Raw genomic sequence first — 57,671 nt, 5'->3', positions numbered from 1 at the left:
GTTCAAAGACTGCAACAGCGCTTTAAAACGAAAAAGGCCGCCCCATGGACGGCCTTTTATACTCACATAAACCGCTTTCGCTAGGCTTTCTTGCGGTCCTTCACGTAGTTGACCAGCCCGCCCTTGTCCAGGATCTCCTGCATGAAGGGGGGAACCGGCGAGGTCTTGATCACGTCGCCGGAGGTGATGTTCTTGATGACGCCCTTGATGACGTCCACTTCCAGGTCGTCGCCGTCCTCGATCTTCTTCACGTCGTCGCCGATTTCAAGCAGGATGAGCCCCATGTTGAAGCCGTTGCGGTAGAAGATGCGGGCGTAGCTGTGAGCCACCACCACGGGGATTCCCGCGCCGATGATGGCCAGGGGGGCGTGCTCGCGGGAGCTGCCGCACCCGAAGTTCTCACCGGCGACCATGATGTCGCCCTTCTTCACCCGCTTCACCCAACCGGCCTCCAGGCCTTCCATGCAGTTCCTGCCCAGCTCCTCGGTGTCCGTGGTCACCAGGAAGCGGGCGGGGATGATGGCGTCCGTATCGATATGAGCGCCGACTTTATGCGCGCGTCCCTTGTACATGTTCATGATCCTCTTACAGCTTGCCGGGGTGGATGATTTCACCCGCGATGGCCGAAGCGGCGGCCACGGCCGGGTTGGACAGGTACACCTCGCTCTCCAGGGAGCCCATGCGGCCCTTGAAGTTGCGGTTGGTGGTGGCGATGGAGCGCTCGCCTGCGGCCAGGATGCCCATGTGGCCGCCCAGGCAGGGGCCGCAGGTGGGCGGGCCGACGATGCACCCGGAGTCCATGAAGATTTCCAGCAGCCCTTCCTTGAGCGCCTGCTTCCAGATGGAGGGCGTGGCGGGCAGCACGATGCAGCGCACGTGCTTGGCCACCTTGCGGCCCTTGAGCACGGCGGCGGCCTCGCGCATGTCCTCGATGCGGCCGTTGGTGCAGGAGCCGATGATGGACTGGTCGATGCGCACGCCCTTGACCTCGTCCACGGGCTTCACGTTGTCGGGCAGGTGCGGGCAGGCCACGCGCGGGGTGAGCTTGGAGCAGTCGATGACCAGTTCGCGCTCGTAGTGCGCGCCCTCGTCGGCGTACATCTCCACGTCGCCGGTGCGCCCTGCCGCCTTGGCGTAGGCCAGGGTCTTGGCGTCAACCGGGAACAGGCCGGCCTTGCCGCCCGCCTCGATGGCCATGTTGGCCATGCACAGGCGCTGCTCGATGGACAGCTCCGAGACCACGGGACCCGCGAATTCCAGCGCCTTGTAAAGTGCGCCGGACACGCCGATCTGGCCGATGACCTCCAGGATGATGTCCTTGCCGCCCACGTGCTCGGGCAGCGTGCCGTTCAGCACCACGCGGATGGTGGGGGGGACCTTGAACCAGGTCTCTCCCAGCACCATGGCTGCGGCGATGTCCGTGGAGCCCATGCCCGTGGCGAACGCGCCCAGGCCGCCGTAGGTGCAGGTGTGCGAATCCGCGCCGACGACCACGTCGCCGGGGCCCACCAGGCCGATCTCGGGCAGCAGGGCGTGTTCCACGCCGCAGTCGCCGCCTTCGTAGTAGTGGGTAATGTTGTGGGCCTTGGCGAACTCACGCACCACCTTGACCTGCTCGGCGGAGTCGATGTCCTTGTTGGGCGTGAAGTGGTCGCAGACCAGGGCGATCTTGTCCTTGTCGAAGACCGTGTCCGCGTCCATCTTGTTGAAGCTCTTGATGGCCAGCGGCGCGGTGATGTCGTTGGCCAGCACGAGGCTCACCTTGCAGCGGACGATCTGTCCGTCCTGGGTGATGGTCTCGCTGGTGCGGCCCTGCAGGATTTTCTGGGCTAAAGTGTGGCGCATTCCCTCTCTTCCTCCTTTTTGGCCAACCGGTTGAGGGCGTTGACGTAGGCCTTGGCGCTGGCGACGATGACGTCGGCGTCGGAGCCTCGTCCCACGGACTTGTGTCCGCCCTCCTCCAGACGCACGGTCACCTCTCCCTGGGCGTCGGTGCCGCTGGTGACCGCGTTGACCGCGTACTGCTTGAGCACTGGGCTACGGCTCGTGAGTTGGCTGATGGTGTTGAACACGGCGTCGATGGGGCCGACGCCGAAACTGGACAGTTTCTCCTCCCGCCCGTCCACTTCGAGAACCACGGCGGCGACTGGGGAGACCCCCATGTTGCCGGAGAGCACCGAGAGTTTCCGGAGCTTGTACTTGTCGGGCAGGCGGTAGATGTCTTCGAGCACCAGGGCTTCCAGGTCCTCGGAAAAGATGTTCTTTTTCTTGTCGGCCAGCTGCTTCACGGCCTCGGTCATCTGGGTGACCTGCTCCTCGGTAAGGGCGAAGCCGAGCTCCTCCAGGCGGGCCTTCACGGCGTTTCTGCCCGAATGCTTGCCGAGCACCATCTCGTTTCCGGCGCGGCCCACGGACTGGGGCGTCATGATCTCGTAGGTCTCGGGGCACTTGAGCACCCCGGCCTGATGGATGCCGGATTCGTGGGCGAAGGCGTTGCCGCCGATGATGGGCTTGTAGGGCGGGATGGGCTGGCCGATGATCATGGAAAGAAGGCGCGAGGACGGATAGATCTGCTCGCCCTTCACGCCGGTTTCCAGATTGTAGAGACAGGAGCGGGTCTTGAGGGCCATGACCACTTCCTCGAGCGAGGCGTTGCCCGCGCGTTCGCCGATGCCGCACAGGGTCACCTCGGCCTGTCTCGCGCCTGCGGCCAGGGCGGCCAGGGTGTTGGCCGCAGCCAGCCCCAGGTCGTTGTGGCAGTGCACGCTGAAGACGGCCTTGGAGGCGTTGGGCACCGTGGCCAGCAGGAACTTTATCAGGTCGTAGAATTCCTGGGGCTGGGCGTATCCCACGGTGTCGGGGATGTTGATTGTGGTGGCCCCGCAGGCGATGGCCTTTTCCACGGCCACGGCCAGGAAATCGCGTTCGGAGCGCGAGGCGTCCTCGCAGGAGAACTCCACGTTGGGCGTGAGCGACGCGGCCAGGGTCACCCCGGCCTGGAGCATCTCCAGCACCTGCTCGGGCGACTTGTTCAGCTTGTGGCGCATGTGCAGCGGGGAGGTGGCCAGAAAGGTGTGGATGCGCGGGTTTTGCGCACCCTTGATGGCCTCGAAGCAGCGGGTGATGTCGGAAGGCAGCGCCCGGCAGAGTCCAGCCACCTGCACGCCCTTGACGGCGGCGGCGATGGCCTTGACGGCCTGGAAGTCGCCTTCGCTGGCGGCGGGGAATCCCGCCTCGATCACGTCCACCCCGAGGATTTCCAGTTGCCGGGCGAGGCGGAGCTTCTCGTCCTGGTTCATGGTTGCGCCGGGAGACTGCTCGCCGTCGCGCAGGGTGGTGTCGAATATGACGACACGGTCGGACATGGTGTTCCTCCGGTGTGGATGAAACGGGGTGTGGGCAAAGACCGGAAGCGCTCTGTTAGCCCAAGACGCTTCCGGTTGACAATTGCCTAAATCGCAAAAAATCGGGCGGAATCAGGACGGCAGCTCTTCGCTTGGTTCGCGAACGGCCGCGCGCCGGGGCAAGATCAAGTAGGTGTAGATGATGCCTGATAGGATGTAGCCCGCGAAGATCAGGAAGCCCAGCAGCTTGGGCTGCGAGGCCACCAGAACGAAAAGCAGGATGGCCGTGACCATCATGGAGAACGGGTGGGCCTTTATGAGCCCGTATTCCTTGAAGGATGCGTAGCGCACCCGGCTGACCATGAGAAAGGACAGGATGTACACCATGCCCAGGCACACCTTGGGCATGTAGGCCTGCCAGTCCGAGGGCAGATACTGCGCGAACAGGTAGAAGGTGGCCACGGTGCAGGCCTGGGCCGGGATGGGCAGGCCCACGAAGAACTTCTTGTTGGCGGTCTTGGTGATGATGTTGAAGCGGGCAAGCCTGAGCGCCCCGCAGGCCACCAGCAGGAACGAGGCCATGAGCCCCAGGTGCCCGAAGCGCGACAGCTCCCACTGGTAGACCATGATGGCCGGGGAAACGCCGAAGGCCACCAGATCGCACAGGGAGTCGAACTGCACGCCGAAGTCGGAGCTGGTGTTGGTCATGCGGGCCACCTTGCCGTCCAGCCCGTCCAGCACGCAGCTGACCAGGATGGCCACGGCGCAGTTCTCGAACTGCCCGGAGATGGCCCACAGGATTCCCATAAAGCCTGAGAAGAGGCTGGCGGTGGTGATCAGGTTGGGGAGGATGTATACTCCCCGCGCCGGAGGCTTCCGAACGGGTTCGTCCATGGTGTGTTACTCGCAGCGCTTCGCGATGACCGTCTGGCCGGCCGCAGTGCGCGTGCCGACTGTTACGCATGGTTGATAGCCCTGCGGGAGGTACACGTCAACCCGTGAGCCGAACTTGATCATGCCGTAGCGCTGCCCGCGCTCGACCGTGTCGCCCTTCTGGGCCCAGGGGATGATGCGCCGGGCGATGAGCCCCGCGATCTGCACCATGGTCCAGGTGGAGCCGTCCTTCTCGGCGATCTGCACGGCCAGGCGCTCGTTGTCCGAGGAGGCCTTGTCGAAGCTGGCGTTTATGAATTTGCCTTCCCAGTAGCGCATGGCGCTGACGGTTCCGGCCACGCAGGCGCGGTTCACGTGCACGTTGAACACGTTCATGAAGATGCACACGCGGGTGCGCTCCTCGCCGGTCATGGGGTCGGTGGCCGGGGCCACGATGATCACCCGGCCGTCGGCGGGGGCCACGGCCAGGTCCGGCTCGTGGGGCACGAAGCGCTCGGGGTCGCGGAAGAAGTTCAGGAGCAGCGCCAGGACCATAAGGCCCAGCACGGCGGGGATGGCCCAGCCCAAAAGCGCGAACACCAGGGTGGCGGAACCGGCCAGCAGGATGGAGGGCCAGCCCTCGGGAGTGAGCGAGATGTACGGCTTATGCATGCGGTCTATCCTTGGAATTGTGTCGTTATCTGTCGAATGGAAGTATTGAAGACTACCGGCCAAGCGCCTCGGGGCACAGCCGGGCGATCTCAGCCTCGAAGCCTTCGCGGTCCACATACAGATGGGCCTTGAGGCCCAGGGCGCGGGCGCGCTCCACGTTGCCGGGGTTGTCGTCCACGAACAGCGTGGACTCAGGCGTTAAGCCCGTCTCACGCAGGGCCAGCAGGAAGAATTCCGGCTCCTTCTTGGTCATGTTATGGTGGTAGCTGTTCAGCACCACGTCGAAATATTTGAAAAAATCCTGGCGGGAATCAAGAAGCGCCAGCCAGTCGGTCTGGTCGGACAGCATGGCCGTGGTCAGGCCCCGTTCGCGAAGGCGCGTGATGATCGGGGGCATCCAGGCGCGCACGGTGAAGCGCGAGAGGATGTCTTCGCGCCAGTGGGCCTCGTCGCCGACAAGGCCGGTGCGCTCCTTGAAGAGCCGCCAGAATCCGGCCTCGTCCGACCTGCCGAACACGTATCCGCTGTCCCACACGGCAGCAAGGCCGGCGCGCCAGATGACGGCCTCGTCCAGCCCGTTCTCGCGGGCGATGGCCTTCATGCCTTCGGCGAAGCCCTCCTCGGCCAGGACGCCGCCAAAATCGAGCAAAATGCCGCGTAGTTGGCAAGTATGCATCTGGTATTTCACATTCCCTGGAAATGTCGTAAGGAAGGGCTGAGTATCGTCTTCCACCCGCCAATGCAAGGAGAGCGCATGGCCTTTCTGCCGGTTCCGCAAGACCGAATGATTCAATTCAAGGAGCTTCTCGGGCTCACCGGGAAGCATGAGAAGTCTCTTGGAAAATGGGCCGACGTTTTCCTGCCGAGGGCATCCGAACTGGCCAACCGCATCGAGGAATTCGTCCGCTCCAGGCCGCAGCTGCGCATCATCCTGGAGAACCAGCCCCTGGGCAAGCTGAACAGGAACTGGAGCAACTGGCACACGCTGATCTTCACGGCGGGCATGGGCGAGGACTTCATGACCCACGTCTGGATGAGCGGGCAGGCCCACGTGATCCACAACGTGGACCACCGCCACGTGAGCCTGGCCTACAACCTGGCCCGGGCCTTCCTGCACGAGGTGGCCATCACCGGCCTGCCCGTCACCGAGCAGCCCCAGGCCATCACCGCCATCGACCGCGCCGTGGACTTCTCCATGCTCATCGAGACCGATGCCTTCGTCACCTTCGCCACCCAGTGCGAGCTGGAGGTCATCCAGGGCATCTCGCACCAGGTGCGAAACCCGGTGTCGATCATCGGCGGCAGCGCCCGCAAACTTCTGAAAATGCACCAGGGCGACGACGCCACCCGCGAGATCGCCGAGGTCATCCTGTCGGAGGCGGTTCGCCTGGAGCGCATGGCCAAAAACGTCAACGCCTACATGGACATCACCCAGCATCAGGCCATGTTCCACCGGGCCGAGCTCTCCGTGCTGATCGCGCGCGCCACGGAAAAGATCCTGGCCACAAGCCCCGTGCCCGCCTCGGCGCTCAAGGTGTTCCTCTCGCCCGAGGCCGACGTGCTCTCCGGCGACCCGCTGGAGCTGTGCATCCTGTTCGCCTGCCTGCTGGAGAACGCCTTCCAGTACGCCGACCAGCAGAACCCCAACATCAGCGTGACGTCCGTACCCAGCACCACCAAGGACGGCTTCGCCATGATCACCATAATAAACAACGGCGTAAGCTTCGACCAGGACAAGATGGGCCAGGCCTTCAGCCCCTTCCACTCCTCCCAGCCCACGGCCACGGGCTTCGGCCTGCCCATGGCCCGGGTGATCGCCAGCAAGTACTTCGGCAACATCACCCTGGCCCCGCTGGAAGGGCACGGCACCCGCTGCGTGGTGACCCTGCCCGTGTACGACGCCGCCAAGGCGGAGGCCGCCCGGATCGGTGCGTCGGAGCAACCCAATGGCTGACCCAGCCGACACGCGCGCGAGCGCCGCAGACCGGTCATCCGGGGACCCCAGCGCAGCCCGGACACCCTCCGGGGGCGTGGGCCAACCTGGCGAGAAGCCTATCCGCCTGGGCGTCAGCGCCTGCCTGCTGGGCCAGCCGGTGCGCTTCGACGCCGGACACAAGCACGACCGCTGGATAACCGGGGAGCTCGGGCGCTACGTGGAGTTCGTGCCGGTCTGTCCGGAGGTGGAGGCCGGGTTCGGCGTGCCGCGCGAATCCATGCGCCTGGTGGGCGACCCCGAAGCCCCGAGGCTCATGACCACAAAGACCGGGCGGGACCTGACCCCCATCATGACCGCCTGGGCCAGGAAACGCGCGGACGAGCTGGCCGCAGAGGACCTGTGCGGCTTCATCTTCAAGAGCAAGTCGCCTTCTTCTGGCATGACGCGGGTGAAGGTCTATTCCGAGAAGGGCGGCATGGCTGTCCACAAGGGCGTGGGCCTGTTCGCCAAAGCCTTCATGGAGCGCTTCCCTCTGCTGCCTGTGGAAGAGGAAGGCCGCCTGTTGGACGCCCGGCTGCGCGAGAACTTCATCGAGCGCATCTTCGTGCTGCGCTCCTGGCGCGAGACGGCCACGGCCTGCGCCCGCCCCGGAAGCTGCACCATGGCCGCCATCAGCGGCTTCCACGCCAGGCACAAGCTGCTGATCGTAGCCCACAGCCCGGAACACGCCCGCGCCATGGGGCGCCTCGTGGCCCACGCCACAGACGCCGAGAGCCCGGAGCTCCACGCCAGCTACGAGAAGCTGCTGCTGGAGGCGCTGGGCAAGCTGGCCACCGTGCCCCGCACGGTGAACGTGCTCCAGCACATCTGCGGCTACTTCCGCAAACTCATCACCCAGGACGAGCGCCAGGAGCTGATCGAAGTGGTGGATGCCTACCAGCGGGGGCTCACCCCGCTCATCGTGCCGGTGACGCTCATCAACCACCACGTGCGCGTGCAGGGAGTGGACTATCTGGCCGGGCAGGTGTTCCTGAAGCCGCACCCGCTGGAACTCAAGCTGCGAAACTACTTCTGACCAGGGCTCCGGGTACGTCATGATCACCGTTATCGGCTGCGGCGTCATCGGCCTGACCAGCGCCCTGAGGCTGCGCGAGGCCGGGCGCGACGTGCAGATCCTGGCCGAACGCCTGCCTCCGCACACCACTTCGGACAAGGCCGGAGCCCTGTGCTTCCCCTTCAAGGCCGGACCGCCCGAGCGCTGCCTGGGCTGGGCCGAGGAGTCGCTTGGCGTCTATTCCCGTGAGGCCGCCCTGCCCGGAGCCTTCGTCACCGAAACCGACTGCCTGGTGCTGGAAGCCTCCCCAGCCCGGAACATCCCCTGGCAGATGGCGCGACTGGGGCCGGAGCGCATGCGCCGCGCCACACCGTCCGAACTGCCCGGCGGCTACGCGGACGGCTTCGTGATCCGGGTGCCGCTCCTCCAGTGCGGACCGTACCTGCACTCGCTCATGGAGCGCTTCCTGGCTGCTGGCGGACTCATCCGGCAGGCGAGTTTCGAACGCCTGGAGGACGCCCCCGGAGACGCCATCGTCAACTGCTCCGGCCTGGGCGCGCACGTGCTTGCGACAGACGAGCTGGTCGCGCCGGTGAGCGGGCATATCCTGGCCGTGCGTCCTGCTCCAGCGTCCGCCCCGGTGCGCTGCTTCATATGCGAAGGGGGTACGGATACCGGCGGCGCGCCAACCTACGCCTTCCCCCGCCCGGACCGCTGCGTGCTGGGCGGCACCGCCGTGCACGGCGACTGGGACGAGACTGTGGACCCCGACGTCATCCGCTCCATCCGGGAGCGCACCGCCCGCATCGAGCCCGCCCTGGCAGGCGCGGAGGAAGTGAGCCGCTACGTGGGCCTTCGCCCCTACCGCCCCGAGGTGCGCCTGGAGGCAGGCCGCCTGCCCGACGGTCGGCCCGTGGTCCATAACTACGGCCACGGCGGCTCGGGCTGGACCCTGTCCTGGGGCTGCGCGGCGGAAGTCCTCATGCTGATCTGAGAGCCCCCGGCCCCCTACCCCATATTCACCGCCCCGGACAGCGCCTGCACGACCGGCTCGTGGTATGGGGGGTGCGCGTGGTACATGTCGGTGTTGGGAGCGCCTGGGCGCACCATGGGAAACACCATGGCCTCGCGGTCCACGCGGGCGTGGATGAGCACCGGGCCGCACGCGTTCAGGGCCTCATCCAGGGCGGCAGCCGGGTCCTGGCAGGCGTCCAGGTCCACGCCGGCCACGCCGAAAGCCTCGGCCAGGGCAGCGAAATCTGTGCCGCGCCCGTAGCGCGATGCGCTCCTGCGCCCGAAGAACAGCTTCTGCTGCTGCACCACCAGCCCCAGGCTCTGGTTGTCCAGGACCACGATTTTCACATTGGCCCCGGTCTCGGCCAGGGTGGCCAGCTCCTGGATGTTCATTTTCAAGCTGCCATCGCCGGAGAAACAGACCACCTGGGCCTCCGGGTCGGCCAGCGACGCGCCGATTGCCGCAGGAAGCCCGAACCCCATGACCCCGAGCCCTCCTGATGTCAGCCAGCGTCCAGGCGTCTTGAAGGGGAAACCCTGGGCCACGAACATCTGGTGCTGTCCCACGTCGGTGACGATGACCGCGTCGTCGCGCAATCTGGAAGCCACCTCCCCGATAAGCCCCCTGGCGCAGCCGGAGCAGTTGGCAGCTTCGGACGGAGCGGCTTTCGCCGTGGGCGCCTCGGCCCTGAACCGGTCCACGCGCGCAAGCCACTCGCGGCGGGCACGGCGTTCCACCAGCGGCAGGATGGCCGCCAGGGCCTGGGCCGCGTCGCGGGCGATGCCAAGGTCGGCGCGCTGGATGCGCCCCAGCTCGGCCGCGTCCAGGTTGATATGGATGATCCGGGCCTTGTGGCAGAAGCTGCCTGGCTTGCCCGTGGCCCGGTCGTCGAAGCGGCTGCCCACTGCGATGAGCAGGTCGCACTCGGCCAGTGCGGCGTTGGCGGCGTGGTGGCCGTGCATGCCGTGCATGCCCAGGCTCAGACGGTGCGCTGCGGGAACGGTGCCCAAGCCCATGAGGGTCATGGTCACGGGGATGTTGGACCGCCCGGCCAGGGCCAAAGCCAGGGCGGGCGCGTCGCCCTTGGCGGCCCCGCCCCCCAGGAGCAGCACCGGGCGCGAGGCCGCGTTGATCATGGCCGCAGCGCGGGAGGCCTCCAGGCGCGAAGGCAGCTCCGGCGACCACGCGCCACCGCTCCGCCAGTCGTCCTTTCCTTCAGGCTCTTCCACAAACTCCTGGCTCTGCACATCCTTGGGGATGTCCAGCACCACCGGGCCGGGCCTGCCCTCGGCGGCCGTCTGGAAGGCCCAGCGCAGGGCCTCGGGCAGCTCGGAGGCGTCTTGCACCATGCGCCCGGCCTTGGCGATGGGGCGGGTCACGGCCACGATGTCCACCTCCTGGAAGGCCTCGGTGCCGATCTGGGCCAGGGGGACCTGCCCGGTGATGCACACCAGGGGCACGCCGTCGCGCCGGGCGTCGGCAATGGCCGTGACCAGGTTGGTCGCGCCGGGGCCTGAGGTGGCCAGACACACGCCGGGACGCCCGGTGAGCCGGGCCATGCCCTGGGCCATGAAGGCCGCGCCCTGCTCGTGGCGGGCCAGCACGTGGCGCACGGCCCTGCTCTCGGCCAGGGCGTCGTAGAGGGGAAGGATGGAGCCGCCGGGAATGCCCGTGACGGTCCGCACACCCTGTTTCTCAAGGAATTTCACGATGTAGCGCGCGCCGGTGATGCTCATGGTCGACCTCCTCTCCTGTGTGGCCGGGTGGGTCCGGCGGGAGGTCTGGCGCTTGCCTGAAAAAGAAAAACCCCCGCCGGCGAACCGCGCCGGCGGGGGTTGAGTTTACGATGTCACGTACTGATCACAACCCGCATGGAGCGGCCGCAAGAACTACCTGGCGTACTACTACTAGGACGCTGGAGGATGCGAAGGCGCTGCGGGTCATGGTGGTCTGCATGGGTGGGACTTACGCCTGGCCTGAAAACCTGTCAATAATTTCAAGAGAACCGGGCTCTGCACGGACCCGGCAGGGCACGGGGCTGGGTGCTGTCCCGTCCGTGTCCTGGCGGGCGGGCTAGAACCGATTTGAAGACGATTCGTCGCCCGCCCGCCAGAACCCGTTCGGGACAGCACCCAGCCCCCGCTGAAACTTCAGTCTGCCGCGCTGGGACGCGAAGCTACTTAAAAGTTTTTGAAGGAGAGTCCAGAGAGGAAACTTTTTTCCAAAAAGTTTCCTCTCTGGCCGCCGGAGGCACTCTTCAAACTCTCAGCCGAACATGAGCCACTCCGGCTTGAAGATGAGCAGCACCCCCACGGCCAGAAGCACGACTCCCCCCACCAGATGGGACGCCCGACTGTAGCGTCCGGACAGGCCCGCCACCTTGAGCGTGACCATGGCCGCGATAAAGATCGCGGCGTCGTCCAGCAGGAAAACCGCGATATAGAGCGCCAGGAAGGCGTGATACTGCCAGCCCGGCAGGTCGTTCAGGGCCAGTATCTGGGTGTAGACCGCCGGGAGGCCCGCCGAGCAGACCAACTCGATGAAGTTCACCACCACGGCCAGCACGGCCACGCCCGCAGCCGCCAGCCACAGCCTGCGCTCGCGCGAGAGCGCCCGCAGCCGGTCCAGCACGCGCCTGCGCCCTTCGCCCTCGGTCACCCGGCAGACGCCCGCAGGCGTGATGAAATATTCGCGCAGGGAGAACGCGCCCCCGGCCAGGGCCAGCAGCCCCACCGCCGTCCGCAGCCAGCGCACGTAGCCCAGCGCGAACAGGACGTTCATCCAGGCGGCCAGCACCGCGTAGTACATCCCGGCGGAGGCAAGCAGGAACACGCCGCCCAGAATCCACATGCGGGCGCGGTCCTCCATACCGAGCAACAGACCGATGAGAAAGACCAGCACCCACATGGCGCAGGGGTTGAAGCCGTCCACGGCGGCGAAAAGCATGGTGAGCAGGGGCAGCGAGAGATCTTTGGTCCGGATCTCGCCGAAAATGGGCACTTGAAGGGTCCCCGGCGCACCCGCCACTCCGGGGCCAGACGCCTGGGGGTCGCCCGGAGAAGGGACGGGCCGCGCAAGCGTCCCGGAAGCCTGGCGACCAGCGAGCACCCCGACCAGGTCGCGGCAATCGGGCGAGCGGGCCTGCCCGACCAGGGTCTCGATGGCATGGCCCGTGGATTCCTCACCGAGCCAGCCGACAACGGACTTGTCGCAGATGACGGCGAAAGGCACGCCGGAGGTGGTCTCTCCGAGTTCGCTGGCCACGGCCTGGAACAGCTCCATGTTGGGCTGGTCGTAGACCACCTCGTAGGCGCGGACCTCCATCCAGGGGCTGCGCGCCGCAAGCGAGGCGAGGAAGGCTTTTTCCTTGACGCAGTGGGGGCAGCCCTCGGCCCAGAAGAGATGGACCACGACCTTGCCTTCGGCACGAACGTGTTCGACCCGCCCCATGAATGCCAGGGCGAGGGCCAAGAAGAGGAACGACACGGCACGACAGGGCGAAGCGGCGTGCGCCATGGGTGTTTCTCCAGGGCCAACCAGCCGCTGGAACGGACGGAGGCCCTGGAATCACCCTATGCACCTTGGCGCGCCCCCCGGCAAGAGGCATCCGCGCCATGCGAGACAGCCCCGGCGTTCACGAGGAACATCCGGGGCTGCCTTGAGGTCGGGATTGGCCGGAAGTTACGGCACGATCTTGAGCAGGTACGCCTTGGACGGGTCCAGGTACTTCCTGGCCGCCGCCTCGATCTGCGCCCCGCCAAGGGTGCGTATCTTGCCCAGCAGTTCGCGGTCGAAGTTCAGCGGGTAGCCCATGGTCAGGTTGGAGGCGGCCTCCTGGCTGCGGCTGCCCAGGCTCTGGCGCTCCTGGTAGTATTCGCCTTCCAGCGAGTTCTTGGCGCGCGAGATGCGCCCCTCGTCCAGGCCCTTGGCGGCCAGTTCGGCGGCCACGGCCTTGAAGCCGTCCATGGCCTGCTGCTCCTTCTCGGGGCTGGTGCCGATGTAGAAGGCCAAGAAGCCCGTGTGGGGCGCCTGCCACAGGAAGGAGGACACGGAATAGCCCAGGCCCTGCTGGTCGCGCAGGTCCTGGAACAGAAGCCCGCCCTGCCCTGCCAGCGCGGTGTTCAGCGCCTCCAGGGCCGGGGTGTCCTCGCTCAGCTTGCCGGGCACGGGGAAGATCCAGAACAGATGCGTCTGGTTGCGCTCCGGCAGGGTGAGGGTCATGTCGCGCACGGCGGACCACTGCGGGTCCGGGATGGCCGGGGCTGCCAGGGTTTCCCCCGACGCCAGGGACGCGGCCAGCTCCAGCACGGCCTTTCGGTCGAACACGCCGCACACGGCCATCACCCAGGGCATGGCGCGCTGCTTATTCCAGAAGGCGACGGCGTCGTCGGGGGTGAAGGCCGCCACCTCGGCGGGCTGACCGGCCCGGAAGTAGCCGTAGTGCCCCTGCGGATACAGGAAGGGGAACAGATGGCGGAAGGCCAGGCTGGTGGGGCGGTCGCTGGCTTCGGCGATCTGGGCCAGCTGGATCTTCTTGGCGCGCTCAACTTCAGGGGCGGCGAAGGCCGGTTCGCGCACGATCTCGGCCAGCACGCCGTTCACGCCGATGACGTCATGGGCGAAGCGGGCGGGATAGCGCGCGCTCAGGGTGAAGGTGTCGCGCCCGGTGCTGGCGGCCACGGAGGAGGCCCGCCCGGCCAGATAGTCCTCCAGCTGATGGGCGTTGCGCTTGTGCGTGGACCGGGTGAGCGCCTTGGCGGCTAGCTCCCCCAGGCCCTGCTGGGCCGGGGTCAAAAGCGCGTCGCCGCCGCGCCAGGTCAGGGTGACCGAGGCGTAAGGCATGGTGGGGTCTGGCAGCAGCACCACGGTGCGCCCGCCGCCGAGTTCCACGACCTCGGGCTCCTGGGCAGCGCCGACGGCCTGGGGGACGGCCTCGGCCTGGGCAGTGGACGGCCAGCCGCTCTTAAGCCCGGCCAGCATGGCCTGGGCCGAGGCGTCCGCCGCAGCCTGGTCGGAGCCGGGAGTCAGGAGCGACAGGCTGGCGTTTCCGGGCTGGAGATACGCCCCGATCAGTCCCTGCAACTGGGCCTTGTCCGTGCTGCGCACGTTGTAGATGGCGTTGGACTCGCCGTCCTGGCCGAAGCCGAAGAACTGGTAGTAGGCGACTTTGTTGGCCAGGCCGCGCAGGGTCTCCTTGGCGCGGTAGAGGTGGTCCTCGATGTTCAGCTTGGCGCGGTCCAGCTCCTCCTGGGTGAAGTCCTCGGCCTTGAGCGCGGCCATTTCCTTCACCAGGGCCTCCCAGAAGGCCGGGAGCTTGTCCGGGTCCAGGGTGGCCTCCACGGAGAGCATGCCTCCGCGCTCCAGGGTGATGGCCGACACGTCCACGTCGTCGGCCAGCTGGAGTTCGTAGACGAACTTGCGATAGAATTTCGAGGTCCTGCCGCCGCCCAGCAGGTCGGCCAGGATCTCCAGGGGGACGTCCTTGGCCGAGTGCATGCCGGGAACTGCGAAGTCCAGGCGCAGGGAGGTCTTGCTCCAGTTGCCGCTGGCGGCCTTGGCCTCGGGTCCGCCGGTGTTGGCGGGCAGGTCGGCCATGTCGGCGGGCAGCACGGGGCGGTCGTTCTCGAGCGAGCCGAACACGGTCTTGGCCTCGCGGTAGACTTCCCCCGCGTCCACGTCGCCCACCACAACCAGCAGCATGGACTGAGGCTGGTACAGGCGCTTCACGTAGGCGCGCAGGCTCTCGCTGGTGACGGCGTTCACCGTGTCCTTGAAGCCGATGATGGGGTGGCGGTAGGGTATCCCCCGCCATACCTGGGACTGGCTCATCTGGAAGAGGCGCTGTCCCGGTTCGTCCAGGCCGCGCTCAAGCTCCGAGATGACCACCTTCTTTTCCTTTTCCAGCTCCTCGGGGTCGAACTTCGCGCCGAAGATCATGTCCTGGATCACGTCCAGGCCCAGCTTCCACTGGGCGCTGGGCAGGTCGGCCATGTACTGGGTGTAGTCGAAGCTGGTGGCCGCGTTGGTGTCTCCGCCCGCGCCCTCGATGGCTGCGGCCACGCCGCCCTTGGGGCGCTTGGCCGTGGAGTTGAAGACCATGTGCTCCAGGAGGTGGCTTATGCCCTCCTGGCCCTTGGCCTCGTAGGCGGACCCGGCCCGTACGTAGAGGCGCTCGGCCACCAGGGGGAAGCGCTTGTCCTCCTGCACCAGCACGGTGAGGCCGTTGGGCAGTTTGGCCAGGAGGCGTCCGTCCTTCACGGGGACGTCCGGGGCCGGGGCCGGGGCCGGGGCCTGCGCGGAAACGGCCTGTTTCACGGCTGCGGTGGGGGCAGCCGCGCCTGACGCCGAGTCTGTCACGGGGCTGGGCGCGGGGCTGGGCGCGGCAGGGGCCTGCACGGCCTGTACTGCCGGAGCCTGGGCCGCCGGTTCCGGCTGGATTTTGATGTGATAGACGTATCCGGCGATCAGGGCCACAGCCACGAGCAAATATCCGAGAAGCCTGCGGGTCATCAGTGTCGTCACCTCGTAAACGATTGCGCGCCCGCCCCGGCAGGGCGCCGGATCTGAAGACGAAAGGCGGGGACAACGCCCCGCCTTCATAACGCATGATGCGTGTTCCGGCTAGGCCGGACCGGATGAAATCCTTGTCATCCTTGAAATTGTCAGGGACTCCCGGTCGCCTTGAAGGAACTCTCGAGCTTTCTCTGCGTCGCGGCCAGGATGCGGTCCATCTGTTCGGGGTTGCGCAGGAAAGCGGAGAACGTGCCAAGCACCACGTCCGCCGCCGGGGGAGGGGTCGAGAGGTCCATGGCGAAGGCCCAGTTGGGCGTCTCCCGGACGGCCTTGAGGATGCGCTGCTTGAGCGGGCTGTAGAAGGACTCGGGCACCCGCAGGTTGGGGGCCAGCGCGCCCGACCCCCGGCTCATCTCCATCTGGGGTTCCGCCATGGCGAAATAGGACAGCGCGGCCTTGGCTCCCGCCGGGTCGCTCACCCTGGAGGCCACCAGCACGTCGATAGGCCCCAGCGCCACGGGCTGGGCAGCCGGGTCCACTACCGGAAAAACGAAGAAATCGTAGCCTGACTCCTCCTCCCACTCCAGCTTCTCGTTGAAGAGGCCGATGGCCCAGGTGCCCATGAGGGTCATGCCTGCCTTTCCCTGGCGCACCAGCGCGGCGGCCTGCGCCCAGTCCAGGGATTCGGGAGAGGGGTTGAAGAACCTGCGCTCCAGCAGTTCGCGCCACATGGCGAAGGCGGCCCTCACTTCAGGGTCGCCGTAGGAGGCGCTCCCCTCCATGAGGCGCTGGCGGTACGCAGGACCGGCTGTGCGCAAAAGCAGGTAGTCGAACCAGAACTGGGCGGGCCACGCCTCGCGTGAGCCCAGGGCCAGCGGGGTGACGCCCGCCTGCCTGATTGCCTCGCAGACGTCCAGGAACTGCGCCCAATCCTTCGGCGGAGCCAGACCCAGGCGCTTGAAGAGGCGGACGTCATAGAAGAAGGCCACGAGGTGCTGGGTGACCGGGATGGCGTACTTCTTTCCGTCGTAGGTGCAGGCGTCGGCCACGGCATGCGAGAAGGCTTCGTCCAGTCCGGACTGCGCCCAGATGTCGTCGATGGGGACCAGATGCCCGGCGTCCACCATGGCCTGCGTCCTCGCTCCGGCCCAGTATGAGAATATGCCGGGAGCCCTGCCGCTTATCAAGAGCCCCTTGATGCCGCTTTTGAAGGTTTCGTGCTCCATCCCGGAGACCGACAGCCCTACGGGCGGGTGCTGGCGGTTGTAGGCGTCCACCAGCTCGCCCACGCCGCCGCTGAGCGCGCCCGTCCAGTAGTGCAGGAACTGCACGGAGGATCCGCCCGGCGAGGCCGGGACGTCGCGCGCGCAACACAGCAGGATGCAGACGGCCAGGGCTGTGCCCAGAAGCAGGCCGGATCTGTTGGCGGCACGGCAGGCGACGGTATTCATTCCCATGAACTGTCCTGTTGATTCCGGGTTGCAGGGAATGCCCAAGGCGCGACGTCCGGCCGGAGCAACTCCCGGTAGACACCCGAAGGGCAGTTTGGCTTGCACTTTACCAGAGGATTATTTGAAAGCAAGCAAGCCTCAGGCTGTCTTTCCCGGTGCGGTGCGCAATGCTAACGCGCCCCCTTCTGAAGGCGCGCCTCGAATTTCAACATGGACGAGCGGCTCCCGGCGTTGCCAACTTGATTTATCCACCCCATAAGGATAGGGACAACAGTGGGATGAAGGAATCCGGTAGTATTCCAACTCCCGGAAGAACTCTGTGAAGGAAGCCATGGCGAAAGCTCGGCCCTCAGTCCCCGGGACCATCAACATGGCCCTGATTGCGGTCATCACGACCGTTCTGGTCGCGTTCGGCGCAGTGGACTACCTGCAACAGCGCACCAGCCGCTACCAGGAACTGCACGCAGGCATCGCCTCCCAGGCCGACCAGCTCGCCTCCAGCCTTGCCCTGCCCCTGTGGAACTTCCAGGACGACCAGGCCGTCAAGATCATCGAGAACGCCTTCCGCGAGAGAGCCGTGGTGGCCGTCCTGGTCCGCGACACCATCACCCAGCGCGTGGTGGCGGGCAGAATCCTGGACGCGGACGGCGTGTTGCAGCCAACGGATTCGCCCCCCCTCTACGTGGACCCGCTCTCCTACACCAGCACCATCTCCTTCAATTCCCGCGACATCGGCGAACTGACCGTCTGGGGGACCCCCCGGCACGTGCAGGCCGCCTTGCGCCAGAGCCTGATACGCCAAGCCTTCAGCATAGCCCTGGTCAACGCCGCGCTGGTGGCCCTCCTGTCGCTCATCCTCAACAAGACCGTGGTGCGCCCCCTCAAGGCGGTGGAGACCTACGCCCTGGCTGTCAGCACGCGGGAGAAGGACTCGGTCCAGGTTCCGGGCGGCTTCCTGCTGGCGGAAATCGAGAACCTGCGCGACTCCATCGTGATCATGGTCGAAAAACTGCGGGACCGCTACCAGGCCCTGGAGACCTCCCAGCGCGAACTGGCCGAGGCGGAACGAAGCTACCGCGACCTCTACGAGAACGCGCCCGCAGGCATCTACCGGGCCACCGCCGGGGGACGCATCGTGTCCGCCAACGAGGCCATGGCCCGGATACTGGGCCATGAGAGCCGCGACACGCTCATCGACACCGTGCCCGACATGGACCGCATGACCGGCCAGGAAGGAGCGAGCGTGCAGGAAGTGCTGGCCACCCTGCGGGCCCGCGACGAAATTTCGGACATCAGGATGCGCTTCAGGCGCGCCGACGGCGACATCCGCATCGGCACCCTGCACGCGCGGGGAATCTTCGACGAGACCGGCCAGATGGTTGCCTACGACGCCATCCTGGACGACATCACCGACCGCACCCGCGCCGAGCAGCAGCTCATGGAGGCGCACCAGTTCATCCAGAACATCCTGGACTCCATGCCCTCGCAGGTCATCGGCATCGACGAGGACGGGCTCATCACCCACTACAACACCGCAGCGGCAGCCGCCTCGGTCGCGCCCACCAACTTCATGGTGGGCCACCCGCTGATCCAGGCCTTCCCCAGACTCGCCGCCCACATGGAGCACATCCGCGAGGCCCTGCGCGAAGGAAAGCCCGTATCGCTGGTCAACCAGCCGCACATGTCCGAGGGCCACCTCCGCCAGGAGAACATCCTCATCTTCCCGGTCACGCGCGGCGGGGCTCGCGGGGCGGTCATACGCCTGGACGACGTGACAGACCACGCCAAGATGGAGGAGCTCATCCTCCAGAGCGAGAAGATGATGTCGCTTGGCGGGCTGGCCGCTGGCATGGCCCACGAGATCAACAACCCCCTGGCCGGGATTCTCCAGGGGGTGCAGAACATCATGCGGCGCACCTCGCCGGAGCTCAAACCCAACATCGACGCTGCCAACGAGGCCGGGTGCACCCTGGACTCCGTACGCGCCTACCTGGAAAAACGAGAAATATTCGAATTCCTGGCGGGCATCCGCTCATCCGGCGAACGCGCGGCCAAGATAGTGGCCAACATGCTGAGCTTCACCCGGCGCGCCCAGACATCCCCCTCGCCCAACCGCCTGGACCAGCTCATCGAACGCAGCGTCGAGCTGGCCTCCACGGACTATGACCTGAAAAAGAAGTTCGACTTCAAGCAGGTGGAGATCGTCCGGGAATTCCAGCCGGACATGCCGCCCGTGCCCTGCGCGCCCATGGAGATCGAACAGGTGATCATCAACCTGCTCCGCAACGCCGCCCAGGCCATGGCCTCCCACCCCAAGGAGGGCGCCCAGCCGCGCATCGTGCTGCGCCTTCGCCAGTCCGGCGACATGGCCGAGATCGAGGTGGAGGACAACGGGCCTGGCATCAAGGAGAAAAACCGGCGCAAGGTGTTCGAACCCTTCTACACCACGAAGAAGCCCGGCGAAGGCACGGGGCTCGGCCTGTCCGTGTCCTACTTCATCATAACCCGAAACCACGGCGGCACCATCAGGGTGGAGTCCGAGCCCGGAAAGGGAGCGAAGTTCATCATCCAGCTCCCCCTTCGGGCCTGAGATCCATCACACCCAGCCAACATACCCGGAGCGACCGATCACATGCAGCGAATTGCGTTCCTCATTCTTGCACTGTTCTTCTGGGCGCTTCAGCACCTGTCGTCCCCCCACGCCGCCGCTTTTGCGGCGCCGCTGACCATCCTGACCGAGGAGTTCCCCCCGTACAACTACACCGAGGACGGTCGTGTCCGGGGCATCTCCACGGACGTCCTGCGCCTGATGCTTGCGGAGGCGGGAATGGACGTCCCGGCGGAATCCTTCCAGGTTCTCCCCTGGTCCAGGGCCTACAAGGACGCGCTGTCCCACCCGAACACCCTGCTCTTCTCCGCTACGCGCACCAAGGAGCGCGAAGGGCTGTTCAAGTGGATCGGCCCCATCGCCCCCAACCGCAACGTGCTCCTGGCCAGGAAAGACAGACATCTGGTCATCAGCGACTTTTTGCAGACCCTGCGCCTGCGGGTGGGCGCGATACGAGACGACGCGGGGGAGCAGCTCCTGGTGGCCAGGGGCTACCCGCTGAAGTTGATCGACCTCACCTCGGATGCGCGCTCCAACCTCTTGAAGCTGGAGAATGGCCGCATAGACCTGTTTGCCTACCCGGAGACGGTCTTCAAGTGGCTGGTGGCCCAAAACCGCAGGAACGTGGACGACTACGAGACCGTGTTCGTGCTCCATGAGGGCCACGTCTATTTCGCCGTGAACAAGAACACGCCGGACGAGACCGTGGAGAAGCTTCAGAAGGCCCTGGACGCGCTGAAGGAGTCCGGCAAGGTGCAGGAGATCATCGAGAGCTACCTGCGCTGACCGCCGTGCGGCGGGAGCACGTCCCTCAAGGCCGGGCGGAACGGCCCCCAACCTCACAACAGGGGGCTGGCCCGCAACGCTGCAACACCACCTCCGGGTTCGAGGCCGACTCGGACGCCTCTCTCGTGTTGCGTCCTGGAAATCCGTCCGCACGGATTTTCAGAACAAACAGCTGAAACCATTTATTTAAATCTTGAAATACATATTCGTGTATTTCAAAATCGCGACACTAGGCCGGGCAGGCTCCGCCGCAGTAGTTCTTCACGAACTGCCCGATCTGGGTGGAGAGGTGCACGCACTCCCTGCCCTCCAGGCAGCCCTGGGCGTCAGGGTACTCGACATACGTTTTGAGCTTGTGATCGCCTTTCTCAAGTTCCACCACCCAGGCCTTCTTTTCAGGGTCCTGCGTCACCTTCATGGGCAGGTTGTGCTTTGCGATCTCAGGATAAAAAGACCTGATCTTCGCGGCAAGTTCGTTGGCGTCAATGGACATGGCTGGCCTCCATTATGGATGAAATTGGCCCTTTCTAGCACGCCGGGGTGACCGTGACAACAACCGCCCTGGTTTTCCGGCTTTCCCCTCGACAGCGCCCTATACAAAAAAGCCCCCGCCGCCTGACGGCAACGGGGGCTTATACGATCAGTCCGGGGGGGCGCTTACTCGAAGATCTGGCGCACCTTGGTCAGGGTGAAGTCCTTGAGCGACAGCCCCTCGTTCACCGCGCCCACCAGCTTCAAGGGGCTGGCGTAGCGGTTGTCCGCCCAGGTGAAGGTCAGTACCACCTGGGTGGGCGTGCGCTCCGAGAGCGACACCAGGAGCGGGCGGATGTCCACGGTGCGCGCGCCGCGCTTGGTGACGCTGTACCAGGGGAAGTGGTCCTGGGCGATGAACGCGCGCCACTGGGCCAGACGGGCCGCCGCCTCGTCCTCGGGCAGCAGGTACGTGAGCAGAAACTCCTCGGCCACGGGCTGCGACACCTTCTTGCCCATGCCAAGCTCATCCACGGACAAGACCCGCAACCCTTCGGGCAGCGAGGCGTCCAGGCGTTCGGCAATGGTCTTTCTGTCCCGGGGCTCGCGCAGGAACAGGCCGAACCACTCCTGAAGGCTCTCCACGCCGACCGGCAAGGCCCAGCCGAAGGAGATCATGGGCATGGGATGGAACCCAGCCGAAAACGACGGCTTGAGGCCGGAACGCCTGAGCGCCCGCTCCAGGACGTTGCTCAGCTCAAGCTGACTCAAGTACGCGGCAGGCCCGGTCTTGGAGAACCACACCCGGTAATGCCCGGCCTTGCGGGTGAGCTCCTCGCGGGCCGCGGGCGGCGTATTCAGCGGCCCCTGGCGCGATTCGTCCAGCACGGAGGTCTTCCACTCCGGCTCCTCTAGGTTCAGGCGGGGGCGCACGCCGGGCGCATGCAGCTCGGGCTTTGCGCACAATTCGGAGCAGGCGCCGCACTGGCGGCAGTCGCCGAAGCGGCAGTCCGGGGTGTACTTGCCGGACAAGGCCCGCTCGCGCTCGGTAAGCAGATAAGCCTTGGACACGCCGCAGCGCAGGTGGTCCCAGGGCAGGGGCGCGGCGGTATCGCGCGCATTCAGGTACGCGTGCGGCTCCACGCCGCAGTCCTCGAAGGCCTGCTCCCAGGGGGCCAGCTCAAGCATGTCCACCCAGCTGGCGAACAGCGCGCCCAGCTCGTAGGCCCGCTCGATCACCGGAGCCAGAGCCCGGTCGCCGCGCGAGAACACGCCTTCCAGCCAGCTCATGCCCGGCTCGTGCCAGCGCACCGTGACCTTCTTGAGGTGGTACAGGCGCGAACGGATGAGCCCCAGGCGGCGCTCGGTCTCCTCGCGCCCGATCTGCGCGTCCCACTGGAACGGCGTCTGGGGCTTGGGCACGAAGGTGGACACGGACACCGTCACCTGAAGGCGTTTCGCGCCCGGCGGGGCGCAGCGCAGCACCTTCTGGGCCAGTTCGGCGATGGCTTCCAGGTCCTCGTCGGTCTCGGTGGGCAGCCCGATCATGAAATAGAGCTTGATGGACTGCCAGCCGGCGGCGAACAGCCGCGTGGCGTGGCCCAGGATGTCCTCTTCGGTGATGCCCTTGTTGATGACCGCGCGCAGGCGGTCGCTGCCCGCCTCGGGCGCCACGGTGGCCCCGGTGCGACGCAGCTTGTTCATGAGCGCCAGCATGCGCGGGGTGAGCGTCCCGGCGCGAAGCGAGGGCAGGCTGATGGCCACCTGGTCCGACAGGCAGCGCGTGGCCGACTGCTCGAACAGGCTCTCAAGTGCCGAGAAATCGCCGCTGGAGAGCGACAGGAAGGACATCTCCTCGTACCCGGATGCCGTCAGGCCCGCGTCGGCCAGCTCCGCCAGCTTGGGCAGGCTGCGCTCGCGCACCGGGCGGTAGATCATGCCCGCCTGGCAGAAACGACAGCCGCGCGTGCAGCCGCGCGCGATCTCCAGGCTCAGGCGATCATGCACGGCCTGACCGCAGCTGACCGCAGGCAGCAGCGGGAACGGGGCGTCGTCCAGGTTGGCCACCACGGCCTTCTCCACGTGGTCGTAGCCGGGAACGAGCGGAGTCGTCGCGTCTTCGAAAAATGCGGGCACGTACACGCCCGGCACATCCTTCAGGATCATCAGCTGCCCGCGCCTGTCGAGGCCCTTCCCGCGCATCTCCCCGATGATCTCCAGGATGCGCGGCAAGGACTCTTCACCATCGCCCAGCACCATGGCGTCGATGAACGGGGCCAGCGGTTCGGCGTTGAAGGTGCAGCCGCCGCCCGCCAAAATCAGCGGATGCGAGGCGTCGCGATGCTCTGCCCTGATCGGCAGCCCGGCGAGGTCCAGCATGAAGAGGACGTTGGTGTAGCAGAGCTCGTGCGTCAGGTGGAAGGCCACGGCGTCCATCTGCGCCAAGGGCGTGTCGGACTCCAGGGTGCACAGGGGCGCGCCGTGCTCTCGCATGATGTCGGCGGCGTCCTTGGCCGGGGCGTACACCCGTTCGGCCCAGAACTCCTCGCGACGGTTCACGGCCTCGGCCAGGATTTTCTGGCCCAGGTAGCTCATGCCGACCTCGTAGAGGTCGGGGAATGCGAGCGCGACGCGGACCGAGACCTGCTTGGGGTCTTTACGGACCGCGCCCCATTCGGCCCCGGCGTAGTGGCTGGGTCTGGGAAGAAGGCGCAGGATATGGCGCATGATAAAAAAAGGCCGGACGCGCGCTGGTCGCATCCGGCCTTGAGAAGTTCTACGTTATTTCAGGATGAGGCCCGAGCCGCCCTTGCCGGCGGCGGGAGCCATCTTGTTCAGCATGCTCAGGTCGCGAGCGGAAGAGATGGTCAGGTTCGAGGTGGCCTCGAGGTACTTGTTCTTGAGTTCCTCGGGGAAGCTCTTGAAGGTGTACAGGATGTGCTCGGGCTTGATCGCGCCGCTGATTTCGGTCTCGAACGGATAGCCGAAGGGCAGGAGCACCATCTGCACGCCCTGCTGAGTGGGGACGGTCTGGAGGATGGCCACTTCTTTCAGGCCCTGGGTCTCCTCGTCGAACTTGCCGAGGACGGTCTCCCCGTTGATGATCTTCACCAGGCGGATATCGTAAGGCATATCGGGACTCCTTGGAGGATGAATTCGTAAGAGGAAGGCAAGACGGCTTTAGTTATGTTCGCTGGCGGCAGGTGTCAAGGCGCGGCGGCGTAACGGGGCATGAAGACCGTCAAATGGCAGGGCAGCACATATGTAATCGCTTAAAACAGGATAAAGCTGGACAATGTGTTACAGCTCAAGCATATACAAACCATGGCTTGCCGGACAATTCCGAACAACACCTTACCCAACCAATATGATAAATCCCACTGGAACTATCGGAAACGTTTTAGGCGATGCCCGAGCTGAAACGGACAAACTACTGTCTGATTCGTTTGTTGAGACTCCAGACTTTTTAGCGCTCTCGACTACGAATGATTTTAATTTTGTTGTCGGCAGACGTGGCACCGGCAAGTCAGCCCTTTTTATCAGGTTACAAAAATTTTTCCGAGACAACAGACTCTGGGTTATCAAAGATGCACCCAAAGAATATGAAGCCCTCGAACTGCATGCTACCATTGAGAAAATAACAGACGACTATCGTCAAGCACGCGCCATTGTTCGAATAGCTTGGAGGGTAAGCGCTCTAATCACTATACTTTGCGAAGCAGAAAAACACTACAAGTTTTGCAAAAGCGAAAGCTATGACTACTTGAACAAATTTAAAACCAACCACTCTTCCCTATTAAAATCTTCGACGTTCAAACGATGCACCCAGATAATTCAAACATGCATCAAACCATCAGAAAGCATAGCGCTCATCCCAAGTGTTATTGCTTCTGCGTTTGAGGTTGAACACCTCCAGAAGAACATCAGCGCAGCTCTTGTGCACATTAAGAAACGGATAATTTTTCTTTTCGACAACCTTGATGAAGGCTGGCAACCACGGCGCACTGACTCAGCTGTCCTTGGAGGATTAGCCGCGACAGCAGCGGAATTTAGGGACAGTCAAAGCCCTATTCATGTTTTGCTTTTCATCCGGGACAATACCTTTAGGGCATTGTCCGTATTCGACCAAGACTTTTCTCGACATATAGAGGGGAATACCCTCCGACTTAGATGGAACAAGGACGGCCTATTCCATCTCGTCGCCCTGCGACTCAGGAAGTTTTTTGACATCCATGACATCGAAAACGACACTAAAATATGGAATAGATTTGCAAAGAATGACATCTCATACAAAACAGGATTTGAAAAATGCCTTCAACACACCTTATACAGGCCGCGCGACATACTCGTCCTTTTAAACTGCACATACTCAATAGCATCACGGTCAGGAAGAAAAGAAGTTATCGAATCTGACCTCGACGAGGCGTCTAGACAAATATCCCAAGACAGAATGCAAGACCTCCTCAAAGAATACGAAACCGTATTCCCTGGCCTCGAACTTCTCATACTCCACTTCAAGGGGCACAGCGCTGTACTTGACTACGAAAAGTTCACAATGGAACTTGAAACAATTATATCTGAAAGCACCTTTTCAGACCAAAAAGAAAGCGACTTCGCAATTTTGAGCAACGCGAAGCAAGCGTTCTACGCATTGTTCAGCATTGGCTTCGTAGGTATGCATGACGTGGCAACTAACAACTATATATTCTGCCATGACGGATCACCTGCAACAATTGATGTAACACAACACGACCAGAAAGTTTGCATTCACCCATGCCACTGGAAAGCCTTAAACCTCGAAGTTTCAGACCTACAAGACATTCCTCTCGACCAAATACATGATGATTTAAAAACAGAGAGAAACCCTGCTGTTCAAGACTTTCGAATGAAGCTCATTGGCCAACTCATATCGGAACTACCAAAGACACCACCTGGAAACGAGGGCGCTGCACAATTTGAAGACTGGGTATTTCGTGCAGTTCGTATTCTATTTTCCGGGAAACTTAACAATTTTCAACTCAAGCCGAACAGCAATTCCGTGCAAAGAAGGGATATCGTTGCCACAAACAACGGTGACAAAGGTTTTTGGAGAAGAATCCTTGAAGACTACAGCACTAGACAAGTAACATTTGAAGTGAAAAACTATGAAAAGATTGGCCCTGACGAAGCACGACAGGCCACAAGCTACCTATCTGGACCATATGGTAATTTTATAATAATTGTGACAAGAGGCAAGAACGAGGGACTCACAGAATCTGAGAAGAGTTGGATAAAAGAAATGTGGGATCAGCACAAGAAAATGATATTTACTATTCCATCTGATGCACTTGGACGATGTATTAGCAAACTCAGAAAAAGCACAGAACGATTTGATTACACAGAAGACTTTCTAACAAAAAGACTTGATATATTTGTCAGACACTATCTATCTTTAAAAATAAAGCGCTAACATCCCACATCAATACAAAAAGACACGACATAACGGCACATTTACAGACAAGAAACGACCTTATTTAATCGACACACCGTCTCATATGCTGTGAGCGCCACCTGCGCAGCCGCGTCCCAGCTGAACTCCATGGCCCGCTTGACGCCTTTGGCCTTGAGTTCCCCGCGCAGCGTCGCGTCTCCCTCAAGCCGCGCCATGGCCTCGGCGATGGCCCGGGTATCCAGCGGATCGACCAGCAGCGCCGCGTCCCCGGCCACTTCCGGCAGGCTGGACACGTTGGACGTTATCACCGGCGCGCCCAGGCTCATGGCCTCCAGCACCGGCAGGCCGAAGCCCTCGAACAGCGACGGGTACACGAAGCCCAGGCAGTTGGCGTACAGCCAGGCCAGCTCGGCGTCGTCCACGTAGCCGGTCAGCTTCACCCGGGAGCTCAAGCCCAACTCGTTCACCGTGCGGGCCATGTCCTCCATGAGCCAGCCGCGCCCGCCAGCCAGCACCAGCGGCGTCTTGCCCGGCATTTGGGCCAGCGCCTCGAACAGGGCCTTCTGGTTCTTGCGCGGCTCGATGGTGCCAACGCACAGCCAGAACCCGCCCGGCGTCACGCCCCGCAAACGCTTGGGCGCGCGCATGGGGCTGTCCGCCGTAAAGCGGCTGGCCAGGTGCATGATGGCGGTGCGCTCGCGCGGGTAGTGCGGGTAGATGCGCAGGAAGTGGTCCAGGCTGGCCTTCGAGATGCTGAGAATGAAGTCCGCGCGCAGGCTCGCGCCGAACACGCCCTCCAGGCAGCCCACGCGGTTCTGCTCCGTGGTCCACTGCGGGTTTTCCAAGAATGACAGGTCGTAAAGCGTATAGACCAGCTTGGCTTTGCTGAGGCCCGTGGGGCAGAAAAAATTGTTGGAATGCACGATGTCCGGGTTGCCGAGGCGCGCCTCGAAGTCCGCCGGGGGGTTGCGCCAGAAGGTCTTGCTCTTTTCGAACCAGCGGAACGTCGGCCCCATCGTACAGGCGTTCCCCGGACACGCGCAGGCCTTGGGGTTCGGCTCCCAGTACAGGTCGCCGAAGTGCGGATAGAACACGAACTGCGTGTCGCGCGACGCCAGCGCGTTCACCAGCCCGTAGGCCAGGTAGCCGCAGCCCGCCTTGCCCGCGCCCGTCTGGCTGACGTCGAAGCCTACGCGCATGATGTGGCCGCCATCCGCCCCACTACCTGAGCCACGACTTGACGACGCGCCACAGCGACCCGGAAACGCCCCTGTTCCACCAGACGCTGGCCCCCAGGGTGGCCGCCGCGATCAGCACGGTGGTGTACTTCTTGGCGGGATCGAACCCCATGGTGTCTCGCAGCAGCGTGTGCGCCCAGTTGCACAGCCACTTGTCGGGTACGTAGCCGAGCGAGTCGCGCATCATGTGATTTATCTCGGTGTGCACCTGACGGCGCTGCCCGAGCGTCTTGTTGTCGGGATAGAAGCGCGACCCGGCGAGCTTTCGCCCGATGTAGTCGAAGCGCATCCCGGCAAGCCCCATGCGCAGCCAGAACTCGTAGTCCATGCAGTAGCGCAGGTTCACGTCCGGCAACCCGCACCGCTCGATGACGCGGCGGCGGAAAAACAGCGCGGGCTGGCAGATGAAGCAGACCTCTTCCAGGCGCGTCAGATCAAAGGGCTCGGTGGGATAGTCCTCGATGAAGGAGTCGTCCACGTCGATGTGGTCGGCCATGCCGTACACCACGTCGCACTCGGGATGCGCCTCGAAGTGGTCCATCACGGCTTTCAGCGCGCCGGGGTAGTACACGTCGTCGGAGTTGAGCCAGCCGATCACGTCGCCGGTGGTGACCACGAGCCCCTTGTTCAGGGCGTCGGTCTGGCCCTTGTCCTTCTCGGACACGAAGTGCAGGCGTCCCTCGAAGGCCTTGGCCACGTCGGCGGTCTCGTCGCAGCTGCCGCCGTCCATGATGACGTATTGGAGCACGACGTCCTGGGACAGGACGGACTCGATGGTGCGGCGGATGAAGCGCCCCTGGTTGAACGACGGGGTGATGACGGAAAGCGTTAGCATGTGGAGCTCCCGAGGAAATCGTGGTGGCGCGAGCCCGTGAGCGCGAGCTTCAGGCAGCGTATGCCGGACGCGGAATCGAAGGCAACCTCCAGGCAGCCGCCGTAGGGGCTGGCCAGCTGCCTGATGTCGAAGGTCTGGCCGGGGGCCAGGGTGCGGCGCGGTGCCAGGAGCTTGCCGTTGAGGAAGGCCTCGCAGGTGACGGCGGTCGAGCCGTGGTTTGCGAACCGGGCCTCGATGAACTGCCTGCCCGACGCCGGGCCGAAAGCCGCGAACACGCGGGGCGACACCGCGCCGTCCGGACAGACGCCCTCGCACACCGCGCTCTGTCCGCCCAGGCCGCGCATGGCCTCGTCCAGCAGGTCGATGTAGGCCTGGGCCATGTGTTGCGGCCCGCCAAGCTCTGCCGCGCGGGCGCGCCCCCTGGCGGCGAGGTCTGCGGCAAGGCCGGGCTCGAACTCGATGCGGGCGATGGCCGCGGCCACGTCTTCGGGCTTGCGGGGGTCGAAGTAAAGTACGGCGTCGCCGCCAACTTCGGGCAGGCTGGTGACGTTGGAACACAGCACCGGCACGCCAAGCGACATGGCCTCGGCCACGGGCATGCCGTAGCCCTCGAACAGCGACGGGAAGATGAGCGCCAACGCCCCGCCGGTCAGCGCCCCCAGGTCGTCGTCGGACACGTACCCGGTGAACAGCACGCGCCCGGAAAGGCCCATGGCGGCCACGGCCTGCTTGAGCTCGGCGGCCAGCCCGGTGTCCGCGCCGGTCAAAACCAGCTTGAGCTGGGAGTCCTGGTGCGCGGCCGCGTGCAGCCCGAAGGCCGTGAGCAGCACGGCGTGGTTCTTGTGGGGCCAGAAGTTGGCCGGGAAAATCAGGTATTTGCCGCGCGTGAGGCCGAAGCGGGCAAGGGCGGCCATAATCTCGGCGTCGGGCGGCAGGCACAGGCGCTCCGGCAGGCAGATGTGCACGGTCCGGACCTTCTCGGGCGGCAGGTTGCCGTACTCCAGCACGGTCTGGCGCACGTAGTCCGAGATGCAGGCCAGCCGGGCGCTGCGCTTGGCCGCCAGCTGGAAGGTCTGGTCGCGCCCGCGCGCCTCGGCGTCGGAGAAGAACTGCGGATAGTAATGGTATTGCAGGTCGTAGATGATGGACACCAGCGGGATGTCCTCATGCTGGAAATAGGGCCGGGTGAACGGGCAGAACCAGACGTCGATGGGCCGCTTCAGGAGCTTCTTTGGCGGCTTGGCCTGCCATGTGCGGTCCACGGCGATGGCTGTGAGGTTGGCGCTCTCGATCTCGCGCAGCTCCGGCAGCACGTCCGGGCTGGCCACCAGCACGAAGGTCCAGTCCGGGGCCATGGCCGCCATGGTCTCCAGCAGGTTCAGCGTGAAGACCTTGGCCCCGCCGTTGGCTCCGCCGGGCAGAAGCGGCAGAAGATCAACGGCGACGAGCGGCTTCTCGCCCGGGCGGCGGTCCACGGCCAGACCCGGAACCAGACGGCGCAGCGCCCGCCAGCCCAGGTCCCACCAGCGCCACAGGGTGCGGTTCATCATGAGCATCCGGTCGAACAGGGCCGGGAGCGGCGCTTCGGCCCGAAAGCCAGAGGAAATATCGCGGATGACCGCCTTGAAGTCGTCGTTATTCATGTGGATTATCCGTTGGAGGCGGGCTGGTCGTCCAGATCGAGGCAGCCGGGCAGGAAGGCCGCACGCGCCGTGCCCGGCAGGTTGGCCACGCCGTGATGCGTCAGCTGCACCGGGGCCGTGTCCGTGGTGCGAAAGGTCACGGCCAGACTGCCCACGTTGGAGAGACTTGAGAGCACGGTGTTGCGCCCGTCCAACTCCGGGTGGGTCATCTCGGCGCGCCGCGCGAAATCCGCCGCGCTCATGGCGGTAAGCCCCACGCCGAAGGTGTACTCGGCCACGGCCAGATCGAGCTTCACCTCGTAGACGAAGCGCAGGATGCTCCCGGCGGGGACGAGTTCCGGCACGCGGCAGTCGTACTGGAGGGTGTTCTTGCCGAACACGATGACGCCCTTGTCGCTGATGAGCTCCACCCCGGCCACAGGCACTTCCAGGGGCGCGTCGATGCGGTACTCCACGTAGAAGTGGGCGGTGTCGCCCTGCTCGAAAGCACTCGCCGGTTGGCCGGTGCAGTCCAGCACGGCCACGCGCAGGCACTGGGCGAAGCCTGATTCGGCACGGCCCGCTGCGGAGATATCCAGGAAGGAGGCGTCGCTGGGCCAGAAGTCCTCGCCGCCGAAGCCTTCCACGTCTGCCGGGAGGGCGTCAAATGTGCAGGAGGTGGCCGGAGTGGCCGCAGCCGAGAGCATATAGAGCTTCACCGCGTCCATGGACGGCCCCAAAAACTTCACCTGTCCGCGCTCCAGGTACAGCGCGCGCGTGCAGAACTGGGCCACGTCGTTCATGGCGTGAGACACCAGCACCACGGCCACGCCCTTCTCCATGAGGCTTTGCAGGCGGGCGTAGCACTTCTGGCGGAAAAACACGTCGCCCACGGCCAGGGCCTCGTCCACGATGAGCACCTCGGGCTCCAGGCAGATGGTCACGGCGAAGGCCAGACGCAGGAACATGCCGGAAGAGTAAGTGCGAACGGGCTGGTCGATGTGCGCGCCGATGTCCGCGAAGGCCAGGATCTCGTCCAGGCGCGATTCTGCCACGGCGCGGGGCACGCCAAGCACGGCGGCGTTGATGAACACGTTCTGGCGGCCCGTGAAGTCCGGCTTGAAGCCGCTGCCAAGCTCCAGGAGCGCGGCCACCCGGCCCGGAGTCTCCACGCGCCCCGCAGTCGGCGAGAGCACCCCGGCCAGCACCTGCAGGAGCGTGGACTTGCCCGCGCCGTTTCGCCCGATAATGCCGAAGGCCTCGCCGGGCGCAATGGTGAAGGACACGTCTTTGAGCGCCCAATGCTCCTTGTAATAGGTGCGCCCGCCCACGGCCAGGAGCTGTCGCAGGCGGTCCTGCGGGCGCTTGTACAGGTGGTAGACCTTGCTCAGGCCTTCCACGCAGACCAGATCGCTACAGGACATCCGCGAACACCTTTTTCAGCTGCATGAACCACGCGAAACCGAGAAGCAGAAAGACGACTGCGAACCCCGTCACCAGCGCCAGGGCCGTCCAGTCGGGCTGCTGACCGAGCAGCAGCGTGCGCCGGAAGTGCTCGATCACCACGTGCAAGGGGTTCAGCGCCAGGATCGGCTGGTAGCGCTCCGGCACTGCTGACAGCGGATAGACGATGGGCGTCATGAAGAAAAAAAGCTGCATGAAGGCCGTGATCATATGGCCCACGTCCTTGGCGGCGACCCCGACGGGAGCCAGCCACAAGCCAAGCCCCGCGGCCAGCAGCACCAGCGGCACGTAGCCGAGCGGAGCCAGAAGCACCGTCTCCGGCAGGCCCGCACCGGTGAGCACCCGCGCGGCGCACACCAGCCCAAGCGACAAAAGCGACTGCACGGACAAGGCCAGGGCCACGCTTACCGGCAGCACCTCCAGTGGGAAGACCACCTTTTTGACGAAGTTCACGTTCTCGGCCATCACCGTGGCGCCGCGCGCCGCAGCGCCGGAGACCACCTCGAAGCAGGCCAGCCCGGTGAGCAGCGACAAGGCGAACTCCATGACACCGCCCTGGCCGGAGCCGCTCCAGCTGGTCTTGAACACCGCCGAAAAGACGAAGGTGTACACCCCGAGCGTCACCAGCGGCGTGATCAGGCTCCAGAGCATGCCGAGCTGCGTGCCCTGGTAGCGCCCGGAGAACTCCAGGCGGGTGAATTCGCGCAGAAGTTCGCGACAACGCCCGAAATGGGCGAATACTCCGATGGGAGAGGCCAGGGCCAGGCTCTGGCGGATGGTGGAGGCCAACCCCGCAGGGGGCTGGGCCAGTATGATCTTGCGCATGAACAGACTTGCCTATTCCACAAATTTGGCGCATGTCAACGCGCCGGAGCCACCTTCATGCCACAGGTTTTGCGCGTCGGCATCGACGCTAGCCCCCTGGCCTATCCCTACCGCACCGGCATAGGCCGTTACCTGGAGTGCATCCTGCCGCATCTGGCGGAGGCTGCGGGCGACTCTGCGCGCTTCACCCTTTTCGCCGGGAAGCCGCTGGTGAACCCGGTCGCGCTTGATCTGGTGGCCCAGGGCAAGGCCCGCGCCGTCACCGCCAACGTGCCGTCTCTTTACGCCTGGCAGCAGACGGGCATGCTCCTGCAACGCCTGATGAATCCCCAGGATGTTTTTTTCTCGCCAGACGGTCTTTTTCCGCCGCTCCTGCCCGGCAAGGCCGTGGGCATGTACCACGACGTGCTCTGGCACGCCCACCCGGAAACTCTCGCGTGGCACATCCGCACCGTGTTCACCCTGCGCCACAAGGCGGGCTTGAAGCGCGCCGACCGGGCCATCACCGGCACCCACGCCTCCAGGAACGAGATGCTGCGCGTGTTCGGCAAGGTGGCGAACAAGCTGGAAGTGCTGCCAAGCTACGGCGTGGACATGGCGCATTTTCGCCCCCCGCGCGAGGACGAGGCCCATCTGGCCGACGATTTCCGCGAGCGCATGAACCTGCGCACGCCGTTCCTGCTGACCGCCGGGAACCTCCAGCCCCACAAGAACCTGCGCGTGGTGCCCCAGGCCCTGGATATCTTGCGCAAGCTCGGGCGCGACATCCCGGTGCTGGCCGTGGCCGGTTTCGGCGACCAGGAGGCCCTGAAGGCGTCGCTGCCCGAAGGCTTCCCCGAGGACAAGGTCCGCTGCCTGGGCTACCTGCCCGAGGCCGACCTCTGCCAGGCCTACCGGCTGGCCCTGGCCTACGTTTTCCCGTCGCTTTATGAAGGCTTCGGCCTTCCCGTGGTGGAGGCCCAGTCCAGCGGCGCGCCCGTGATCTACGCCCAGGCCACAAGCCTGCCCGAGGTCTCCGGCGACGCGGGCTTGCCCTTCGATCCGCAGTCGCCCGAAGATCTGGCCGTGAAGATCGCCAGCATCCTGGACGAACCGGACCTGCGCAAGCAGATGGTGGCCAAGGGGTTCGTGCAGTCCTCCAAGTACCGCTGGGACCGCGCGGGCGAAACCCTGTGGCGCGTGCTGCGCGAGGCGGCGGGGAAGTAGGACATGCCAGCCCTACCCAGAATCACTGTCGTCACGCCGTCCTACAATCAGGCGCGGTATCTGGCCCGCAACCTGGACAGCGTCTCCTGCCAGAAAGGCGTGGACGTGGAGCACATCCTGCTGGACGGCGGCTCCAGCGACAACACCGTGGACGTGATCCGCGAGCGCGGCGCGCATCTGGCCTTCTGGCGCAGCGAGAAAGACGCCGGGCAGACAGCGGCGCTCATCGAGGGCTTCGAGCGCGCCACCGGGCAGGTGCTCTGCTGGCTCAATTCCGACGACTACTTCTGGGACGATCTCGCCCTGTCTCGCGTGGCTAGGGCCTTCGCGGACAATCCGGGCGCGGCCATGGTCACGGGCGACACCGTGCTGGTGGCCGACGACGAGACCCCGGTGATGATGGACATGGTCTGGCGGCCAAGCGCCCGGCAGATGCGCTACAACATGGCCGTGCCGCAGCAGTCCACCTTCTGGCGAGCCGAGGCCTACCGCGCTGTTGGCGGCATCGATCCGGCCTTCAGCTACTGCATGGACTTCGACCTGTTCCAACGCATGAGCCAGGGGCGCGGCATCGTGCGCATCCCGCACATCCTGGCGGCCTTCAGGCTCCAGCCCGCGTCCAAGACGGCCACTTGGGGCGACGTGTTCCGCGAGCAGGTGGCAATCTGCCAGAACAGATACGGGAAGGGGCTAGCGCATAAGCTGGCCGTGAAGGCCGTGACCATGGAGATCAGGCTGGGGGCTGCGCTGGCCCAGATGCAGGCCATGCTCTCCGGGCGCGAACTGCCCTGCCTGGCCAACGCCCGCTGGGAGCCCTGCCGGGCGTATGCCAGGAAGAAATTCGGGCTACAGTTCTAGAGAGTTCTCCCCCCTTATCCCGACTACTTCGCATCCTGATCACTCGTCCACGAAGGCGATCCATAGCCTGTATCCGGCCCAGTCCGGAACGATCTGGACGAGGAGCACCCCTTACTATACTATTTAAGCGTCAATCGACAAACATGGCGTACAGTCATGCTTCCTTTTTGGAGTGCCAGTGCTATCAGGAAGTAAAGAAAGACGGTGGTTAGGGCTCCCTGCATTTTTCGTTTTCTATTCGTTCGCCCTGCTGCTGAGTTCACTTTGGATCGGCGCAACGTCTGATGCTGATGTCTTTTCCCCGTCTAGCGGCCTGATCCTGGCCGCGCTCCTTCTTGCCGACATCAAACATCGTCTGCCCATTGTGTTTGCTGCGTTGACGGTGAATATTCTCTTCGGGCTGGTCCTTGAGCAATCAATATTTCTCAGCGTCGTCAACTTCGGCTGCAACATCGGCGGAGCTTTCCTCGCTGTCCATCTGGCAACCAGGATTCTCGGCAGCAACGTCAAACGGCTAGGCTTGAAAGAGTCCATCGTCCTTGTCTGCGTTGGACTGCTTGCAACAGCAGTGGCAACCTCCCTGTGCTGCCTCCTCCTCGCGGAAGCCCTGGACTGGAGCATCACGTTTAGAGACTGGCTTCTTTGGTGGAGTGCGGACTTTCTCAGTGTCGTGCTTTTCCCTCCGCTTCTCCTGTCCTGGCAGAAACAGGACTTCCGCATTGCGTCACTGCGGAAATTTTCCCGAAAAGCGGAGCTTGTTGGACTCATGGTCCTGCTTACGATGTTCATACACATGACGTTCGGCAGGCCAATGGACCAGGCTTATGTCTTTCGCTATCCGCTGATACTCTGCCTGGCGTGGGCTACCCTGCGCTTCGGCAGAAAAGGGATCACCGGCGCTGGCCTGTGGGCTGCCGCACTTTCCGTGTGCTGGGTATCGCTCGGCCTGAACTCGTCCAGCCTCATCGACGTTCCCTTGACGGTTCAGCTTCTGGGCCTGAATTTTTTCTACGGGTCGCTGTTGGCGACATTGACCGGTCTTGCCGCTGCAGCAGAGGAACGCAAACACGCGTCTGAAGCACTCCGGGCCAGCGAGGCCCGGTACAGGTTCCTCTTTGAAAAATCCCTTGTCCCCATGGTCGAGATCGACATGCATGCGCAATTCCAAAAGGTGAACCAGTCTTTTGAGGAATTCTGCGGGATCGGCCGGACCGCGCTGATCGACAAAATGACGATCCAGGAGTTCGTCCATCCGGACGACCTGCCGCAGAGCAGGCAGTTGATGGAAAAGCTGATGCAAGGCGACATCAGCTACTTCATTCAAGAGAAGCGCTACGTTGTGGATGATGGGAGAACGAAGGATGCGCTCGTGTTGGTTCGAGGTATTTTCGATGCCGACGATCACTACAATGGAGCGTCAATATCCATCCTGGACATCAGCGAGAGAAAGCAGAGAGAGGCCGACATGGCCTTGGCGCTCAAGGAAAAGGAGGTGCTTCTCATGGAGATCCACCACCGGGTAAAAAACAACCTGCAAATAATCATGAGCCTCTTAAGCCTCCAGGAGCAGGGCGAGATGAGCCCTGACGCGCGACGTATTTTGAGCGACAGCCGGGGCCGGGTTATGTCCATGGCGCTCATCCATGAACAGCTTTATAACTCCCAGGTGTTTTCCAGAATTGATGTCCGCAGCTACCTGAATGAACTGCTTCCCCGGCTGCACACCGCATACAGGGGCGGTTGCGCCGTTGAAATCAGGCTGGATGCGCAGCCCGTCACCTTGTCGCTCGATCAGGCCATACCCTTCGGCCTGATAACGAACGAGCTTGTCACAAACGCTTTCAAGCATGCCTTTGAGGGAAGGCGTGAGGGGTTCATTGCCGTGAGTGTGAATGCCTCAGGCGACATGTTCACCTTCTCGATTGAAGACAACGGCGTCGGATTTTCAAATGATCTGCCCATAGACTCGCCCGCCACTCTCGGACTGAAGATGAGCGCCCTGTTAGCCAATCAGCTTGGCGGAACCCTGACCACAATCGCCTCCTCAGGCGGGTCACGGTTTCAATTGGAATTTCCTCTTAAATAACGCTGCCCGGTGTGCCCGGCGTTCCGTCCAACCATCACTCCAGAGGCGACCGCCACCGGTGGACAGGGTTGCGGCTGAATGCGTTAGGACCTCTTGCCCCGTCCTGCTCCTGAAATGCCCCAGGTTCCAGAGCCTTCAGCCATCCTTCTCCGGGCAGTCACTGCCGAGCGCATCCATCACGCCCCCTCTCCCCTGCTCCCTATTCCGATTGGATTTTTGAATTTGCCATCCGCCCTTCAACGGTAGCATATCGACTTTTCCGATACTCGCCATAGGGAGAAGTCATCATGCCGGTCATCATCGTCAAAGCCCGCCAGGGCGTCATCAAGGACCAGGCCGCCAAGGCCAAGCTCATCTCGGGCATGGCCAAGGCCTTTGCCGACGCCGCAGGCGATGCCGCCTTTGCGGGCAGGGCCACCGTCATTCTGGAAGAAGTCCCCGACGACAACTGGGGACGCGGCGGGGAGCAGGTCTCGAAGTGATCCGGCTTCGCGGCGTGGGCCACAGCTACGCCACAGCCTCCGGCGCCGTGGTGGAGTCCCTGGCCGGGGTCGATTTCGAGGTCGAGCGCGGGGAGTTCGTCAGCGTGGTGGGCAAGAGCGGCTGCGGCAAGTCCACGCTGCTGGAAATCATGGCCGGGCTCAAGAAGCCTTCGGGCGGCTCGGTGGAGATCACCGGCAGGACCGCCGGGCGCGATTTCGGCTGGGCCGGATACCTGACCCAGGCCGATTCGCTCCTGCCCTGGCGCACCGTGCTGGACAACGCCTGCCTGGGCCTCACGCTGCGGGGGCGCTCCCGCGCCGAGCGCGAGCGCCACGTGCGCCCGATCCTTGAGCGCTTCGGCCTGGAAGGGTTCGAGCGGGCCTATCCGGGCGAGCTGTCCGGCGGCATGCTCAAGCGCGCCTCCCTGGCCCGCGTGCTGGCCTACGACCCCGAAGTGCTGCTCCTGGACGAACCCTTCGCCCCCCTGGACGCCCAGACCCGCGAGACGCTCCAGGCCGACCTGCTGGACCTGTGGCGCGACTCGAAAAAGACCGTGGTGCTGGTCACGCACGACATCACCGAGGCCGTGCTGCTCTCCGGGCGCATCGAGGTGCTTGGACCGCGCCCGGGCCGCATCGTGGACACCGTGCGGGTGGACGCGCCCTACCCGCGCGCCATTTTCGATCCGCGCAGCGCCTGCGCCCTGGCCGATGCGGTCCACCGGGTGCGCCGCGCGCTGGGCACGGACGACCCGCGTCAGACCGGGCAGTGCCCGAATGCCCAGATGGTCCCGCCCGATTCCCCCACCGCAAGCGCCGCCAGCCATGCCCCTGCCTGCTAGAACCTTCCTGGCCCGGCTCATGCTGGCGGGCGCGCTCCTGGGTTTGTGGGAGGCGGCAACGGTGACGGGGCTGGCCGATCCGTTCTTCGTGAGCAGCCCCTCCGCCGTGGGCGCGGAACTGTGGCGGATGCTGCACGAGGCCACATTCTACAACCACCTGTGGATGACCCTCAAGGAGACCCTGGCCGGATTCGCCCTGGGCGCGATGCTGGGCCTGGGCGCGGCCCTGTGGCTGGCGCTCACGCCCTTCTGGTCCAAGGTGCTCGACCCGTTCCTGATGGTCCTCTACGGCATGCCCCGCGTGGCCTTCGCCCCGCTCTTCGTCATGTGGTTCGGCCTGGGGGCCTTGTCCAAGATCGTGTTCGCCTTGTCCCTGGTGTTTTTCGTGGTCTTCTACAGCTGCCACGCCGGGCTTCGGGCCCTGGACGCCTCGCTGGTCAATTCGGTGCGGGTCATGGGGGCCAGCCGCAGGCAGATCCTCGTCCATGTGGTGCTGCCCTCGCTGGCCCCGTGGGTGGCCTCGTCCTTGAAAAGCGCGGCGGGGCTGGCGCTCCTGGGCGCGGTTCTGGGCGAGTACGTGGGCAGCACCGCCGGTCTCGGCTGGGTGATCAACACCTCTGCCGGGCTGTTCCAGACTTCGCGCGTGTTCGCCGCGCTGGCCGCCCTGGCCGTCGTCGTCCTGGTCATGCACGCCCTGCTGGGGCGTTTGGAACGGTGGCTCACGCGTTGGCGCGTGGGCAGCCACGCTTTGTAAAAACAAGGAGTATCAAGCATGCGTTGTGCGCGCTTCGTTCTGGCGATGGTGATGGTTCTCGGCCTGGCTCTGCCCGCTGCGCAGGCCTGGGCGGCACAGCTTGAGAAGGTGCGCTGCTCCGAGGCCGTACGCGGCTTCTTCTTCCTGCCGCTCTACCTCGGCCAAGCCCTCAAGACCTTCGAGAAACAGGGCATCGAAGTCGAGTTCGTGCCCACCCAGGGCGGCCCGCTGGCCATGCAGGCCCTCATAAACGGCGACGTGGAAGTGTGCGCCATCGGGCACGGGCAGGTGGCCAACCTCTACGCCCAGGGTAAGCCCACGCGCATCATCTTCGAGATGCAGGACAAGTGCACCTTCTACCTGGTGGGCAAGCCCGGCGTGGCCTCCCTCAAGGACCTGGGCGGCAAGAACATGGGCGTCACCAAGTTCGGCTCCGAGACCCATGGCGTTGGCCGCGCCCTGGCCGCCTGGGCCGGGTTCGACCCCGAGACCGGCATCAACATGATCGAGACAGGCGGCATGGGCACCATGGCCGCCGCCCTGGAGGCCGACCGTGTGCAGGCCGCCCTGGCCTGGCAGCCCATGGTGGGCAAGCTCGAACAGGCCGGAAAGGCCAAGGTCCTGGCCACGCTGAACACCGCCGAGGACAGCGCGCGCTACTTCGGCTCGCCGGACTACTCCTTCTCGGTGCTCCAGGTGACGCCCGAGTACGCCAAGGCCAAGCCCGAGACCCTGAAGCGCTTCGTGGCCGCCGTGCTCGAAGCCCAGACCTGGCTGCGCGAGCACTCCGCCGCCGAAGTGGCCAAGCTCGCCGCCCCCTACTTCGAGGGCATGAGCGAGGCCGACATCGCCATGTCCGTGGACCGCGACCGCCAGGCCTTCTCCGCCTCGGGCATCGTCAGCCGCCCGGGGCACGACACCGCCCTGCGCATCTTCCAGGACGCCAAGATCCTCACCAAGCCCGTGGCCTTCGAGGACCTCGTGGACAACAGCTTCACCGAGGCCGCCAAGGCGCTCAAGAAGTAATGAGCCTCCTCGCCGGACTGGTCTACCCCATCAACTCGCTCCCGGCCGCTCGTCTGAGCGGCCGGGGCATCGACGTGCTCTGCCACGACGCCGACGCCAAGCTCGACGCCGTGGCCCGCTACTACGAGCAGGTCGACGCAGACCTGCTGTTCTTCTTCAGCGACATCGTCATCCAGGCCGAAGCCCTGGGAGCCTCCCTGGCATACAGCCCGGCAGGCATGCCCCGCGTGGCGGCCAAGACCGCCATCCCTGCGGGTCCGGCGCGCACCTCCGCGCGCATGGAGGTCAACGCCGCAGTGACCTCCGGGCTCAAGCGCGCGTTTCCCAGCAAGCCCGTGGCGGGCATGGTATACGGGCCGTTCACCGTGGCCGGGCAGGCCATGGGTGAGGAAGCCCTGATGCGGGCCTGTCTGACCTCCCCGGAGGAGGCCCGCGCCGCCGTGGCCAAGGCCCTGGAAGGGGCGCTCGGCTACGCACGGCTTCTGCTGGACGCCGGGGCCGACGTGCTGTGGGTGTCGGACCCGTTCGCCGGACTCCTGCCGCCAGCGCTCTTCGGGCAGTTCGCAGGAGACCCGCTGGCCCGCCTGTTTGACGCGCACCCGGACGTGCCCAACGCGGTGCACATCTGCGGGGACATCGGGCAGCTTCTGGCCAACGTGCTGGACACCGGGGTCCAGGCCGTGAGCTTCGATCAGGTCATGGACCTCCTGGCCGTGGAGGACGCCATGCCCGCAGGCCGGATCATCATCGGCAACATGGACCCCCTGGCCGTGGCCGATGCGCAGAGCGCGGGCGCTCTTGCCCAGGAGGTGGACGCCCTGGCCCAGACCATGGGGACGCATCCCGCGTTCAGCCTGTCCACGGGCTGCGCCCTGCCGCCCTCGACCCCGGTGGAGAACGCCGCCGCCTTCGTGGACGCCGGGCACGCGGCCATGCGGGCCGTGGCTCCCGGCGCGAGCCTGCTCTACGGCCTGTCCGCCTCGGTGGAGGCCGGAGACCTGGAGAGCGCGGCGGGCATCGTGGACGTGTGCCTGTGTTCGGGATTCGATCCCCTCCTGGTGCTTGGCGGCGGGCTCATGCGGGCGGTGCGCAAGCAGAGCGCCCTGTACGAAGCCAGGAAGAGCCATCTGGCGGACATCCTGCTCATGACCGACGCCCTGAACGCGGGCATGAAGCGCCTTTCGCCCCATCTGCCCAAGACCAGCGACGCCGTGCGCATGGTCTTGGGAACCGCTGCGGGGGACCATCACGCCATCGGCAAGGACGTGGTGGGCGCGGTGCTCGAAGCGCAGGGCATCAAGGTTCTGGACCTGGGAGTGGATGCCGGAGCCGACGCCTTCGCCAAGGCCCTGGCCGAAACCGGAGCGCCCTTGGCCGGGATATCGGCCTTCACCAGCCAGGCCAGGGCAGCCCTGCGCGCCATGGTGCCCGCCATTCGGGAAAAGGCGGGCAGGCCCGTGGGCATCCTGGTGGGCGGGGCCGCCACCAGCCAGGGCTTCGCGGCTGAGATCGGCGCGGACGCCTTTGCCAAGGACGCTGCCGCCGCCGCCCGCGTGGTCAAGTCCCTGCTGGAGAAATTTCCCGGACGCGACTAAGACCCTCCCCATGCCCAATGCCGTGCCCGCCATCCCCCAGAGCGTGCTGCGCTACCTGCGCATTCAGCCCGGCACCCACGCCTGCGCCGAGGCCCAGCCCCTGTGGCTGGAAGCGCAGGCCTTGTCGCAGCCGCGCACCTGGCAAAAGAACCTGAGTTTGGACGAGTTCCTGGATGCCTTCGCGCCCCATGCCGCAGGAAGCGTCGACCTCTCGCGCACGCTGGCGGGCTGCCACGAGGTGGTGCTCATGGCCGTGACCATCGGCAGCGCCCTGGAGACGCGCGGGCGCGAGTACTTCAGCCAGGGCAGGCCGTTCGCGGGCTTCATGCTGGACCGCATGGGCAGCTATCTTGTGGAGGCCGAAATGCGCGGCCTGCACGCCGCAGTACGCGCCGGGAACGCGGCCTCGGGCCTGGTCACCTCGCGCCGTTATAGCCCGGGCTACAAGGATTTTTCCCTGGAAGCGCAGGCTCACTTCATGCGTCTGATTGCAGGCGCCCTGCCGGGGCTTTCCCTCTCGTCCGCGTTCATGCTCACGCCTGACAAGAGCGTCACGGCGGTCTGCGGGATCAAGACTCCCGATTGAATTCTACGCCACGCCGCCCCTTCCCTCCGGGGCACGGCGTGGCTATAACCCCGCCCATGCGCATAGCCATCAGCTGCCGAAGCCTGGAGTACGCCTCCGGAGGCGTGAAGGAATACCTGGTCAGCCTCCTGAACGAGCTGCTGGCCATCGACACCCGCAACACCTACGTGCTCATGCATTCCCAGGTGCAGTACTTCGGCTCCTTCCCCGGTGCTGAAGAGGTGTCGCTTTACTGCTCCAACCGTCTGCTCTTCGACTGGCTGAAGCTGCCCGCCGCACTCAAGAAGCACGACATCGACCTGGCCTTCTTCCCGTCCTCCAACATGCCGCCGCGCGTGCCCTGCAAGGCCGTGGCCGCCATGATGGACCTGGGCTACTTCCACGGCGACCAACGCATGTACCGCTTCGCGGACACCCTCTACATGAAGCGGGCCATGGCCTACACCGCCCGCCGGGCCGAGCGGCTGCTGGCCATCTCGGACCACACCCGGCGCGATCTGGTGGACATCCTGGGCGTGCCGGACCAGAAGATCACGGTCACGCATCTGGCCGCCGACGACCTGTACCACCAGCCTGTGGCCGAAGACGAAGTGATGCGCCTTGCCAGGCGTCACGGCCTGACGCGCCCCTTCTTCCTGTACACGGGCAACATCTCGCCGCGAAAGAACCTGAAGGCCCTGCTGGAGGCCTTTGCCGCCGTGAAGGACCGCGTGGACGCCGACCTGGTGGTCACCGGGGGATTGTCCTGGGGTGACGGCTGGAAGGACTGGGTGGCCTCGCTCGGCGTGGCGGACCGGGTGCACCGCCTGGGCTACGTGGAACGCCAGGACATGCCCGCGCTGTACGCGGCCTGTCTGGCCTACGTGTTCCCGTCGCTTTTCGAGGGCTTCGGCCTGCCCGTGCTGGAGGCCCAAGCCGTGGGCGCGCCGGTGATCTGCTCCACGGCCACAAGCCTGCCGGAAGTGGCGGGCGACAGCGCGCTTATGATCGACCCACTGGACATCCCCGGAATCTCCAAGGCCCTGGCCGATGTGGCCGACGCCCAGACCGGCCCAGCACTGCGCGAAAGTTTGACGCAAAAGGGCCGCGCCAACGCGCGCCGCTTCTCCTGGCGCGACACCGCCCAAAAGACCCTGGACGTGTTCGAGCAGGTGCACCGGGGAGAGTAGCCCACCCTGCGGGCTGCGTCATCAACCCGACGCCCTCAGAGTGGTCACGGGGCGCCCACGGGGCAGACGCCCTCCCCCGCCAACACCGCCAGACCCGGGCTACGCCCCGCAGCTCATTCGACCGGCAAGCGCCTATCCGCGCCGTTTCGTCCTCTCCCGGCATGGCCGGGCATCTCACTGTCCGCTGATTCTTTTTCGCTTTCTTGCTCCGTCCGGTAACCCTGCCCCCCAAAAACCCGTCCAATAATTTGTACCGACCGGAGCAACGCGCGCACTGTCCTGGATCCAGGCCCCGGAACGTACCGACCAAACGAGCATCATTTAGGAGTAAGAATCATGAGACGTACCACCCTGGCTCTCGCCGCCGCCATGCTGCTGGCCTGCGCGGCGGTCGCATCCGCCGCCACCGAGGTCAAAATGACCGGCGACGCGCGCATCCACGCCACCTTCTTCGAGAATCAGAACTTCACCGGCTGGAACGGCACCGGAACCAAGACCAACGACGCCTTCACCATCTGGCAGCGCTTCCGCCTGCGCACGGACTTCATCGCCAACGAGAACCTGAAGTTCCGCCTGGGCATCCGCGTCAACAACACCCCCTGGGGCAACGGCACCTACACCGTGGACAACCCGACCGTATCCATCGACGTCTACCAGGCCTACCTCCAGTTCAAGTGGCCCAACACCGACGTGGAATTCACCATCGGCATGCAGGACTGGGGCCTTCCCGTGTCCTCCGACACCCTGCTGAACGCCAACCCGGTGTTCGGCGGTTCCCGCTCCGCCGCCGCCGTGGTGGAGATCCCGGTGATCGACCAGTTCAAGATCGTGGCCGCCTACACCCGTCTGCTGGACACCAACCGCGACTTCGACACCACCACGACCCAGGTGGCCGACGAGTTCGACGCCTACGTGCTGGCCCTGCCCGTCACCCTGGACGGCTTCAAGGCCACTCCCTGGGGCATGATCGCCGTGGCCGGAAAGAACGCCAACTACAGCGTCAGCTCCGGCAACGCCGGCGCCACCCTGACCACCAACCTGGCCTCCGCCGGTTCCCTGTACAGCGGCACCAGCAACGCCCAGAACATCTACTGGTGGACCGGCGCGGCCTTCGCCGTCACCGCGCTCGACCCGTTCAAGTTCTACGCCGACGTCATGTACGGCGAGGGCAACGCCTCCGACCACAAGGCCAACCGCCGCGCGGGCTACTTCTTCGACGTGGCCGCCGAGTACACCGGCCTTGACCTGCTCACCCCGCAGCTGACCTTCTGGTACTCCAGCGGCGAAGACAACTCCATCAACAACGGCTCCGAGCGCATGCCCACGGTCATGGGCTACTGGGGACCCTCCACCTCGTTCCTGTTCGACTCCTCGCAGTCCTTCACCCGCGGCTACATGGGCGTGAACCCCATCGGCTCCTGGGGCGCGGTGTTCTCGCTCAACAAGATCTCCTTCATCCAGGACCTGACCCATCGCCTGACCTTCACCTACGCTCGCGGCACCAACTCCTCGAGCGCCCTGCGCGTCGCCAACACCCTGTGGGGCGTGGGCAACTACGTGCAGATGGGCCGCGACCTGACCGAGAAGGAATACGTGATCGCCATCAACCTGGATCACCAGTACAACATCTATGAGAACCTGGCCGCCATCGTGGAGGCCGGTTGGGCCCACGGCGACTTCCAGAGCTCCGTGTGGGGACGCCGCATGGTGAACCAGGCCGAAAACGGCGACTCCTACAAGGTCGCCGTGGGCTTGCAGTACAAGTTCTAACCCGGTTCCGAACCGGATATTTGGCGCGGCCGGGGCGAAAGCCCCGGCCGTTTTGCGTTTATTGCTCCCCCACGGGGCCTTCGGGCGGCCGGGCGAACGGCCCTGGCCAACGTCTATCGCCCAGACGATAGTCGCAGTAACCACATCTCCATATAGGCGAGGGAAGTTCCATCAGGAGTCCCCCATGCATACCCGGCAATCGGCATCCGCCGACAACCGTCTCATTTATGTCCAGGCCGCCGCCCTTGCGCTGACGGCGGTCCTTGTCGCCCTGCCCCCCTCGCTGCTTCCCGCTTCCGTGCGCATCGCGGCTGCGCAGGTCGCCCTTGCCGCAAGCATCGCCTTCGCGGTGCTGCTCATGCGCCGAAACAACCGCCAGCTGGCGCAGCTTGACGATGTGAACAACCAGCTGGACGAATCGCGGCAGCGCGCGTCCCGGCTCGAAGACGCCCTGCGCGAAAGCCCCGTGCCGCTCCTGGTGTTCGACGCCGAGGACCGCCTGCTGCTGGCCAGCCGCACCTTCACCGGCCTCACCGGGCTCACCCCCGATCCCGCCCAGACGTCTGCCGAGGCCCCCACCCTGCGCGCCCTGGCTGGCGAGGAGCTGTGGGCCAACCTGGACAATGCCGTGTTCCCCGAAGGGCACACCACCGCCATCCCCGCCGCAAGCGCCGAAGCGCTCAAAGCCAGGGCCATGTTCACGCGCACCGCTTCCGGCGCGCTTTTGCACCTTGTGCCCCTGGCCCAGCAGCGTCGCGCCCTGGAGGCTGCCGAGCGCCAGCGGGCCGTGATCGTGGAGACCTCAAAGAGCCTGTGCACCCTGGCCGCCAGCCTGGAGGAGGCCGCCAAGGGCTTCGAGCAGGAGGGAGGCCGCCAGACGGATCAGGCCAGGCAGCAGAAGCGCAACACCGACTCCGTGGCCGCCGCCATGGAGGAGATGGCCGCCAGCGTGGCCGAGGTCGCCCGCAACGCGCAGGCCACGTCCTCGGCTGCGCAACAGGCCAGCCAGGCCGCCAAGGACGGGGCGGAGCTGGTCAGCGGAACGACGCAGGGCATAGATAAAATCAGTTCTGCGGCCGGGGGCCTTTCGCGCGACCTTTCGGCTCTGTCCACCGAGGCGGCGGAGATCGGGCGCATCATCGGCGTCATCAACGACATCGCGGACCAGACCAACCTGCTGGCCCTGAACGCCGCCATCGAGGCCGCCCGCGCGGGCGAGGCTGGAAGAGGCTTTGCCGTGGTGGCGGACGAGGTGCGCAAACTCGCCGAAAAGACCCTGGGAGCCACCAAGGACGTACGCCTAGCCATCGAGACCATCCAGCGCGCCGCCACCAACGCCGTTGACTCCATGACCGACACCTCACGGCTCGTGGAAGAGACCAGCGGCCTGTCCACGCGCACGGCCCAGGCACTGGAGCGCATCCGCGACGACGTGACCGGCATGGTGGAGCGCACCGCCGAGATCGCCACCGCTGCCGGGCAGCAGTCGACCACGGCCACGGAGATCGCCCTGAACGTCGAGGATGTGGACCGCATCGCTTCCGGCTTCGTGGACGCGTCCGAGAACCAGGCCCAGGAGGCGCAACGGCTGGTGAAGCTTTCAGCCGATCTGTACGAGCTGGCCCGCACCGTGGGCGGCGGGACCTGCTCCTGATTGCGTAGTCTTAACAATCTTGCCAATTCACGGGCATGCGGGTAATCATGGCCGCTCACCATCCATGACAGGAGCGGACTTCACGGCATGCCCCATCTTGTATTCGAGGACGTTTCCGTCCGCTTCGGCGGTCTTTTGGCCCTGTGCGACGTGAGCTTCGAGCTGCGCCAGGGCGAGATATTAGGCCTCATCGGCCCCAACGGCGCTGGCAAGACCACCGTGTTCAACGTCATCACCGGGGTCTATTCCATAAGCTCCGGCAAGGCCACGTACGACGGCGCGCCCCTGGCCGGGACCCCGCCGCATCGCATCCTGGGCATGGGGCTCGCCCGCACCTTCCAGAACATCCGCCTCTTCCAGAACATGACGGCGCTTGAAAACGTCATGATCGCCCAACACGCCCGGACGAAATCCGGCGTGGCGGGCGCGGTTTTGCGCCTGCCCTCGCAAAAGGCCGAAGAGGCCCGCATCCGCGACAAGGCCCGCTGGGCGCTTGATTTCATGGGACTTGGCGACCTGGCCGACGAGGAGGCGCGCAACCTGCCCTACGGGTTGCAGCGCCGCCTGGAGATCTCGCGCGCGCTGGCAAGCGTCCCCCAGACCATCCTTCTGGACGAACCGGCTGCGGGGCTGAACCCCACGGAGTCCTCGGCCCTGATGGAGGACATCTCGCGCATTCTGGAGCTTGGCGTGAACGTGCTCATGGTGGAGCACGACATGAAGGTGGTCATGGGGCTGTGTTCGCGCATCGTGGTGCTGGAGCACGGCGAGAAGATCGCCGAGGGCGCGCCTGCCGAGATTCGCGGCAACCAGCGGGTGATCGAGGCCTATCTGGGCACGTCCCACTAAATATTTCGAGATTTTCCCCACGACATCAACCATCTGGACGCAGGAGGACGACATGGCGAAACGGATCATCTGGCTTGTGGCCCTGGCCCTCACCCTGGGAGCGGGATTTGCCCACGCAGCCCCGCTCAAGATCGGCGTGCTGGCCCCCATCTCCGGCTCTTCCGCCGCAGACGGCAACGACATCGTCAAGGGCGTGAAGACCGCCGTCGAAGTCATGAAGTCCGAGGGCGGCATCCCCGGCTTCGATTCCATCGAGGTCGAAGTCCAGGACGGCGCCTGCGATCCCCGCCAGGCCGTAGCCGGAGCCAACAAGCTGGCCAACTCCAAGGTCGTCGGCGTTGTCGGCGAGTACTGCTCTTCCGCCACCATCCCGGCCTCCGAGGTGCTGAACGAAGAGAAGATCACCATGATCACTCCCGCCTCCACCAACCCCAAGGTCACCGAGCGCGGCTTCAAGTACATGTACCGCATGTGCGGCCTGGACATCCATCAGGCCAAGGCGGCCACCGCCTTCCTGAAGGACCAGCTCAAGGCCAAGACCATCTACATCGTGGACGACAAGACCACCTACTCCCAGCACCTGGCCGAGTACGTGGCCGAGGCCGCCAAGGCCGCCGGGATCACCGTGATCGCCCATGAGCACGTCAACGACGGCGACATGGACTACTCCGCCGTGCTCACCAAGGTGAAGGCCGCCAACCCCGACGTGTTCTACATGAGCCTGCAGAGCTCCTCCTCGGGCATCCGCATGATCAAGCAGTACCGCCAGATGGGCATCAAGGCTCCGGTGCTGTCGCAGGACGCCGTGTACCACCCCAACTTCATCAAGGAAGCCCCCGAGCAGTCCCAGGGCGTGTTCTTCACCTTCGGCTACGCGGACAAGAACTCCCCCGTGTACAAGAAGTTCCTGGACAAATACACCGCCATGCACGGCGAGCCCGGCGCGTACTCGGCCTACTCCTTCGACTCGGCCTACGCCCTGTTGACCGCCATCAAGGCCGCCAAGTCCACCGACGCCGATAAGATCCGCGCCGAGATGATGAAGCTTAACCTGCCGGGCGCGTCCAAGGTCATCAAGTTCCAGGAGAACGGCGATTCCGGCTCCAACTACGTGATCTACAAGGTCGAGGGCGACAAGTACAAAGAGTTCTGGAACCCCGAGACCGGCAAGCTGTTCTAGCCTGCCTCCCGCTTTCGAGTCCCTGCCGGGCCGCGCCTAGCGCGGCCCGGCTTTTTTATGGCCAAGGTTTTGCGGAAAAGAAGGGACGCTCAGCACTTCGGCCAAGCCTTGCGTCAGGCCGTGAAAGGCACTAGGAGCTCTCCCGGCAGTCGGGCGCTGGCGCGACCGATGCACATCATAGCCCGCCCCACCGGACGGACAGCCGGACAACTCCATGTTCAACACGACCATCCTCACCACTGTCGGCCTGCTCATCGCCTCCAACGTGTTCATGACCTTCGCGTGGTACGCCCACCTGAAGGAGATGCACGCCCGCCCCTGGTGGATCGCGGCGGTGTTCTCCTGGGGCATCGCCCTGTTCGAGTACCTGCTTCAGGTTCCTGCCAACCGCATAGGCTACGGCACGCTCACCCTGCCGCAGCTCAAAATCATGCAGGAGGTCATCACCCTGTCGGTGTTCGCGCCGTTTTCCATCTGGTACATGAACCAGCCCCTGAAGCTCGACCATCTGTGGGCCGCTCTGTGCCTCGTGGGGGCCGTGTATTTCATCTTCCGTTCCTGAAGGCGCCTCCGACCTCTCCCGCCAACCCGGCCGCACCCCTTTTCCCGGCCTGCCCCGGCCAGCCTCTGTCCAGTCCTGACACTCCGGCCTTCCTGCGAGGCAAGTCATGAGGGCGCACGCCCCCATGTCCGCCGGAACCACCAATTTGAAAATAAATCGCGCTCCAAAGGCTTCCCAGCCTTGACGGAAACGGGTTTCGTCTGCTCAAACAACAGGCCCCCGACCACTCAGGGAGACCGTTTCCCAAACATAGAACATACGACACGGAAAACCTCTGGATTATGGACTTTTTTCTTCAGCAGCTCATTAACGCCATAACCCTTGGTGGTTTCTACGCCCTGATCGCCCTGGGCTACACCATGGTTTACGGCATCATCCAGCTCATCAACTTCGCCCACGGTGAGTTCTTCGCCGCCGGCGGCTACATGGGCGTCATCCTGCTGGCCTGGATGGACTCCCAGGGCTACATGCAGACCCACCCCTGGCTGTGCCTGACCCTGGCCTTCCTGCTGGCCATGGCCTACTGCGCCGTTCTTGCCATGGGCGTGGAGAAAGTGGCCTACAGGCCGCTGCGCAAGGCGTCGAAACTCTCGGTGCTGCTGTCGGCGCTCGGCATGTCCATCTTCCTGCAGAACGGCCTGATGCTCACCCAGGGCGTCTACGACAAGACCTACCCCGGCGTGTTCGCCAAGGGCGCGGTGGGCGTGGGCGAATTCAACTTCACCTACTTGCAGCTCATCGCGCTTTCCATCACGGCGCTCCTGATGGTGGGCCTGAACCGCCTCGTGTTCAAGACCCGCCTGGGCAAGGCCATGCGCGCCACCGCCCAGGACCGCGTGATGGCGACGCTTGTGGGCATTAGCTCAGACCGCATCATCTCCGTCACCTTCGCCATCGGCGCGGCCCTGGCCGCCGCCTCGGGCATCCTGGTGGGGCTTTATTACGGCTCCGTGCGCTACGACATGGGCTTCGTGCCCGGCATCAAGGCCTTCGCTGCGGCTGTTCTGGGCGGGGTCGGCTCCATCACCGGGGCCATGCTCGGCGGGCTCATCATCGGCATCACCGAGATCTTCACCGCTGCCTACATTTCGGGCGAGTACAAAGACGTGTTCGCCTTCATCATCCTGATCGCGGTGCTGTATTTCCGGCCAACCGGCCTTCTGGGCGAGAACATCAATGACACCCGCGTCTAAGGCCCTTTTAGGCAAGCTGCTCCTGGGAGCCGTCTGGCTGTTCCTTTTGGTCTGGCCCATGACCGGCATCACGCCCGCTGGCCTGGAGTTCGGCAAGGCGGCGCGCATCGTGGGCGCGGTCATGCTGGCCGTGGTGGTCTGGCTTGGCCTCAAGCGCCTGAACGAGAGCGTGGACGTCGGCTTCGGGCGTTCGGTCGGCAGGGCTGCCTCCAGCCTGTCTCGCACGCCGGGCTGGCTGTGGAAGTCCGCCGGGCTGCTGGCGCTTCTGGCCTTCCCGATCCTGTCGTCGCGCTACGGGCAGGACGTGGCCATCAACGTACTGGTGTACGTCACCCTGGGCCTGGGGCTCAACGTGGTGGTGGGCCTCGCGGGCCTTCTGGATCTTGGCTACATCGCCTTCTACGGCGTCGGGGCCTACACCTACGCGCTGCTCTCCGTGCACTACCAGCTGTCCTTCTGGCTGGCCCTGCCCCTGTGCGTGGCCCTGGCCGCGCTGGCCGGGTGCATGATCGGCTACCCGACGCTGCGCATGCGCGGCGACTATCTGGCCATCGTCACCTTGGGCTTTGGCGAAATCCTGCGCCTTGTGCTCAACAACTGGATGAAGCTCACCGGCGGCCCCAACGGCATCCTGGGCGTGAAGCCCGCCGCCATCTATTATCCCGACCCCGAACAGGGATGGGAAATGACGCGTTTTCTCATCAGAAGCCCGCAGTCGCAGTATTACCTGATCCTGGCCATCGCATTGTTCACGGTGGTCGCCGTGCGCCGCCTCGCCGATTCGCGCATAGGCCGCGCCTGGGAGGCCATCCGCGAGGACGAGACCGCCGCTGGCATCATGGGCGTGAACACCTTCACCCTGAAGCTTCTGGCCTACGCCATGGGCGCGGTGTTCGCCGGGCTGGCCGGGGCGTTCTTCTCGGCCAAGATGCGCTTCGTGTCGCCGGGGTCGTTCACCTTCATCGAGTCGGCCATGGTGCTGGCCATGGTGGTGCTTGGCGGCATGGGGTCCATTCCGGGCATCGTGCTGGGGGCGCTGGCGCTTATCGTGCTGCCGGAAGTCTTCCGCGATTTCGAGAACTACCGCATGCTGGTCTTCGGCGCGGCCATGGCAATCATGATGCTGGTGCGCCCGGCAGGGCTCATCCCGGCCAAGCGCGTGGGACGCCGCTCCGAGGAGGACCACGCATGAACGCCCCCATCCTTGAACTCAAGTCCCTAAGTGCTGGCTGGGGCCGCGCCCCGGCCATCCGCGAGATCGACCTGCGCATCGAGCAGGGCGAGATCGTCACCATCATCGGGGCCAACGGCGCGGGCAAGTCCACCACACTCATGGCCATAAGCTCGATACTAAAACCCATGGGCGGCCAGATCTTCTACAACGGCCAGGACACCGCCAGCATCCCCGCCGAGCAGCTCCCGGCCATGGGGCTGTGCCAAGTGCCCGAGGGCAGGCGTATCTTCCCTCGCCTCACCGTGGCCGAGAACCTGGACATGGGCGCGTATTTCCGCACCGACCACGACGCCGTGCGCCGCGACATGGCCCACGTGTTCGAGCTGTTCCCGCGCCTCCAGGAGCGCGCCGCGCAAAAAGGCGGCACGCTCTCCGGCGGCGAGCAGCAGATGCTGGCCATCGGACGCGCCCTCATGGGCAGACCGAAGCTCCTGCTGCTGGATGAACCCTCGCTGGGGCTCGCACCGCTCATCGTGGAGCACATCTTCTCCATCATCCGCCGCGTAAGCGAGGAAGAAGGCATGACCGTGCTGCTGGTGGAGCAGAACGCCAACCTGGCGCTGAAGCTCGCGCAGCGCGGCTACGTCATGGAGACCGGCCGTATCGCCATGACCGACACGGCAGCAAGCCTGCTGGACAATCCCGAGATTCGCAAAGCGTACCTGGGCGAATAGCCCCGGAACGCTCCGATCACTTCCATGAACTCGTCACGAGTAGAATGCGTATTGTCATTTGGGATGCCTCCGGCGGGCAAAGAGGGCTCCGCCCTCTCTGCACTCTCCCGCCAGGGGGATGATCCCCCTGGACCCTCAGTTAGCTTCGCATACCTGCGCGGGGCTGTGTTCCGGGCCAAGCACGTTGCCGCGTCCCATGTGGAATTCGCATACCTGTCTGGTGACTCCGGCAGGGGGCTGGGGGTTGTCACGGACGCGCCATGCGCGGCGGGCGACGAATCGTCTTCACATCGGTTCGAGCCCGCCGCGCATGGCGTGGACGGAACAACCCCCAGCCCCCTGCCTTCAGCCCACGACACGACGGCTTATCGCGCCACCCCGCGAAGCTACTTAAAAGTTTTTGAAGGAGAGTCCAGAGAGGAAACTTTTTGGAAAAAAGTTTCCTCTCTGGCCGCCGGAGGCATCCCCCTTCTTCTCTTTAGCCACAGGACGTACGCATGACCCGCAAAAGCGCCACCCTGGCCCTCGTCTTCACGGCTACGCTCTGGTCGCTGGGCGGCGTGTTCATAAAGAGCGTGGACTGGAACCCCCTGGCCATCGCCGGGGCGCGCTCTGCCATTGCCGCCGTGTTCCTGGCCCTGGCGCTCGGCAAACCCAAAATCCACTTCAGCTGGCCCTTGATCGGCGCTGCCGTTGCCACCGCCGCCACCATGCTGCTGTTCGTGTCCGCCACGCGCCTGACAACGGCAGCCAACGCCGTGGTGCTCCAGTACCTGGCCCCCATCCATGTGGCGCTGCTGGCTCCCCGGTTCCTGGGCGAACCCACGCGCCGCAGCGACTGGGCCGCGCTGGCCCTGGCCGTGGTGGGCATGACGCTGTTCTTCTGGGACGACGTGTCTCCGGACGGCCAATTGGGCATCCTGCTGGCCCTGGCCTCGAGCGTCACCTTCGCGGGCATCCCCCTGTGCCTGCGCCGCCTCGGCGACCGGGGCGGCCAGACCGAGGCGGTGCTGCTGGGAAACGCGATTCTGGCCGTGGGCTGCCTGCCCTTCTACTTCCAGGGGCCGTTCCCCAACATGGCGGGCGTAGGCGGCCTCTTGGCCCTGGGCATCGTGCAGACGGGCCTTGCCTACTTCATCTACACCAAGGCCATCCGCCACGTGCGCGCCCTGGAGGGCATGCTCATCCCGGTGATCGAGCCCATCTTCAACCCGGTGTGGGTGTTTTTGTTCATCGGCGAGAAGCCCTCTGGCATGGCCATGATTGGCGGCATCATCGTGCTGGGGGCAGCCACCATGCAGGGCGTGCTGGCCGCGAGGGGCAGATGAGCCTGACTACCATCAAGCTGTTCGTCACGGCGGTCATCTGGGGCGGCACGTTCATCGCGGGGCGCATGCTGGGCGGCGAGATCGCGCCCTTTTCGGCCTCGTTCCTGCGCTTCGTGGCAGCCAACATCTTTCTGGTGGGCTTTTTCCTGTGGAAAGAAGGCACACTGCCCCGCCTGGACGCCAGGATGCTCCTGCTCCTGTGCGGCCTGGGGGCCACGGGCGTGTTTCTGTACAACGTGTTCTTCCTGTGGGGCCTGACCTACGTTCCTGCCGGACGCGCGGCCATCATCGTGGCCGGGAACCCGGTGTTCATCGCGCTTCTGTCCTTCGTGTTCTTCCGGGAACCGCTCACGCGCAACAAGATGGCGGGAGTAGTGCTGTGCCTCACGGGCGCGGCCCTGGTCATCGGGCACGGCAACCCGCTGGGGCTGTTCACGGGCGCTGTGAGCCTTGGCGATCTGGCCATTGTGGGGGCCATGTTCTCCTGGGTGTCCTATTCGCTCCTGGGCAAGCAGGTGATGGGCAAGCTCACGCCGCTGGCAGCAGTGACCTGCTCCTGCGTGGTGGGCATGTTCATGCTGTTGCCGCCCGCGTTGAACGAGGGGCTGATGCAGCAGGCGGCGCGTTTGTCCGCCACTGGCTGGGCGGCCATCGCCTATCTGGGAGTGCTTGGCACGGGCGTGGGCTTCGTGTGGTTCTACCAGGGCATCCGGGAGATCGGCGCGTCCAGGGCGGCGGTGTTCATCAATTTCGTGCCGGTTTCCGCCGCCACGATGGGGGTGCTGTTCCTGGGCGAGCAGGTGGACGCCTCGCTGCTGGCTGGCGGCGCGCTGGTGCTGTGCGGCGTGGCGTTGACCAACAACCTTGGCAGGCCGGTCCGCCCGGCGAAGTAATCAGCCCCACTTGCCTGACGGCGTCCGGATGGTTAGCTACACATCCAGACGGCACGAATCAGGAGCAGGCATGATCCCTCCCCAGGCCTTAATTTCCCGGTGGTCTGCGCGGCCCATGGCGTTGAGCCTGGTCCTGGTTGTCGTGTTCGCGACTCCTGCCCTCGCCCAGAAGATCACCGTACCCGATTCCAGCGCACGCGAGATCATCACCCAGAAGCCCGGCTCCTCCGCTGCCGGAGTGAAGGGTTTGCAGCCCGCACAAAAGAACCAGACGCCGGGCAAATCCGAGAAGATCAACCTGAAGCCCGAGGTCCGGCCCGCAGTGGAGGCCGTCACGCCCCAGGATTCCATCGGGCGCGAGCCCAAGACCTTCGAGCGCTCCTCTCCCGGGCTGGCCGCCACGCTGTACCCCGGCAAGGACACCGAAATCACCGGCGTCTTCAACATGCCCGGTTCGCAAGGCGGCTCCGTGAGGCCCTACAGCCAGTCCGGCGGCCACAACAACACGCCCGCCCCGTCCGCCGGGGTACTGCTCAAGCGCAGCTTCTGACGCGCCCCTCGCATGGCCCCGGCCCGCACGGGCCATGTCCGACAGCACGCTTCGCAAAGCCACAGCGCTTCGCCGTAAACGTGCGAGGCCTTGTCCCGGCGCGCCTCGACGCTGCTTCCTGCTGCACCGCTCCAGCGTATGTCCCGGCACTTCCCGATCCCTGCGGGGCGCGGAGGTCTCAGGCGTCACGCCATCCCAACTGCAAAGGTTCCTGCCGATTGTGCTTTCTTTCGCCGCGTGTTGACGCTAGAACGTCCCGTCATGTTCGCAGGTTACGCCCTCGTGGCCGCTGCCGCCCTGCTCTGGGGGTTCATCGGTCCGCTCTCCAAATTCGCCTTCCAGGCCGGGATGTCCCCGCTGGAGGTGGCTTTCTGGCGCGCCATGATGGCCTGGGTGCTCTACGCGGTCCACGCCTGGCGGCTTAGCAGGATGAAGGTGGACGCCTGCGACCTGCCCTGGGTGGCCGGTTTCGGCGTGGTGTGCATCTTCGGCCTGTTCGCCAGCTACGTGCTGGCCGTGCGCGCAGGCGGGGCCGCCCTGGCCTCGGTGCTCCTGTACACGGCTCCGGCCTGGGTGGCGCTTCTGGCCTGGAAGATCCTCAAGGAGCGCCTGACTCCCGTGACCGTCGCCGCCGTGGCCGTGACCATCCTCGGCGTGGCCGGGGTCAGCCTGGGAGACGGTGCGAACGGGGCAGCCGGGGCTGGCGGCTCCATGAACCTCGCGGCCATCGCACTTGGACTTCTGTCCGGCATCACCTACGCGCTCTATTACATCTTCGGCAAAGCCTTCCTGAACCGCTACGCCACGCCCACGGTGTTCCTGTACGCCTTGCCCGTGGGCGGGGCCTGCATGCTGCCCTTCTTCAGCTTCGAACCGCATCCGCTTTCGGCCTGGGCGGCCTGCGTGGCTCTTGCGGTGTGCTGCACATACGGGGCATACTCGCTTTACTACGCGGGCTTGAGGCGCATCGAGGCCAGCCGCGCCGCCGTGATCGCCACGCTCGAGCCGGTGGTGTCCGCCCTGCTGGCTTTTTCGTTCTTCGGAGAGCGCTTCACGGCGCTCGGGTACGCCGGTTCCGCCCTGATCCTGACCGCCGTCATCATGACCATCGTCGCGGCCAGGCGCTGAGACACAAGGAGGTCCAGTCCATGTACGTCGCCCATCCGGTCCCGCTGGAGCTGCGCATCCTGGACGCCGCCCCCGCGCCGACGCCCTCGGCTGCCGCGCTGGACACGGTCCACGCCACCTGGGAGAGCGAAAAACTCGCGCGCCCGAACCTCTTCAACGGCACAATTTTCAGCCTGGACCGCATCGAATCCGGCGAGGCTCACGGATTTCTGGCCGACTATTCCTGGTACGTGGCCCAGCAGCGCCGCCCGGAACTTTTCGCGGAGCTTCGCGTGCGCTCCCTGGCCGTGAGCGGGCTGGTGGTGGCAGGCGGGCACATGCTCTTCGGGCGGCGCAAGGCGTCGCTGGCCATCGAGGGCGGCCTGTGGGAACCGGCCCCCTCCGGAACCATCCCGGGCGAGCTGCGCGAGCCGGACGGGTCGCTCTCCTGGCGCAAGGTCTTCCTGGATGAGCTGCGTGGGGAACTGGGCCTGAACCTGGGCTGCGACCTGAACACGGCTGGCGCGTCTCGGCTGCTGCGCCCCTTCGCGCTCATCGAGAACACCGCCACCAACATCTGGGAGCTGGGCGTGGCCCTGGAGATGGACCTGGACCACCGCGAGGTGCTGGGCGCCTGGGCCGCCACTCCCGCGCCGGAGCACAACGAGATGGCCGCCGTGCCGCTGGAGGACGTGCCGCGTTTCTACAAGGAACGGCTGGCCGACAACGACCTGGTCGGCGTGTGCGGCATGCTCCTGGCGCAATACGGAGTCATCCCCGAGCCCTGAACCGCACGCCCTGGTCTGCTTTTTGCTTAAAATCGCGCGAATCTTCATGGAGGAAGAATCGTGCAGTACACCTACCTGATCATCGGGGCCGGACCCACCGGCCTTGGCGCAGCCCGCCGCCTGACGGAACTCGGCATCCACGACTTCGCGGTGCTGGAAGCCAACGACTATCCGGGCGGCCTGGCCGCCAGCTTCAAGGACGCGCAGGGCTTCACCTGGGACGTGGGCGGCCACGTGGTCTTCTCCCATTACGACTACTTCGACCGCATGCTGGAAGAGGCCCTGGGCGGCGAGTATCTGGAGCATCAGCGCGAGGCCTGGGTGCGCATCGCCAAATCCTGGACGCCCTACCCCTTCCAGAACAACATCCGCTACCTCCCGCGCGAGATGGCCTGGGACTGCGTCCGGGGGCTCCTGCCCGGCGCGCGCCCCGAGGGCGGCATCGGCACGGAGGGCTTCACGCCCGCCCATTTCCGCGAGTGGATCGAGCATATCTTCGGCGCCGGCATCGCCAGGCACTTCATGCTGCCCTACAATTTCAAGGTCTGGGCCACCCCGCCCGAGCGCATGAGCTACAAGTGGATCGGCGAGCGCGTCAGCGTGGTCGACCTGGAGAAGGTGCTCAAGAACATCCTCCTGGGCCTGGACGACGTGTCCTGGGGGCCCAACAACTTGTTCAAATTCCCCCTGACCGGCGGAACCGGCGAGATTTACCGCCGCGTGGCCGCAAAGCTAGGCGACCGCGTTCGCTACAAGCGCAGCGTGGTGTCCATTGAACCGCAGAAGAAGGAAGTCACCTGCGACACCGGCGAGCGCTTCGGCTACCAGAAGCTCCTGTTCACCGGCCCGCTGGACATCCTGGCCACCAAGCTGCTCACAGACGCGCCAGATTCGGTGCGCCAGGGCGCAGGCGGCCTGGAGCACAGCGGCGGCTACATCGGCGGCGTGGGCGTGGAAGGGGCCAAGACGGATTCGCGCTGCTGGATGTACTTCCCGGAGTCGGACAATCCCTTTTACCGGGTCACCAACTTCCATCACTATTCGCCCAACAACACCCCGGACCCAGACGGCATGACGGTGCGCAAGCGCGCCTACATGACCGAGGTCAGCTTCTCGGAGCACAAGCCGGAACCCGAATCGCACCTGG

Annotated in this window: 48 protein-coding genes (1 of these 48 running past the window's edge); 30 read left to right on the top strand and 18 right to left on the bottom strand. The window is 64.9% G+C overall.

Translation table 11 applies throughout. From position 1 onward, the window contains the following. Positions 1 to 80: 80 nt before the first annotated feature. From G453_RS0102635 to G453_RS0102610, 6 genes are all read right to left on the bottom strand, one after another. On the bottom strand, positions 81 to 572 hold the full coding sequence (locus tag G453_RS0102635; protein ID WP_027189794.1) for a 3-isopropylmalate dehydratase small subunit: 492 nt from the start codon (positions 570 to 572) through the stop codon (positions 81 to 83). A 13-nt stretch (positions 573 to 585) separates the two neighbouring features. Next, entirely contained in the window at positions 586 to 1,845 is a 1,260-nt protein-coding gene (gene leuC, locus G453_RS0102630) for a 3-isopropylmalate dehydratase large subunit (protein ID WP_027189793.1), read from the bottom strand. Further along, positions 1,830 to 3,365 carry a 2-isopropylmalate synthase gene (locus tag G453_RS0102625; protein ID WP_027189792.1) on the bottom strand — a complete coding sequence of 512 codons (1,536 nt, stop codon included), beginning with the start codon at positions 3,363 to 3,365 and terminating at the stop codon, positions 1,830 to 1,832. The genes leuC and G453_RS0102625 overlap by 16 nt, the downstream gene beginning before the upstream one ends. A gap of 111 nt (positions 3,366 to 3,476) precedes the next feature. Next, complete coding sequence (gene pssA, locus G453_RS0102620; protein ID WP_027189791.1) at positions 3,477 to 4,238, bottom strand: CDP-diacylglycerol--serine O-phosphatidyltransferase; 762 nt, start codon at positions 4,236 to 4,238, stop codon at positions 3,477 to 3,479. 6 nt (positions 4,239 to 4,244) lie between these two features. Continuing rightward, a complete protein-coding gene (locus tag G453_RS0102615; protein ID WP_027189790.1) occupies positions 4,245 to 4,889 on the bottom strand; it encodes a phosphatidylserine decarboxylase family protein in 645 nt (214 codons plus the stop codon). Positions 4,890 to 4,941: 52 nt separating this feature from the next. Next, positions 4,942 to 5,538, bottom strand: coding sequence for an HAD family hydrolase (locus G453_RS0102610; RefSeq protein WP_235731673.1), 597 nt, complete (start codon positions 5,536 to 5,538; stop codon positions 4,942 to 4,944). A 135-nt stretch (positions 5,539 to 5,673) separates the two neighbouring features. Between G453_RS0102610 and G453_RS0102605 the strand changes: the two genes are divergently transcribed. From G453_RS0102605 to G453_RS0102595, 3 genes are read left to right on the top strand one after another with little or no spacing between them, the layout of a single operon-like run. Continuing rightward, a complete protein-coding gene (locus tag G453_RS0102605; protein ID WP_169725276.1) occupies positions 5,674 to 6,843 on the top strand; it encodes a sensor histidine kinase in 1,170 nt (389 codons plus the stop codon). Beyond that, a complete protein-coding gene (locus G453_RS0102600; protein ID WP_084502053.1) occupies positions 6,836 to 7,900 on the top strand; it encodes a YbgA family protein in 1,065 nt (354 codons plus the stop codon). Before G453_RS0102605 ends, G453_RS0102600 begins: the two co-directional genes overlap by 8 nt. Positions 7,901 to 7,919: 19 nt before the next feature. Further along, a complete protein-coding gene (locus G453_RS0102595; protein ID WP_027189786.1) occupies positions 7,920 to 8,873 on the top strand; it encodes an FAD-dependent oxidoreductase in 954 nt (317 codons plus the stop codon). 14 nt (positions 8,874 to 8,887) lie between these two features. On the opposite strand, the gene ilvB is transcribed toward G453_RS0102595, so the two are convergent. The 4 genes from ilvB to G453_RS21960 form a co-directional block, all read right to left on the bottom strand. Further along, the gene (gene ilvB, locus G453_RS21965; protein WP_084502052.1) at positions 8,888 to 10,630 is read right to left on the bottom strand and encodes a biosynthetic-type acetolactate synthase large subunit; all 1,743 of its coding nucleotides are present in this window, start codon (positions 10,628 to 10,630) and stop codon (positions 8,888 to 8,890) included. 529 nt (positions 10,631 to 11,159) lie between these two features. Beyond that, a complete protein-coding gene (locus G453_RS0102585; RefSeq protein ID WP_051271495.1) occupies positions 11,160 to 12,410 on the bottom strand; it encodes a thioredoxin family protein in 1,251 nt (416 codons plus the stop codon). A 165-nt stretch (positions 12,411 to 12,575) separates the two neighbouring features. Beyond that, positions 12,576 to 15,404, bottom strand: coding sequence for a M16 family metallopeptidase (locus G453_RS0102580; RefSeq protein ID WP_051271494.1), 2,829 nt, complete (start codon positions 15,402 to 15,404; stop codon positions 12,576 to 12,578). A 152-nt stretch (positions 15,405 to 15,556) separates the two neighbouring features. Then, complete coding sequence (locus G453_RS21960) at positions 15,557 to 16,864, bottom strand: ABC transporter substrate-binding protein (protein ID WP_051271493.1); 1,308 nt, start codon at positions 16,862 to 16,864, stop codon at positions 15,557 to 15,559. A 364-nt stretch (positions 16,865 to 17,228) separates the two neighbouring features. On the opposite strand from G453_RS21960, the gene G453_RS21955 reads away from it, so the two are divergent. Together G453_RS21955 and G453_RS0102565 are read left to right on the top strand one after the other, a co-directional pair. Next, positions 17,229 to 19,448 carry a PAS domain-containing sensor histidine kinase gene (locus G453_RS21955; RefSeq protein WP_205620043.1) on the top strand — a complete coding sequence of 740 codons (2,220 nt, stop codon included), beginning with the start codon at positions 17,229 to 17,231 and terminating at the stop codon, positions 19,446 to 19,448. 42 nt (positions 19,449 to 19,490) lie between these two features. After that, positions 19,491 to 20,252, top strand: coding sequence for a substrate-binding periplasmic protein (locus G453_RS0102565; RefSeq protein ID WP_027189783.1), 762 nt, complete (start codon positions 19,491 to 19,493; stop codon positions 20,250 to 20,252). A 229-nt stretch (positions 20,253 to 20,481) separates the two neighbouring features. On the opposite strand, the gene G453_RS0102560 is transcribed toward G453_RS0102565, so the two are convergent. From G453_RS0102560 to G453_RS0102550, 3 genes are all read right to left on the bottom strand, one after another. After that, on the bottom strand, positions 20,482 to 20,745 hold the full coding sequence (locus G453_RS0102560) for a hypothetical protein (RefSeq protein ID WP_027189782.1): 264 nt from the start codon (positions 20,743 to 20,745) through the stop codon (positions 20,482 to 20,484). A 164-nt stretch (positions 20,746 to 20,909) separates the two neighbouring features. Further along, on the bottom strand, positions 20,910 to 23,450 hold the full coding sequence (locus tag G453_RS0102555) for a TIGR03960 family B12-binding radical SAM protein (protein WP_027189781.1): 2,541 nt from the start codon (positions 23,448 to 23,450) through the stop codon (positions 20,910 to 20,912). Positions 23,451 to 23,504: 54 nt separating this feature from the next. Next, positions 23,505 to 23,855, bottom strand: a complete 351-nt coding sequence (locus G453_RS0102550; protein WP_027189780.1) for a hypothetical protein — start codon at positions 23,853 to 23,855, stop codon at positions 23,505 to 23,507. A gap of 163 nt (positions 23,856 to 24,018) precedes the next feature. Between G453_RS0102550 and G453_RS27720 the strand changes: the two genes are divergently transcribed. Further along, a complete protein-coding gene (locus G453_RS27720) occupies positions 24,019 to 26,172 on the top strand; it encodes a P-loop ATPase, Sll1717 family (RefSeq protein WP_156920766.1) in 2,154 nt (717 codons plus the stop codon). Between the two features lie 41 nt (positions 26,173 to 26,213). Here G453_RS27720 and G453_RS0102545 read toward each other — a convergent pair whose 3' ends face one another. The 5 genes from G453_RS0102545 to G453_RS0102525 are packed head-to-tail and all read right to left on the bottom strand — an operon-like array spanning position 26,214 to position 32,138. Continuing rightward, complete coding sequence (locus tag G453_RS0102545) at positions 26,214 to 27,353, bottom strand: glycosyltransferase family 4 protein (protein WP_027189779.1); 1,140 nt, start codon at positions 27,351 to 27,353, stop codon at positions 26,214 to 26,216. Between the two features lie 22 nt (positions 27,354 to 27,375). Beyond that, on the bottom strand, positions 27,376 to 28,227 hold the full coding sequence (locus G453_RS0102540; RefSeq protein WP_027189778.1) for a glycosyltransferase family 2 protein: 852 nt from the start codon (positions 28,225 to 28,227) through the stop codon (positions 27,376 to 27,378). Continuing rightward, positions 28,221 to 29,870 (bottom strand): glycosyltransferase family 4 protein, encoded by a 1,650-nt coding sequence (locus G453_RS21950; protein WP_051271490.1) that lies wholly within the window; start codon positions 29,868 to 29,870, stop codon positions 28,221 to 28,223. Before G453_RS21950 ends, G453_RS0102540 begins: the two co-directional genes overlap by 7 nt. 5 nt (positions 29,871 to 29,875) lie before the next feature. After that, positions 29,876 to 31,273: an ABC transporter ATP-binding protein gene (locus G453_RS21945; protein WP_051271484.1), complete on the bottom strand. Its 1,398-nt coding sequence runs from the start codon at positions 31,271 to 31,273 to the stop codon at positions 29,876 to 29,878. Beyond that, positions 31,263 to 32,138 (bottom strand): ABC transporter permease, encoded by an 876-nt coding sequence (locus G453_RS0102525; protein ID WP_156920765.1) that lies wholly within the window; start codon positions 32,136 to 32,138, stop codon positions 31,263 to 31,265. The genes G453_RS21945 and G453_RS0102525 overlap by 11 nt, the downstream gene beginning before the upstream one ends. Before the next feature lie 57 nt (positions 32,139 to 32,195). On the opposite strand from G453_RS0102525, the gene G453_RS28685 reads away from it, so the two are divergent. From G453_RS28685 to G453_RS0102410, 24 genes are all read left to right on the top strand, one after another. Beyond that, positions 32,196 to 33,344 (top strand): glycosyltransferase family 4 protein, encoded by a 1,149-nt coding sequence (locus tag G453_RS28685; RefSeq protein ID WP_235731672.1) that lies wholly within the window; start codon positions 32,196 to 32,198, stop codon positions 33,342 to 33,344. 3 nt (positions 33,345 to 33,347) lie between these two features. Next, positions 33,348 to 34,202 (top strand): glycosyltransferase family 2 protein, encoded by an 855-nt coding sequence (locus G453_RS28680; protein ID WP_235731671.1) that lies wholly within the window; start codon positions 33,348 to 33,350, stop codon positions 34,200 to 34,202. A gap of 178 nt (positions 34,203 to 34,380) precedes the next feature. Continuing rightward, positions 34,381 to 36,288, top strand: a complete 1,908-nt coding sequence (locus tag G453_RS25920; RefSeq protein ID WP_051271481.1) for a histidine kinase dimerization/phosphoacceptor domain -containing protein — start codon at positions 34,381 to 34,383, stop codon at positions 36,286 to 36,288. Between the two features lie 287 nt (positions 36,289 to 36,575). Continuing rightward, a complete protein-coding gene (locus G453_RS0102510; protein WP_027189776.1) occupies positions 36,576 to 36,770 on the top strand; it encodes a tautomerase family protein in 195 nt (64 codons plus the stop codon). Further along, positions 36,767 to 37,612, top strand: a complete 846-nt coding sequence (locus tag G453_RS21930; protein ID WP_051271478.1) for an ABC transporter ATP-binding protein — start codon at positions 36,767 to 36,769, stop codon at positions 37,610 to 37,612. The genes G453_RS0102510 and G453_RS21930 overlap by 4 nt, the downstream gene beginning before the upstream one ends. Continuing rightward, positions 37,596 to 38,366 (top strand): ABC transporter permease, encoded by a 771-nt coding sequence (locus tag G453_RS0102500; protein ID WP_043643975.1) that lies wholly within the window; start codon positions 37,596 to 37,598, stop codon positions 38,364 to 38,366. The genes G453_RS21930 and G453_RS0102500 overlap by 17 nt, the downstream gene beginning before the upstream one ends. An 18-nt stretch (positions 38,367 to 38,384) precedes the next feature. Then, complete coding sequence (locus G453_RS0102495) at positions 38,385 to 39,392, top strand: ABC transporter substrate-binding protein (protein ID WP_027189774.1); 1,008 nt, start codon at positions 38,385 to 38,387, stop codon at positions 39,390 to 39,392. Then, positions 39,392 to 40,987, top strand: a complete 1,596-nt coding sequence (locus G453_RS0102490; RefSeq protein WP_027189773.1) for a uroporphyrinogen decarboxylase family protein — start codon at positions 39,392 to 39,394, stop codon at positions 40,985 to 40,987. The genes G453_RS0102495 and G453_RS0102490 overlap by 1 nt, the downstream gene beginning before the upstream one ends. A 10-nt stretch (positions 40,988 to 40,997) precedes the next feature. Then, positions 40,998 to 41,573: a hypothetical protein gene (locus G453_RS0102485; protein WP_027189772.1), complete on the top strand. Its 576-nt coding sequence runs from the start codon at positions 40,998 to 41,000 to the stop codon at positions 41,571 to 41,573. 38 nt (positions 41,574 to 41,611) lie between these two features. Continuing rightward, entirely contained in the window at positions 41,612 to 42,742 is a 1,131-nt protein-coding gene (locus tag G453_RS21925; protein WP_235731670.1) for a glycosyltransferase family 4 protein, read from the top strand. A 333-nt stretch (positions 42,743 to 43,075) separates the two neighbouring features. Beyond that, complete coding sequence (locus G453_RS0102475; RefSeq protein ID WP_027189771.1) at positions 43,076 to 44,512, top strand: outer membrane homotrimeric porin; 1,437 nt, start codon at positions 43,076 to 43,078, stop codon at positions 44,510 to 44,512. Between the two features lie 184 nt (positions 44,513 to 44,696). Then, entirely contained in the window at positions 44,697 to 46,166 is a 1,470-nt protein-coding gene (locus G453_RS28330; protein WP_027189770.1) for a methyl-accepting chemotaxis protein, read from the top strand. Positions 46,167 to 46,253: 87 nt separating this feature from the next. Then, positions 46,254 to 47,015 (top strand): ABC transporter ATP-binding protein, encoded by a 762-nt coding sequence (locus G453_RS0102465; RefSeq protein WP_027189769.1) that lies wholly within the window; start codon positions 46,254 to 46,256, stop codon positions 47,013 to 47,015. 52 nt (positions 47,016 to 47,067) lie between these two features. Next, positions 47,068 to 48,195 carry a branched-chain amino acid ABC transporter substrate-binding protein gene (locus tag G453_RS0102460; RefSeq protein WP_027189768.1) on the top strand — a complete coding sequence of 376 codons (1,128 nt, stop codon included), beginning with the start codon at positions 47,068 to 47,070 and terminating at the stop codon, positions 48,193 to 48,195. Between the two features lie 214 nt (positions 48,196 to 48,409). After that, positions 48,410 to 48,757 carry a DMT family protein gene (locus tag G453_RS0102455; RefSeq protein ID WP_027189767.1) on the top strand — a complete coding sequence of 116 codons (348 nt, stop codon included), beginning with the start codon at positions 48,410 to 48,412 and terminating at the stop codon, positions 48,755 to 48,757. Between the two features lie 281 nt (positions 48,758 to 49,038). Next, positions 49,039 to 49,950: a branched-chain amino acid ABC transporter permease gene (locus tag G453_RS0102450; protein ID WP_027189766.1), complete on the top strand. Its 912-nt coding sequence runs from the start codon at positions 49,039 to 49,041 to the stop codon at positions 49,948 to 49,950. Further along, the gene (locus tag G453_RS0102445) at positions 49,934 to 51,142 is read left to right on the top strand and encodes an ABC transporter permease subunit (protein WP_027189765.1); all 1,209 of its coding nucleotides are present in this window, start codon (positions 49,934 to 49,936) and stop codon (positions 51,140 to 51,142) included. Before G453_RS0102450 ends, G453_RS0102445 begins: the two co-directional genes overlap by 17 nt. Beyond that, a complete protein-coding gene (locus G453_RS0102440; RefSeq protein WP_027189764.1) occupies positions 51,139 to 51,858 on the top strand; it encodes an ABC transporter ATP-binding protein in 720 nt (239 codons plus the stop codon). The genes G453_RS0102445 and G453_RS0102440 overlap by 4 nt, the downstream gene beginning before the upstream one ends. A gap of 497 nt (positions 51,859 to 52,355) precedes the next feature. Beyond that, entirely contained in the window at positions 52,356 to 53,186 is an 831-nt protein-coding gene (locus tag G453_RS0102435) for a DMT family transporter (protein ID WP_027189763.1), read from the top strand. Beyond that, positions 53,183 to 54,079 (top strand): DMT family transporter, encoded by an 897-nt coding sequence (locus G453_RS0102430; protein ID WP_043643963.1) that lies wholly within the window; start codon positions 53,183 to 53,185, stop codon positions 54,077 to 54,079. Before G453_RS0102435 ends, G453_RS0102430 begins: the two co-directional genes overlap by 4 nt. Before the next feature lie 70 nt (positions 54,080 to 54,149). Then, entirely contained in the window at positions 54,150 to 54,629 is a 480-nt protein-coding gene (locus tag G453_RS0102425; RefSeq protein WP_027189761.1) for a hypothetical protein, read from the top strand. A gap of 261 nt (positions 54,630 to 54,890) precedes the next feature. After that, positions 54,891 to 55,757 carry a DMT family transporter gene (locus G453_RS0102420; RefSeq protein WP_027189760.1) on the top strand — a complete coding sequence of 289 codons (867 nt, stop codon included), beginning with the start codon at positions 54,891 to 54,893 and terminating at the stop codon, positions 55,755 to 55,757. 20 nt (positions 55,758 to 55,777) lie between these two features. Further along, complete coding sequence (locus G453_RS0102415; RefSeq protein WP_027189759.1) at positions 55,778 to 56,524, top strand: hypothetical protein; 747 nt, start codon at positions 55,778 to 55,780, stop codon at positions 56,522 to 56,524. A 60-nt stretch (positions 56,525 to 56,584) separates the two neighbouring features. Continuing rightward, positions 56,585 to 57,671: the 5' portion of a protoporphyrinogen/coproporphyrinogen oxidase gene (locus G453_RS0102410; RefSeq protein WP_027189758.1), read on the top strand. It continues 293 nt past the right edge of the window; 1,087 of the gene's 1,380 nt are visible here — the first part of the coding sequence; the start codon lies at positions 56,585 to 56,587; its stop codon lies beyond the right edge, outside the window.

This window comes from Fundidesulfovibrio putealis DSM 16056 (assembly GCF_000429325.1).
Taxonomy (GTDB): Bacteria; Desulfobacterota; Desulfovibrionia; order Desulfovibrionales; family Desulfovibrionaceae; genus Fundidesulfovibrio; species Fundidesulfovibrio putealis.
The sequence above is the reverse complement of the archived record's forward strand: the minus strand, read 5'-3'. Positions and strand labels throughout refer to the sequence as shown.

Bases quoted from the DNA above. Each gene is read 5' to 3' on its own strand.
- G453_RS0102635 (WP_027189794.1), bottom strand. From the start codon at position 572: ATGTACAAGGGACGCGCGCATAAAGTCGGCGCTCATATCGATACGGAC.
- leuC (WP_027189793.1), bottom strand. From the start codon at position 1,845: ATGCGCCACACTTTAGCCCAGAAAATCCTGCAGGGCCGCACCAGCGAG.
- G453_RS0102625 (WP_027189792.1), bottom strand. From the start codon at position 3,365: ATGTCCGACCGTGTCGTCATATTCGACACCACCCTGCGCGACGGCGAG.
- pssA (WP_027189791.1), bottom strand. From the start codon at position 4,238: ATGGACGAACCCGTTCGGAAGCCTCCGGCGCGGGGAGTATACATCCTC.
- G453_RS0102615 (WP_027189790.1), bottom strand. From the start codon at position 4,889: ATGCATAAGCCGTACATCTCGCTCACTCCCGAGGGCTGGCCCTCCATC.
- G453_RS0102605 (WP_169725276.1), top strand. From the start codon at position 5,674: ATGATTCAATTCAAGGAGCTTCTCGGGCTCACCGGGAAGCATGAGAAG.
- G453_RS0102600 (WP_084502053.1), top strand. From the start codon at position 6,836: ATGGCTGACCCAGCCGACACGCGCGCGAGCGCCGCAGACCGGTCATCC.
- G453_RS0102595 (WP_027189786.1), top strand. From the start codon at position 7,920: ATGATCACCGTTATCGGCTGCGGCGTCATCGGCCTGACCAGCGCCCTG.
- ilvB (WP_084502052.1), bottom strand. From the start codon at position 10,630: ATGAGCATCACCGGCGCGCGCTACATCGTGAAATTCCTTGAGAAACAG.
- G453_RS0102585 (WP_051271495.1), bottom strand. From the start codon at position 12,410: ATGGCGCACGCCGCTTCGCCCTGTCGTGCCGTGTCGTTCCTCTTCTTG.
- G453_RS0102580 (WP_051271494.1), bottom strand. From the start codon at position 15,404: ATGACCCGCAGGCTTCTCGGATATTTGCTCGTGGCTGTGGCCCTGATC.
- G453_RS21960 (WP_051271493.1), bottom strand. From the start codon at position 16,864: ATGGGAATGAATACCGTCGCCTGCCGTGCCGCCAACAGATCCGGCCTG.
- G453_RS21955 (WP_205620043.1), top strand. From the start codon at position 17,229: ATGGCCCTGATTGCGGTCATCACGACCGTTCTGGTCGCGTTCGGCGCA.
- G453_RS0102565 (WP_027189783.1), top strand. From the start codon at position 19,491: ATGCAGCGAATTGCGTTCCTCATTCTTGCACTGTTCTTCTGGGCGCTT.
- G453_RS0102560 (WP_027189782.1), bottom strand. From the start codon at position 20,745: ATGTCCATTGACGCCAACGAACTTGCCGCGAAGATCAGGTCTTTTTAT.
- G453_RS0102555 (WP_027189781.1), bottom strand. From the start codon at position 23,450: ATGCGCCATATCCTGCGCCTTCTTCCCAGACCCAGCCACTACGCCGGG.
- G453_RS0102550 (WP_027189780.1), bottom strand. From the start codon at position 23,855: ATGCCTTACGATATCCGCCTGGTGAAGATCATCAACGGGGAGACCGTC.
- G453_RS27720 (WP_156920766.1), top strand. From the start codon at position 24,019: ATGTGTTACAGCTCAAGCATATACAAACCATGGCTTGCCGGACAATTC.
- G453_RS0102545 (WP_027189779.1), bottom strand. From the start codon at position 27,353: ATGCGCGTAGGCTTCGACGTCAGCCAGACGGGCGCGGGCAAGGCGGGC.
- G453_RS0102540 (WP_027189778.1), bottom strand. From the start codon at position 28,227: ATGCTAACGCTTTCCGTCATCACCCCGTCGTTCAACCAGGGGCGCTTC.
- G453_RS21950 (WP_051271490.1), bottom strand. From the start codon at position 29,870: ATGAATAACGACGACTTCAAGGCGGTCATCCGCGATATTTCCTCTGGC.
- G453_RS21945 (WP_051271484.1), bottom strand. From the start codon at position 31,273: ATGTCCTGTAGCGATCTGGTCTGCGTGGAAGGCCTGAGCAAGGTCTAC.
- G453_RS0102525 (WP_156920765.1), bottom strand. From the start codon at position 32,138: ATGCGCAAGATCATACTGGCCCAGCCCCCTGCGGGGTTGGCCTCCACC.
- G453_RS28685 (WP_235731672.1), top strand. From the start codon at position 32,196: ATGCCACAGGTTTTGCGCGTCGGCATCGACGCTAGCCCCCTGGCCTAT.
- G453_RS28680 (WP_235731671.1), top strand. From the start codon at position 33,348: ATGCCAGCCCTACCCAGAATCACTGTCGTCACGCCGTCCTACAATCAG.
- G453_RS0102510 (WP_027189776.1), top strand. From the start codon at position 36,576: ATGCCGGTCATCATCGTCAAAGCCCGCCAGGGCGTCATCAAGGACCAG.
- G453_RS0102500 (WP_043643975.1), top strand. From the start codon at position 37,596: ATGCCCCTGCCTGCTAGAACCTTCCTGGCCCGGCTCATGCTGGCGGGC.
- G453_RS0102495 (WP_027189774.1), top strand. From the start codon at position 38,385: ATGCGTTGTGCGCGCTTCGTTCTGGCGATGGTGATGGTTCTCGGCCTG.
- G453_RS0102490 (WP_027189773.1), top strand. From the start codon at position 39,392: ATGAGCCTCCTCGCCGGACTGGTCTACCCCATCAACTCGCTCCCGGCC.
- G453_RS0102485 (WP_027189772.1), top strand. From the start codon at position 40,998: ATGCCCAATGCCGTGCCCGCCATCCCCCAGAGCGTGCTGCGCTACCTG.
- G453_RS28330 (WP_027189770.1), top strand. From the start codon at position 44,697: ATGCATACCCGGCAATCGGCATCCGCCGACAACCGTCTCATTTATGTC.
- G453_RS0102465 (WP_027189769.1), top strand. From the start codon at position 46,254: ATGCCCCATCTTGTATTCGAGGACGTTTCCGTCCGCTTCGGCGGTCTT.
- G453_RS0102460 (WP_027189768.1), top strand. From the start codon at position 47,068: ATGGCGAAACGGATCATCTGGCTTGTGGCCCTGGCCCTCACCCTGGGA.
- G453_RS0102455 (WP_027189767.1), top strand. From the start codon at position 48,410: ATGTTCAACACGACCATCCTCACCACTGTCGGCCTGCTCATCGCCTCC.
- G453_RS0102450 (WP_027189766.1), top strand. From the start codon at position 49,039: ATGGACTTTTTTCTTCAGCAGCTCATTAACGCCATAACCCTTGGTGGT.
- G453_RS0102445 (WP_027189765.1), top strand. From the start codon at position 49,934: ATGACACCCGCGTCTAAGGCCCTTTTAGGCAAGCTGCTCCTGGGAGCC.
- G453_RS0102440 (WP_027189764.1), top strand. From the start codon at position 51,139: ATGAACGCCCCCATCCTTGAACTCAAGTCCCTAAGTGCTGGCTGGGGC.
- G453_RS0102435 (WP_027189763.1), top strand. From the start codon at position 52,356: ATGACCCGCAAAAGCGCCACCCTGGCCCTCGTCTTCACGGCTACGCTC.
- G453_RS0102430 (WP_043643963.1), top strand. From the start codon at position 53,183: ATGAGCCTGACTACCATCAAGCTGTTCGTCACGGCGGTCATCTGGGGC.
- G453_RS0102425 (WP_027189761.1), top strand. From the start codon at position 54,150: ATGATCCCTCCCCAGGCCTTAATTTCCCGGTGGTCTGCGCGGCCCATG.
- G453_RS0102420 (WP_027189760.1), top strand. From the start codon at position 54,891: ATGTTCGCAGGTTACGCCCTCGTGGCCGCTGCCGCCCTGCTCTGGGGG.
- G453_RS0102415 (WP_027189759.1), top strand. From the start codon at position 55,778: ATGTACGTCGCCCATCCGGTCCCGCTGGAGCTGCGCATCCTGGACGCC.